Consider the following 43,497-nt stretch of genomic DNA (forward strand, 5'->3'; position numbering starts at 1 on the left):
AACTGCACCCAAAAAGTTGGACACCCAACGAAGTAAGGTGCAGTTTTTTATGAGCAAGTATTCTCTCAGCTTCAAGCTTGAGGTTGTGCAGCACTATCTTTCCGGGCTGGAAGGACAGGAGGCGACTGCAAAACGTTTTGGTATCGATCACAGTGCCGTTCGTAAATGGTCTGCCGCCTGGAAGCTCCATGGCGAAGCCGGGCTTACAACCCGGCATTTCACCTATTCTCCTGCTTTTAAAGAGTCCGTTATCCTGCATATGCGTGAACACCAGCTGTCTGTTCGCGAAGTCTGTGCAAAATTCACTATCCCTGCCTTTTCCACTGTTAGTCAGTGGGAACGACTGTATGATGAAGGGGGATTAGAAGCCCTTACAGACAGTCGACGCAGGAAAAAAACGATGCCAGAACGCCCTGAGAATCACCCCGTCCCTCCTTTGCAGACCCCCCTTGCTCCGGATGAACGTGAGGAACTTGAACAACTGCGTGCTGAAGTGGCATATCTAAAAAAGCTGCAGGCCTTACTCAGGGAAAGAAGCACGTCAGGACGCGGGATAAAGCGCAGGTCGTGAATGAGTTAAGGCTGAAGTTCCCTCTTGCACGCTTGTTAAAAGCTGCAGGACTGGCAAGAAGCACGTTCTACTGGCAACTGGCCAACGGTAAAAAACCAGACAAATATGCCGATGATAAGCAGCATATTTTAACGCTGTTCCATAAACATAAAGGACGGTATGGATACAGGCGAATCACGCTGGCTGGCCGCCGGGAAGGAAGCTTACTGAACCATAAAACGGTTCAGAGGTTAATGAAGGTGTTAGATTTAACCTGTTGTATCAGAAGGAAGAAATATAACTCTTACAAAGGCCGGCATGGGAAAGTTGCGGGTAATGTACTGAACCGGCAGTTCAGTGTGGATAAACCCAACCAGAAGTGGGTAACAGATGTCACGGAATTTAAAATAAGCGGAGAAAAGCTGTATCTGTCCCCGGTTCTGGATCTGTATAACGGAGAAATAGTAGCGTATCAGATGGAGTCCCGTCCTCTTCTGTCGATGGTGGATAACATGCTGTCGAAGGCTATATCTGTACTGGGCAAAAACGAATACCCGCTGCTCCACTCAGATCAGGGCTGGCAATATCAGATGGCGCATTATCAGAACCGGCTAAAGGAGGCGGGTCTAAAACAGAGCATGTCAAGAAAGGGAAACTGTCATGACAATGCAGTGATGGAGAGCTTCTTCGGCACACTGAAATCTGAGTGTTTTTACCTCACGGAACACAAGAATATCAGCGAGTTGCGCATGGCTATCGATGACTACATCCACTATTACAACCATGAAAGAATAAAACAGAAACTGAAAGGCCTGAGTCCGGTAGAGTACCGAACCCAGGCCCAGATAACCGCTTAAAATAAACTGTCCAACATTATGGGGTCAGTTCATGTTGGCTCCGGTTTTTATTAGGCGATATCGTAGAGAGTTAGTACGTAATGCCTGATGGCGCTACGCTTATCAGGCCTACAAATACACGCAGGCCTTTCTTCGCGTTACTTAACGAACTCTTCGCCCAGAGTAATATCTTTTTTCAGCGTATCCAACATGCCTTCCAGCGAGCTTTGTTCAAACGCGCTCAGCTTGCCGATAGACTGACGCTCTTCTACGCCGTTTTTACCCAGCAGCAGCGGCTGAGAGAAGAAACGAGCATACTGGCCGTCGCCTTCAACGTAAGCACATTCAACCACACCTTTTTCGCCGCTCAATGCGCGAACCAGGGACAGGCCGAAACGTGCAGCAGCCTGACCCATAGACAGGGTTGCAGAACCGCCACCAGCTTTGGCTTCCACAACTTCAGTACCCGCATTCTGGATACGTTTAGTCAGGTCAGCGGCTTCTTGTTCGGTGAAGCTTACGCCAGGAATTTGTGACAGCAGTGGCAGGATGGTTACGCCAGAGTGGCCGCCAATAACCGGAACTTCAACGTCGCCAGGTTGTTTGCCTTTCAGTTCCGCAACAAAGGTGTTGGAGCGGATGATGTCCAGCGTGGTCACGCCAAACAGTTTGTTCTTATCGTATACGCCTGCTTTTTTCAGCACTTCTGCAGCGATAGCAACGGTAGTATTCACCGGGTTGGTGATGATACCGATACACGCTTTCGGGCAGGTTTTAGCAACTTGCTGGACCAGGTTCTTCACGATACCGGCGTTGACGTTGAACAGGTCGGAACGATCCATACCCGGTTTACGTGCGACGCCCGCAGAGATCAGTACCACATCAGCACCTTCCAGTGCAGGGGTAGCGTCTTCGCCGCTGAAGCCTTTGATTTTCACAGCAGTAGGGATATGGCTCAAATCAACGGCCACACCAGGTGTTACTGGAGCGATGTCGTACAGGGAGAGTTCTGAACCTGAAGGCAGTTGGGTTTTTAACAGTAATGCTAGCGCCTGACCGATACCACCAGCAGCGCCGAGGACTGCAACTTTCATCCTAAACTCCTTATTATATTGATAAGCAAAATGTCTATTGCTCCGCGGCGGCGACCTTAATTCACAAATCCAATGAATACAACAACCACGCGTCAAGAATGCGTAGTCACGCAAATTTGGCTTTTATGCATTTAACTTACGTAAAATAAAACCTAAGTTACGTAATTCAAAACCACCCACACAGTAGAGCAACTTTCCAACAGGTGCTGACAATATACCCTACCCACCTCTCAAAACAACATCAATTTGATAACATTTAATTTACTTTTAACCTTATTTGCGAGCCGTGACACAGGCATGTTTCTTGATAACGAAATTTGATAAAATTCCGCTCTTTCATAACATTATTTCAGCCTTGAACAAGGCAGACTGTTTGCATAAAAATTCATCTGTATGCACAATAATGTTGTTTCTACCGCCATATTACGGGTGACTTATGCGAAGCTCGGCAAAACAAGAAGAATTAGTAAAGGCGTTTAAAGCGCTGCTTAAAGAAGAAAAGTTCAGCTCTCAAGGCGAAATCGTCCTCGCGTTGCAGGATCAGGGCTTTGATAATATCAATCAGTCCAAGGTTTCACGCATGCTGACCAAATTTGGCGCCGTGCGTACCCGCAATGCGAAAATGGAAATGGTGTACTGCCTTCCGGCTGAGCTGGGCGTACCCACGACCTCCAGTCCGCTGAAAAATCTGGTGCTGGATATCGACTATAACGATGCGGTTGTGGTTATTCATACCAGCCCCGGCGCTGCTCAGTTGATTGCACGTCTGCTGGACTCATTGGGGAAAGCGGAAGGTATCCTGGGTACGATTGCCGGTGACGATACCATCTTCACCACCCCAGCTAAGGGTTTTACGGTAAAAGATCTGTACGAAGCCATTCTGGAACTGTTCGAACAAGAACTGTAATACCGCCTCCCCGCCGCCTCGCGGCGGGGGAAAACACTCTCTTTTCATCCCCCTCCTTCTCTTTTCCACTGCTATTGATTTAACAAATGGTGCGTTTAACCATCAAAATACATTCACATGGTGAATATGCAGCCTTAAAAACGCACATTTTGCAAAATCAAGTATCTGCATGATTTAATTAAATTTAATTTGTACAAGCTGTTTAAAATGCTCTTTTTAATTCCATTGGGTTATAAGAAATAATTTTCTTAATACTCAAAACCCAATGAAACAATTAGCGTGGTATTAATTTATCGAGTGATTAGTGTATACTTGATTTTGTGATGAGGGTCACGAAACATAGACCCCAATAAAAGAATTCGACGAGGTAAATATCATGAAAATCAAAACTACTATTGCAACCTTAAGCCTTCTTTCTGTTCTCTCCTTCGGTGCAAGCGCCGCGGTTACTCAGGTGAACTCACAAGAAGCACAGAATCTGCAATCCATCGGTAGCGTCTCCGTCTCTCAGATCGGTAGTTCACCAATGGACATGCGCCAGGCCATCGCCGCTAAAGCTGAAAAAGCAGGCGCCAGCAGCTATCGCGTCACCGAACTCCGTGAAGGTGCTCACTGGCACGCTACTGCAGAACTCTACAAATAAACCCTCGTCGTCTAAGTCCGACGACTTGCCCCCGCCTGCCGGGGGCTTTTTTATGTCTTACATTGAGTGACGAACGTTAAAACGCAACTGCCCTTCCAGCTCTTCTTCCGCTTCATCGAACAGTAAAATCAATGCGCCGTATCGCCTGCGTAGTTTGTCAGGCAAATGGACAAATTCAATTTCCAGCGGCAGCGGCAAGACTTCCCCGATCACCACCTCCCACAGAGAATCCAAATCAACCACCTTTTCCCGCGCCAGACCGAACGTGCGCGTGAACTCGCGATAGAAATCGCCCTGATCTTCTATCTCGTCAAAATCAAATGTATAGATGTTCATCTATAACCACCATCCCGACGCCAGCTACTCTACAGACCGCCAATATTCAGGGGTCTCTCGCATTTTCAGGTAAGTATAGCCATAAAAAAACCGACGCTTTTAGCGTCGGTTTTCAACTCTTAATTACTGACCAGCGCATGCTGGTATTTGTGCAGCATCCCGCTGAGTCGTTTTACTGGCTCGGTAACCTGCGGTGGTGCTTGCCAGATAATTAATTTTTCCTGGTAGATATCAAGCTCCTCCAGTAACTGGCTAAAGTAGCGTCGGCGCTTGTCGTCATTTCCTGCTGAAATTACGTGATCGGCAGTTCGACGAAGCTGGCGATGGAATGCGGATAGATCCTCGTTTACCGGTACCGGCGCATCACGCAGGCGCTGGTGCGCGATGATCATCGTCAGCGCCAGGCGAAACTTAGCCAGATCGCCGGGAAACTTGTTCATCAGCAAAAAAAGCTGCTGATAAAGTGCCGGAAGATGATTTTCTTTACGACGGACTACGTTGGTGGTCATCGCTGAAACCGCCGCCGAGACAAACTGGTTGAGCAACACGCGGCCCGTTCTGTCACGAGAGTTATCACGCACCAGCAGAATGACGATAAACGCCAACACGCAGCCAACAATTTGCCCCAACGCACTGTCAAGGAACTGGCTAAAGTGAAAGGTCATCGGGTTATCCAGCACAATGATATTAATAGTGCTGGCCAGCGCCCCCATCGATCCCAGCCGTCGTTTCTGTACCTCAATCCCCAGAAAGAATCCCAGCACCGCCAGGCTCAGGCACAGTAGGAACATACTTTGTTGCGTATTGGGGATAATCACCAGGAAATAGAGCGCTCCGAGCGGTAACGCTGCCAACGTCCCATAGATAAAATCTATCGCCACCATGCGAGGATTTGGCAAACGCATTGCCAGCGAGGTGACGACCGCAATCATCACCATTGCGCCGCTGCCGGAGGTCCATCCGGTCCACAACCAGAATAAGGTTCCCAGCACACAAGAAAGCGTGGTACGCCAGAAGTTAACCATCGCATGATGACGCTCGGCAGACTCCACTTTCACCACCGGCTCACCTTGCAGGATCTCTTCTTCCGTAGCGCTAATCTTGGTATTACTCACCACACCACGTTTGAGCAGCAGGTAGCGCGTCGCAGCCCCCGCCCAGCTGTATATGGTGACCGGCGTTTCGCGCTCGCCAGTCCAGGCAATCACCCGACGCATCCGCTTCAGCTGTTTATGGACATCCTGCGCCGTTTCAACCGACGTATCGAACAACTCGCGGAAAGTATCAGTAATCAGTTCCGGTCGGGTGTTCTGAATAAGATAGGTTTCACAGGACTGCGTGATGAGCGTGAGCGACAGCGTGTTCAATGCTTTAAGCCTGCGGTTAGCACGCCCCCAGCGTGAAGACTCCATATTCAGGTTACTGCGCATACCTTCCAGCGCTGCCGTACGACGGACTAAATCGCCCCAGGCTTTATCCACAACCTCGCTGTCGCCGTGCTTAATGCACAACTGCATCAGTTGATATTGCGCCACCAGCAGGCTGTCCAGCTCAACATCAATCTCTTGTTTTATCGAACGGGGAGAGAAAAGCAGATCGGCCACAATGGCACAGACAATCCCCATCACAATTTCACTGCAACGTTCGAGCGCAAATTGTGGCGTCAGCAGCGGTTCAGCCTGAATGGTAATGACGATGATCAGCGCTGTATAGCCCGAAAGCCCCCAGGCATAGGAGTTCTCGATCTTCACCAGTGACGAGATCCAGGTACAAAAACCGGCCCAGATACAGCACACCAGTATCATCAATAACGGAGCGCGGATCATACTGATGATAATGATCAGTCCGGCAATACAACCGATAAATGTCCCGACAATACGCAGCATGCCGCGATAGCGAATAGCCCCTGAATAGGGTTCCCCACCCGCAGCAAAGGCCGGGCCTGCCGCCACAATAGCTGCAGTCAGCACCGCCCAACGCGGAGTCTCAAGTTGGAAGTGAAAACCAACGAACAGCGCCAGTACAATCGCGCATGCCAGTTTTACCGCAAAGCGGATATGCTGGTTGGCAATGGAGAAAATACCCATCGCGATTAACCAAACTCACGCAGGCGGTGCGCCATTTTACGGAAGAAGGACTCCTGGCTTGCATCACGGTCCTGCTTACCGGTAATGACAACGGTAGCCGTCGTCCCGGCAGGCCACAGAGTTCCCTGCTGCTCATCAAGGCGGATTCGCACCGGTACACGCTGCGCCAGGCGCACCCATTCCAGATTTGAATCAATGGTCGCCATACCTTTTGCATCCTGCGTACTGCTGGCATTTGTTACCCCCGCCGCCACGCTATCAACGGTGCCTTTTAAGACATTATTACTGCCAAGCGGGGTGATCTCAGCACGATATCCAGGGCGAACGCCTTCTAGTTTGGTTTCTTCCATATAAGCCAGCACATAGAAAGAATGCTGTTTGACCAGTGCCACCGCTGTGGAACCACGCGTAATAAATTCGCCGCTATAAACGTTCAGGTTAGTGACCCAACCGTCTGCTGGTGCGCGAATGACGGTACGTTCCAGATCTAATTTTGCCAGGTCGCGGGTCGCTTGTGCTTTCGCAAGCTGGTGTAATACGGTTTGCAGGACGTTGTTTGACTGGTCAATCTCTTCACGAGACATGGCCTGCACGCCCAGGCGGTTACGACGACCAGCTTCCTGGCGTTTTTCCTGGGCCAGAACCTGATAATAAGAAACATCAGCTTCGGCCTGCTCAAGGGCTTTCTTGTAGCGTGGCTGATCGATGGTGAACAGAATCTGATCCTTTTTCACCAGTTGGTTATCATGGACGTTAACGTTGGAAATAAGACCCGCAACATCCGGCGCAATAGCGACAACTTCCGCGCTGAAACGCGCATCACGTGTCCATGGCGACTCGGTGTAATACACCCATGCGCGAAAAATAGCGATGAAGGCCAGAATGACCAGTACGAGAGTCGTGGCCGTACGGGAGAGTTTTTTTGTTAGTGTTTTCACTTCAACCTCAAACGAACAGGCGCGTTATTAAATAGAACAGGCAGCAATACAGCGCGGTGTTAAACAGAGCCGGATGCCAGACAAAATCATAGATGCCGGTTGGAACCAGCATCCGGCGCACCAGCCAGAAAATCGCCAGTGACAAAAGTAATTCGAAAAAAATCGGTGGGAAGGACAAACCAAACACCACGATAACGGGAAACAGACTCATGTTGACCTTGGTAACTTAAGAGAGTGCAGGTGATAGATTTTCTAGCGTATGTCACCGCAGAGAAGGGCAAGGATGAGCCAGGCGAGAGCGACATAGCTGTTATTTGAATAATAATATATTAACGTAACTGTTATGCTGTTATCTATATTATGTGATCTAAATCACTTTTAAGCCAGAGTGAACAATGGAACGATTAAAACGTATGTCGGTGTTCGCCAAAGTCGTCGAACTGGGTTCCTTCACCGCCGCCGCAAGACAGCTACAAATGAGCGTTTCATCGATAAGCCAGACGGTCTCCAAACTGGAAGATGAGCTACAGGTTAAGCTGCTAAACCGCAGTACACGCAGCATTGGGCTGACCGAAGCCGGTAAAATCTACTACCAGGGCTGCCGGAGAATGCTGCACGAAGCGCAGGATGTTCACGAGCAGCTTTATGCCTTTAACAACACGCCCATCGGCACGCTGCGCATTGGTTGTTCTTCAACCATGGCACAAAATGTCCTCGCCGGATTGACCGCGACAATGCTGAAGGAATACCCCGGTCTGACGGTAAATCTGGTAACAGGCATCCCGGCACCGGATTTAATCGCCGATGGTCTGGACGTGGTTATCCGCGTCGGTGCGTTGCAGGACTCCAGTCTGTTCTCGCGTCGCCTGGGCGCCATGCCGATGGTAGTCTGCGCGGCTAAAAGCTATCTCGCACAGTTTGGTGCCCCGGAGAAACCCGCCGATCTCAGCAACCACTCGTGGCTGGAATACAGCGTGCGCCCGGATAATGAATTCGAGCTTATCGCTCCGGAAGGAATTTCCACCCGTCTGATACCAGAGGGGCGTTTTGTGACTAACGATCCGATGACATTGGTGCGCTGGCTGGCTGCGGGTGCGGGCATTGCCTATGTGCCGCTGATGTGGGTGATCAATGAGATCAATCGTGGCGAAGTGGAGATCCTCCTTCCCCGCTACCAGTCGGATCCGCGTCCGGTCTATGCGCTGTATACCGAAAAAGACAAATTGCCGCTCAAGGTCCAGGTAGTGATTAACTATCTGACGGATTATTTTGTCGATGTGGCGCAGCTTTTTCAGGGGATGTACGGCCGGGGAAAAGAGAAATAAAAAGAGCATTGGCCGGATAAGGCGTTGACACCGCGTCCGGAAAGATGCCCGATAGCACTAGTGCTTATCGGGCATACATCATGATGTTATGCAGTACCACCTACCGTCAGGTTATCCACCTTCAGCGTCGGCTGGCCCACGCCCACCGGCAAACTCTGCCCTTCTTTACCGCACACACCAACCCCGTTATCCAGCTTCAGGTCGTTACCTACCATTGAAATCTGCTGCATCGCTTCGATACCAGACCCAATCAGCGTCGCGCCTTTCACCGGTTTGGTTACTTTACCGTTTTCAATCAGATACGCTTCAGACGTCGAGAACACGAATTTCCCGGAGGTGATATCCACCTGGCCGCCGCCGAAGTTAGGCGCATAAATACCGTATTCAACGGATTCGATGATTTCCTGCGGCGTGGATTTCCCAGGCAGCATGTAGGTGTTGGTCATACGTGGCATCGGCAGGTGCGCGTAAGATTCACGGCGACCGTTACCCGTTGGCGCAACGCCCATCAGGCGCGCGTTCAGTTTGTCCTGCATGTAGCCTTTCAGAATACCGTTTTCGATCAGCACGTTGTACTGACCCGGAGTGCCTTCATCATCAATAGCCACAGAGCCACGACGGTCCGCCATTGTGCCATCATCCACAACGGTACACAGTTCCGACGCCACCAGCTCACCCATGTGACCGCTGAATACCGAGGTACCACGACGGTTAAAGTCGCCTTCCAGACCATGACCTACCGCTTCATGCAACAGAACGCCAGGCCAGCCAGCGCCGAGTACTACCGGCAGCGTACCAGCAGGCGCTGCTACTGCGGACAGATTAACCAACGCCATGCGTACGGCCTCTTTCGCCCACGCGTCAGCACGGACTTCACCATCGAGGTCGCCCAGGAAATAGTCATAGCCAAAACGACCGCCACCACCGCTGGCACCGCGCTCGCGCTTACCATCTTCTTCCACCTGTACGCTTACGGACAGGCGTACCAGCGGACGAACGTCAGCGGCCAACGTACCGTCGGTCGCGGCTACCAGGATCAGTTCATAAACACCGGTCAGGCTGGCGGTTACTTCCTGGACGCGTTTGTCGGCGGCACGGGCCACGCTATCAACGCGACGCAGAATATCCAGTTTCTCTTCGCGGCTCATGCTCTGTAACGGATCAACCGAGGTGTAAAGCGCCTGATGCTCAACCGCTCCCAGCGTTTTTACTTTGCCGTCACCGCTGTCACGCACGATAGTACGGGCAGCATGAGCACTTTGCTCCAGCGCCAGCAGGCTAATCTGGTCTGCATAGGCAAACCCTGTTTTTTCGCCGCTGATGGCGCGCACGCCAACACCCTGATCGATATTGTAAGAACCGTCTTTAATGATGCGGTCTTCTAAAACCCAGGATTCGTGATAGCTCGACTGAAAATAGAGATCGCCGTAGTCAAGACGGCGTTCGGCCAGTTGGCCCAGAATGGCAAACAGATCCTGATGTTTCAGGCCATTCGCCGCTAGCAATTGTTCACTTACCAGGTTCAGACTCATCGTTTTGGTACTCATTAGTTTCTGTTGTAGGCCTGATAAGACGCGCCAGCGTCGCCATCAGGCACTTCAATGCCGGATGGCGGCGTGAACGCCTTTTCCGGCCTACGGACTGCGGTAGAAGATCACTGTACTGAGATTGGGGCAATTACTCGCCCCCGTCAAATCATTGCTGGCTTTCTTTGCGCGGCTGGCGCAGAACTTCGTTAATCTGCGGCTTATCGACCGGACCGGTGATGCGATAGCGCAGAATCGAAACTTTGCTCCACAATGGTCCCAGAACCTTACTGGCAGCAAACACCGCCGCGCCGACAATCGGATTGACAGCAAACGCAGCGGCAACCCCTACGGTGGCAGAAATTTCAGGCGCGACAATGGCTTCCATATCCAGCTCCCGACGGACCAGGTTCACTGAGCCTTTCATCGCAATGTCTGCCTCCAGACCGTCCACCAGCGTGTCGTCGGTATGCATCACGCCATCTTTGATCCACGCCGTACTGCGAATCGAGTCGAAATAGAAACCTTCACTGAAGGTATCGCTAAAATCAAAACGCAGTTTACGTAGCAACGCATCAAAGCTCAGCAGTCGCAATAGTTGCCCCGCATGTCCGGTGCTGAGTTCAGTAAGCTCACCTTTGCCCAACCGGGTACGCAAAATCCCATTCAGCGAAGCTTCATCCGGATCCCATGGCGGGTTACGCCAGTGCAGGTCATACTCCACGTTGAACGAAGAGTTACGAATCGGGGTCGATACGCCAAAGAAACTGGCAGCGGAGTCAATTTTATTACCGCTCAGTTTACCCTTCAGTGACGTTCGTTCTTTGCCCGGCGCATTCACCCACACGCCATCGGTGGTCAGTCTGGCAAATCCCGTATCCAACAGACCGTTGCTCAGCGTTAGCGTGTCGCCTTTAATTGCTACATCGGCGTCAATACGCCCATATTTCTGTCCCCACATCCAGCACTCGGCACAGCGTAACTGAAGGTCCGGCCAGCCGCGGAAGCTGAAGTTGTCCACGGCGGAAAACGGCGAGGCTGGTGTGTTGCCCGGTGACGCTTTCGCCGCGCTGGGGTTGTAATAAAGATACTTAATATTGGCCAACCATGGCGCATTATTGCGCATCGCCAGCGTGGCGTTAATTTCACGACCCTGCGCCTGTACGATAGAGCCATTGCTCGCAGGCTCAGACACAATACTCAAATTATTCCACTGCTGACCGCCCAGGGATAACGATGGCGTACGCACGGTGATGCGTTGTGGGAAGTTGGCATTAGTGCCAACGTTATCCGCTGCGCCTTTTTGGAACAATGCCAGCCATTGCGCGCCATCCATAGGGGGAAGATTAAGCTCAATGCCTTGCTGATCGGGTAACGCGGGCACAGTGCGGCTTTCCGACGTCCAGATAGCGCGGTCAAGCGTCAGTTTCTGATTCAGCAACCAGCGGCTGTTAAAGTGGTTCTTACTGCCAGCATTACCGGTCAGTTCAAAGCTGCGCAGATTGCCGTTAGCCTTAACGTTTACCGGCAACGCCTCACCGGCCGCTTTATTCAGCGGAGCAGGTAAGTGACTACTTACATTCTTCAGGTCACCCTTTAGCTCAATGTCGTAGGTCGGCCCGGCATGATACGGAAGATCGATACCCACCTTGCCATTCCACGCCATGCTGCCACGTAACGCATCGTTGACCTGCGCCGGTAAAATCCCCATGCGGGTTGGTTGCCAGTCGCCTTGCAGGTTCACGGCTACCTGATAGGCTTTCGCCCCTTCGGTGGTGGAGAAGTCGACGTTCAGCGGCTGATTAAACCAGTTCGCCGTCATCGGCTCGCTCTTCAGATCGCCGTTGATAAAGCTGAATTTACCATTCAAATTCTTCATCGTGCTGTCGAGCGGTTTAATAAACAGACTGTTATTACGCAGGTTGACGTCGCCTTTGGCAGTAACCAGCGAGCCGTCTAGCGGAATATCAAGATGTAAGCTAGCATTCACATCACCGTCAATTTGCAACTGTTCCAGCGTGGCGCCGAGAGAATCCTTCAATGGTGTCTCATCAAAATAAGGTCCAACCGCCTTGCCTGGCCCGTTGATATCGGCATCAATCAGCAGCTTTTCTTTTGCATAGTCGGGAATATTAGCCGTCAGGTTACTGGCCTTCACGCCGCCCAGATTGACGCTATCCGTCTTCATCCACAGGCCATCGTTAATGAAGTTTAGTTCGATATTAAGATCGGTTAGCGCAGGCCAGTCGGGCTGGAAAGCAAATTTCGCATTGCGTAGCGGCACCAGGACCTGAAACTGCCCTTCGTTGTGCAGATACGGGAACAGATTCGGGTTACCGCCATACACCAGCGTGGCGTTATCCGCCTCGCCGCCCTGAATAGCGCCGCTGAGGTAGTCAACCAGCTCTTTGCCCATCAGGTTTTCCGGGAAGTAGCGCCAGGCCTGAGAGCCATCGTCGGTGCTGATGCCTGCCAGAATGCCCAACCATGGATCATCATCAGCCGGTTGCAGATAGCGAAAACCACCGCGCGCATGTACCGCTTTCGCTTTAACATCAATGTTGCGCCCGTCTAACTGGAAGCCTTTATCATTCTTCAGCCAGCTTAGCGTCGCCACGCCGTTCTCTATTTCCAGCGGCGCGCGGAAGACGGTTTCATACGGCATTTTTGCTTGTTTCATGGAGGCGGTGAGCGCCCCATTTTCAACGCTTCCCGCAAGCGTACCGGAGAAATGTTCTGCCCCCGGCAGCAGCTTCCACTGTTTCCAGGCCAAATCGGTCCACGAGGACAGGAAGCGGGTTTTTTCTGTCGCCTGTAACGGGATATCCAGCGCAAGCACATCTATTTTGCCGCTGGGTTGCGTGGCCCGCCAGATATCACCCAGCGCAGGCGATAACCTGGACGCCATCGGACGCAGTCCTTCTAACCCGGCCAGTTCCAGATTACTGGCGCGAATGCGTAGCTCATCACTGCGTTTGTTATTCTCGCCACCGACTTCCTGCTCAGGGATCCAGGCCAGCGTTAATGCCCCGCTCGGCCAGGGTTTATCATCCATGGTGATACGGGTATCGGGAATAGAGAATTGCCAGCCCGCTTCTTCACGGCTGATGTGCGCCGTCAGATTATCGACGGAGAGCGTGTGCGTACGATTTTCACCCAGCCAACTTGCCCCGCCTTTTTTTAGCCAGACATCGCCACCAGAAACGACGCCTTTGCTGATCGTCATCCATGCTTCCAGGCTAAAACGCGCGGTTTGTAGCGCGACATTATCCTGCATCCATTTGCCCAGCCATGGTTTGACGTCGATGTCGTCTGCCTGCAGCCAAACTCGACCGTTATTCAACAGCCCTTCGTCATCACGCAGATCCATACGCACCTGCATAATGCCGTGCTGTCCGGTCAGGCTGGAGAGGCTGACCTGACCCTCGGCGCGATGCCGATTTTTACCATTCAACCAGGTAAGCTGGGGGATCGCCAGTTCAGCACGTTGACCTGAGAGGGTTATAAAGCTGATATGGCTGTCGCGTAGATCGAAATGATCAAACTGACGCAGGAAGAGATCGCTGAGATGGCCGGTTTCAATCCCATCTCCGCCTTCGCTGCGCTGGATAGGCGTATTGGTGCGCAACTGCAGTTGCCAGAAGGTGAGATCGCGAAACTGCCAGCGCATGTGCAGCAAACTTTGCCAGACATCCAGCGCCAGCGTGACGCGCTTTACCGAAAATTCTCCCCCATCTTTCAGCTGCGCATGGATATTGCGCGCTTCAAGCGTAGGACCGAAATTTTGCCAGCTGGCAGAAAGCTGACTAGCGGAAACAGGTAGACCTGTGGCGGATTCAATCTTGCCAAGAATGGCCGGACGCCAGCTATCAAGATGAGGTAACGCAAGGCGCAGTCCACTGACCAGCAGCGCTGCGATGACAACGAATGCGGCTCCAGTGAGCAGTAAAATCCCCGGCAATCGCCTCACGCGCCTCTCCTTGTCTACCAAAAAATATGACTCACACCCCTTGAGTGAATATTGCCGGATAACGGCGCTTGCGCCTTATCCGGCCTACATGCGCGGGTGCCACTACACGATTTACATCATGACGACGTCGAACTGCTCCTGGTTATACAGCGGTTCGATTTGTACTTTGACCTGTTTGCCGACAAAGATCTCAACTTCCGCCAGCGCATGTGACTCTTCACCTTTCAGGGTTTCAGCCACTGCCGGAGAGGCATAAACCAGGAAACGATCGGAGTCATATGCATGGTGTACGCGCACGATTTCGCGCATGATTTCATAGCATACGGTTTCCACCGTTTTCACCGTACCACGCCCATGGCAGGTCGGACACTCGTTGCACAGTACATGTTCCACGCTTTCACGTGTGCGTTTGCGCGTCATCTCCACCAGGCCCAGCTGTGAAAAACCGTTAATGCTGGTTTTTACGCGATCCTTGCTCAGAGCCTGCTCCAGGGAGTGCAGCACCCGGCGACGGTGATCTTCATTATTCATGTCGATAAAATCGATAATGATAATACCGCCGAGGTTACGCAGACGCAGCTGACGAGCAATGGCCTGCGTTGCTTCAATATTAGTATTAAAGATAGTGTCGTCGAGATTACGATGCCCAACAAACGCGCCGGTGTTGATATCGACGGTGGTCATCGCTTCGGTTTGATCGATAATCAGATAGCCGCCGGACTTCAGCTCAACTTTGCGTTCCAGCGCGCGCTGGATTTCATTCTCAACGTCAAAGAGATCAAAAATAGGCTGGCGCCCGCTGTAATGTTCCAGCTTGCTGGTCATCTCGGGGATATATTCCGCCGTAAATTCCAGTAACGCCTCATAGGTCAGACGGGAGTCGACGCGGATGCGGTCAAGCTGCGCATCGGCAAAGTCACGCAACACGCGCTGTGCCAGGGCCAATTCACCGTACATCTGGTAGCGCGTTTGCGGGCGCTTTTTACGCTCCATGACTTTCGTCCAGACGCGCTTCAGGTAGGCAGCATCCGAGGCCAGATCCTCTTCACATACGCCTTCCGCCGCCGTGCGAATGATGAAGCCACCCTGCTCATCGCAGTAATCCGCCACCACTTTTTTCAGGCGTTCGCGTTCGGTTTCGCTTTCGATACGTTGGGATACGCCAACGTGCGAAGCACCCGGCATAAAGACGAGATAACGGGAAGGTAGCGTGATGTCCGTCGTCAGGCGTGCGCCTTTAGTTCCCAACGGATCTTTTACCACCTGCACCATCAGATCCTGACCCTGGCGCACCAGTTCAGAAATGTCGCGTACAGTGAACTGTTTTTGTTCTTCACCCGCCACGCATTCGGTGTGCGGCATGATGTCAGAAGCGTGAAGAAATGCGGCTTTATCCAGTCCAATATCTACAAAAGCCGCCTGCATACCCGGAAGTACACGACTTACACGACCTTTGTAGATATTGCCTACGATTCCGCGTCGCGCCTCACGTTCAATATGAATTTCCTGCAGAATACCGCCATCAATGTAAGCCACCCGAGTTTCCGATGGCGTTACGTTTACCAATAATTCAGCCGTCATGTTTATCCCTTTTCTCACGCAGTGCGTTAAAATTGGTCAGCAACTCATACGTTTCTACCAGCGGTAAGCCGACTACGGCGTGATAGCTGCCATTTATCTTCCTGACAAAACAGCCACCCAACCCTTGAATACCGTATGCACCTGCTTTATCCATTGGTTCACCGCTGGCAACATAGCCCGCGATGTCCTCATCGGTTAGTGCTCTGAATGTCACTTCCGTCACTACCAGGCAGTCCAGACTGTGCTGGCGATCGGCCAGTGCCACGGCCGTCATAACTTGATGCGTTTTGCCCGACAGTTTGCGCAGCATTACTGCGGCATGGTCGGCGTCGTGCGGTTTTTCCAACACTTCGCCATTAAGGATAACGATGGTATCCGCACCCAATACCGGCAAATCGCGCTGGGCCAGCGCTACGCCAGCCTGCGCTTTTTCGCGCGCCAGACGGGAAACGTACTGCTGCGCGCTTTCCTGCGGGTGCCGCTGTTCTTCAATCCCTGGGACCAGTCGTTCAAACGTAACACCAAGCTGAGCGAGCAACTCCTGACGACGTGGAGAACCTGAAGCAAGATACAGAGTATTCATATCAACCTTATTGCACCGCAAACTGCTGACGGACTTTACGCATCAGTAAGAATAGCCATGGCCAAAGCACACCATTCACTACACTACTCCAGAACACTTCAGGTCTGAAAGAGACGTTGATCACTAAAAACTCGGCCCAGAAAACAATAATATCCACGACCAGTGATAACAACATGACCACCAGCGCCTGTTGCCAGAGCGCGAGGTTTCGGAATAGCTGGAATTTCAGCGCGACCAGATAAGCAATGATACTCATCGACAATGCGCGCACGCCAAGCGTGGAGCCGCTGATGAGATCCAGTATGGCACCCACCACAAATCCCGTGCCCACATTTACGCGATGCGGCAGCGCCAGGATCCAATACAACAAGATGAGCAGCACCCAGTTTGGCCGGAAAACCAGAATGTCATCCGGCCAGGGCATGACTTGCAGCAACAGTGCAATAAGGAACGAGAGCCAAATCACCCAACGTCCCTGGCTACGATAGCTTGCCACTTACTGTCCTCCCGGCTTACGCGGAGCAGGTTGTGGTGGCGTGGTATCTGCGGGCGCTGGAGCCACGCCTGTTGCAGGTGCTGGCATCGGCGCAGGCGGTCCCATGGTATCTGGTGCAGGCAGAACTTGCGGCATCATTTGCATCAGACGTTCATTAGCAACGCGGTGTACTTCTTCCGGCGTCATCGGGTTTGCGCCATTACGATCGGCACCCCACAACAGCAGCAGATAGCGCAGACGCTGCAGACCCGCAGTCGGGCGAGCCTGAATCACAGTATAAGCGCGCTGAGTGTCCAGCTTAACGGAAGAAACAACAGCAACCGGATAACCTTCAGGGAAACGTCCACCCAGACCCGAGGTGACCAGCACATCGCCAACGCGAATGTCGGTGTTGGCCGGCAGGTGTTCGAGCTGAAGATCGTCGGTGCAACCGTTACCCGCAGCGATTACGCGGATATCATTACGCAGTACCTGAATAGGCAGCGCATGCGTCGCATCGCAAATCAGCAACACGCGGCTGGTCAGTTTAGCCACCGCCACGACCTGGCCTACTACGCCTTTGTCGCTAATAACCGGCTGACCTTCGTAGACGCCGTTAACACTCCCTTTGTCGATCACGACCTGATCGCTGTAAGGGTCATTAACCGTTGAGATGACCTGCGTCACCATCTTTTGTTCGTCCTGACGCAATGGCGATCCCAGCAGCTCACGCAAACGCGCGTTCTCCTGTTTGTATTGCCCCAACATCAGTAGTTCGCTGTTTTTCAGCAGCAGTTCCTGACGCAACGCACGGTTTTCAAGTTCGAGTTGGTCACGCGAAGCCAGCGTTTGCGACACGCCGTCGAGTAATTCACGAGGACCATTTGAGATAAAGTAGAAAGGACTGACGGCGGTATCCATGTACGTTCGGATTTGACTAAACGTACCCAGGCGGCTGTCGGCAATAATAACGCCGAGCGCCACCAGCACCGCCAGAATAAGGCGAATCTGTAGCGACGGGCCACGGCTAAAAATTGGCTTCATAGTCTATGCGTATTCTCGTATCAGAGCGGAAGGGCAACCCGCGGGGGCTACCCAACCTGCATCCGATTACTCTTCGCTGAACAGGTCGCCGCCGTGCATGTCGATCATTTCCAGCGCCTTGCCGCCGCCGCGCGCCACGCAGGTCAGCGGATCTTCAGCAACAACAACTGGAATACCGGTTTCTTCCATTAACAGACGGTCAAGGTTACGCAGCAGCGCACCACCACCGGTCAGCACCATACCGCGTTCGGAGATGTCAGACGCCAGTTCCGGCGGGCACTGTTCCAGTGCAACCATTACTGCGCTCACGATACCGGTCAGCGGTTCCTGCAGGGCTTCCAGAATCTCGTTGGAGTTCAGGGTAAAGCCGCGCGGAACGCCTTCAGCCAGGTTACGACCGCGAACTTCGATTTCGCGCACTTCGTCACCCGGATAAGCGGAACCGATCTCGTGTTTAATACGTTCTGCGGTCGCTTCACCGATCAGGGAACCGTAGTTACGACGAACATAATTAATGATGGCTTCATCGAAGCGGTCGCCGCCAATACGGACAGAAGAGGAGTAAACCACGCCATTCAGGGAGATAACGGCAACTTCAGTGGTACCGCCACCGATATCCACAACCATTGAACCGGTTGCTTCAGAAACTGGCAGACCCGCACCGATCGCGGCCGCCATCGGCTCTTCGATCAGGAAGACTTCACGAGCACCTGCGCCCTGAGCTGATTCACGGATCGCACGGCGTTCAACCTGAGTTGCTCCAACCGGTACACACACCAGTACGCGCGGGCTTGGGCGCATGAAGCTATTGCTGTGCACTTGCTTGATAAAGTGCTGGAGCATTTTTTCAGTCACGAAGAAGTCAGCGATAACGCCGTCTTTCATTGGGCGAATTGCAGCGATATTGCCCGGCGTACGACCCAGCATCTGCTTCGCATCATGACCTACTGCAGCCACGCTTTTCGGCGAACCGGCACGATCCTGACGAATGGCCACAACAGAAGGCTCATTCAATACGATGCCTTGTCCTTTTACATAAATAAGGGTATTCGCGGTACCCAGGTCAATGGACAGGTCATTGGAAAACATGCCACGAAATTTTTTCAACATACTAAGGGATAATCCTGAAAGCTGGGGCGGAAAACAAAATCCGCTTACTTTACCAACCACACGCAGCAGCGACAAGGCGCAAAAATCATCTGCTACGGTGAAAATTAGTGCAGTTCGTTTCCTTTGTTACAAAACCGGCCTGAGTCCATCAGGGCTGAATAAATCAGCAGCACTCCTCGCTTTTGTTTGCAACCTGTCAAAGGTCATTCACCTGCATGTTTGCTGTTACAACCTGGCGAGCAGGCAAGCACACCCCCAGAAGGCACAGCGCGCGTTATTCTACGTGAAAACAAATTAAACGGCAGGTTAAACCGAGTATCTTTGCGAATATTTTTTCACGTTAGTGTCAAGTGGTTGTGATGCGGCAAAAAAATCCCCTTGCCCACCTGCAACTCCGCGTTCTGTCAGCGTATGCCACTCACTACGCGAACGTACGCCCGTGGCGTAAACCTGCGTGGGTGTTCCCGAACAGGCCTCCACCAGGCTTTGAACCAGAAGCTGATTTTCCGTTCGCTTATCAATGTTCCTCACCAGACTTGGATGCAGCTTCAATAACTCAACGTTAAGCTCTTTGATCCAACTGGTGCTCACCAGCGTTAACCCCGCCTGCGTAACGGCAATACGCACGCCCAGCGCATTCATCAATCTGATGACGGGCTGTAACCGGCTGATATGTTGACAGACATCTGCCTCAGCAAGTTCAATAATTATGCGTTTGCGTAATGATTTTTCGCACTGCATCAGCGTATCACGCAGCCAGCGCTGAAAACGTGGACGAATAAGCGATTCAACCGTTGTCTGCATCGCCAGATTTTCCTGCGGCCAGTAGCCCAAAAGCAGGATCAGACGGCTTATCTGCAAACGGTCATATTCTTCTGCCAGACCAAATTGCAGGACCATCGGCATATATTCCGCCGAAATGACCTCTTCGTTGCCATCAAAAATACGGCACATCAACTCCCGATGGTGCACCCGGCCTTCACGCGTTACGGCAGGCTTTTGATAAATTCTCGGCCCGCCCCGGCTAAGCATCTGTTCGATAAGCGTTCGCCAGCGTACGTTGCCCCGACCTTTTTCCGGCAGCGAGTCATCATAGACCGACCAGCTATTTCCGCCCTGCAATACCGAATTCCGGGTGGCGGCTTCAGCATGATCCATCACTTGCTCCGGCGACTGACCGCTGCGGCAAACGCAAATGCCAATATGAACCATATCGGCACGATCGATCATTTTATTAGCCGGAAGTGCATCTACCGCTTTTAATAATTGCCCGGCAATGCTTTCCGCCTCTTTCAACGTGCGGTGTGGCAGCAGGATAGCAAAATCGCTACGGTGGTAGCGCGCCAGCAACGCGCCCGGATATCGCGTCATAAAAGTCGACAACAAATTGATCAGCGTCGAGATTTGTTCTTCTGCGAGGGTGATTCCCCAGCTATCGCGCAGCAGCGTAAAATCCGGCAGGCGCACCATCATCACGACGCCATGCGAGCCTACTTTTTCCTGATCTTCCAGCAGCGTGGCCAGTTGGTTATCAAAGAACAAGCGGTTGCTTAGCCCGGTTTTTGTATCCTGCGCGACATAGGAACGAATCAGCGTATCCAGGCGGCTGCGTTGCTCGCGGGCATTTTGAATTTCAGTCAGCAGCATATCGAGCGCACTGCTGGTACGCGCAGGCCATTCATAGACCGTTCCCCGCACGTTCGGTCCACGCTCGCCGTTCAGAATACGCGTGGAACGAATCTCCAGCAGTTCCTGACCTGAAAGCTGGCGCTGAAGCCAGCGCACAGACAAAAAGAGCATCAGAATAATGAAAGCAATGGCTATCGTGAGCGGTGCGGTGGTCAGTAGCGAATGGAAATAGTTACCCATTGGATCCTGATAAACCAGACGCAATGACATACCCGGATGCTTGACCAACGGTACGGTAATCTCGCGGTAGAGATTGTTCGTCCCTGCCGGTCGGTAGCTGCTGGTGCGTGAGTGGTCATACACCACATTTCCGCCCTGCAACAGTTCGATGCGCACGATATCAACAGAAACCATCAGCTCATCGATTTGCGGGGTTAACGCAACGACATCTCTGGAGACCAGATGCGTATCAATCGCCGTCGCGACCGCATGAACGCGCGTGGTGAACTTATATTGAATAGCGTTGTAGAAACTCAGCGAACAGCCGATCAGAGTCACGAAGATCGTTAACCCAGTAAGCAGCGTGACAAAAGCTGAAAATTTCGTCGTTAATCGCATCCTTGTGTTAACTCCGACAGTTATGAAACAGGCCTGAAAGTAATAAATCGACTCTAAAATGCAAAACTGAAGGCAAAATCCGTCAATTTATACAAACTGTGAGGGCATACTACCAAATCAGGTATATCTGGCAATTTATTGCGCAGAATCGGCATCATGTTTTGATTAGCGAGTATAGTCTTCATTATTAATTTTCCAATCCACTATACGAATTGAGGACAGGTTATGCAGGCTTTGATCTTAGAACAGCAGGACGGAAAAACCCTCGCATCCGTTCAACCCCTCGACGAAAATCAGCTACCGGAAGGCGATGTGACGGTGGATGTCCACTGGTCAAGCCTGAACTATAAAGACGCCCTGGCTATCACCGGCAAGGGAAAAATCATTCGTAATTTTCCGATGATTCCTGGTATCGATTTCGCCGGTACCGTGCGCGCAAGCGAAGATCCCCGTTTTCATGCGGGTCAGGAGGTTTTACTGACCGGTTGGGGCGTGGGTGAAAATCATTGGGGTGGACTGGCAGAACGCGCACGCGTGAAAGGCGACTGGCTGGTTGCGCTGCCAAAAGGGCTGGATGGACGTAAAGCCATGGTCATCGGTACCGCTGGCTTTACCGCCATGCTTTGCGTCATGGCGCTTGAAGATGCAGGAATTCGTCCGCAAGACGGTGAGATTGTCGTCACAGGCGCCAGCGGAGGCGTGGGCAGCACGGCCGTTGCGTTACTGCATAAGCTGGGTTATCAGGTTGCGGCGGTTTCGGGCCGTGAAAGCACCCACGACTACCTGAAAAGCCTGGGCGCAAACCGTATTCTTGGTCGCGATGAGTTTGCCGAGTCTCGTCCGCTGGAAAAACAGCTGTGGGCTGGCGCGGTGGATACCGTTGGCGACAAAGTTCTGGCGAAAGTCCTCGCGCAGATGAACTACGGCGGCTGTGTTGCTGCCTGCGGTCTGGCGGGCGGTTTCGCTCTGCCAACCACGGTGATGCCATTCATTCTGCGTAACGTTCGTTTGCAAGGAGTGGACTCGGTGATGACCCCGCCGGCACGCCGTGCAGAAGCCTGGGCGCGTCTGGTTAAGGATCTGCCGGAATCTTTCTATGCTCAGGCGGCAACGGAAATTACGCTGGCGGATGCGCCGAAGTTCGCCGATGCCATCATCAATAACCAGGTGCAAGGCCGTACGCTGGTGAAGGTGAAGTAACAGACCCTGGCGCAGAAATTTACACTTAATTAACGAAATTTCGCGGCACATCTACAGACTCCCTGCCATATTAACTACGCGTCCCCTGTCAGTTATGACGCGTAAGCCGGGAGTCTGTTATGAAGAAATTACGTCCATTTACAGAAGCCGACGTCACTGACGAGTCGGCTTTTTTTATGCAGCGTCGCCAGGTGCTGAAAGCATTAGGGATCAGCGCAGCCGCGTTGTCTTTACCCCACTCTGCGCAGGCTGACCTTCTGAGTTGGTTTAAGGGTAATGACCGCCCGCCCGCGCCCGCAGGAAAGCCGCTTAATTTCAGCAAGCCCGCCGCCTGGCAAAATTCGCTTCCTTTAACCCCAGCGGATAAAGTTTCTGGCTACAACAACTTCTATGAATTCGGTCTCGACAAAGCGGATCCAGCAGCCAACGCGGGTAGCCTGAAAACCGATCCATGGACATTAAAAATCAGTGGTGAGGTCGCCAAACCACTCACTCTCGATCACGACACCTTGACCACCCGTTTCCCGCTGGAGCAACGGATTTACCGGATGCGCTGTGTGGAAGCCTGGTCAATGGTCGTGCCATGGATTGGCTTTCCGTTACATAAACTGTTGGCGCAGGTGGAACCCACCAGCAATGCGAAGTATGTCGCGTTCGAAACGCTGTACGCACCAGAGGAAATGCCGGGACAAAAAGATCGCTTTATTGGCGGCGGGTTGAAGTATCCCTATGTTGAAGGACTGCGTCTGGATGAAGCGATGCACCCACTCACGTTGCTTACAGTGGGGGTTTATGGAAAAGCCCTTCCGCCACAAAATGGCGCGCCCATTCGCTTAATTGTGCCGTGGAAATATGGATTTAAAGGCATTAAGTCGATCGTGAGTATCAAACTCACGCGCGAACGCCCTCCGACAACCTGGAATCTGGCCGCGCCCAATGAATACGGGTTTTATGCCAACGTGAATCCGCATGTCGATCATCCCCGCTGGTCCCAGGCCACCGAGCGTTTTATTGGCGCTGGCGGTATTCTGGACGTACAGCGTCAGCCCACGCTGATGTTTAACGGCTATGCCGAAGAGGTTGCGTCACTGTATCGCGGACTCAATTTGCAGGAGAATTTTTAAGTGCGTCTGACTGCAAAGCACATTACCGGGCTGAAAGTTTGCCTGCATCTTGCCGGTTTTTTGCCGTTTATCTGGCTATTTTGGGCGGTAAATCACGGCGGCCTGAGCGCCGATCCGGTCAAAGATATCCAGCACTTTACCGGTAGGACAGCTCTGAAATTCTTGCTGGCGACCTTGCTGGTCTCTCCACTCGCGCGCTACGCTAAACAGCCATTATTGATACGCACACGTCGCCTGTTAGGGCTATGGTGTTTTGCCTGGGCAACGCTGCATTTAACCAGCTACGCATTACTGGAACTGGGCATTAATAATCTGGCGTTGTTAGGGCGGGAATTAATTACGCGGCCTTATTTAACCTTGGGCATTGCCAGTTGGGTCATATTATTCGCCCTCACCTTAACGTCCACGCAGGCTGCGCAGCGAAAGCTGGGTAAAAAATGGCAGTATTTGCATAACTTCGTCTATCTTGTGGCGATCCTGACACCCATACATTATCTGTGGTCGGTTAAAATTATCTCCCCTCAACCGATTATTTATGCAGCGATCGCTGCGGTGCTGTTAGCGTGCCGTTACAAGAAGTTTCGCCAGTGGTGGCGGTAGTTTCACGATATGTGCAGTGCGTTGCAAAACACTGACGATCCGATTTTCTTTACATGTTAACGGTTGATTATCTTCCCTGATAAGACCAGTATTTAGCTGCCAATTGCTACGAAATAGTTATAATGTGCGACTTTGCTATCCCCGGTAGCGTTTTTAAGGCGCTGAAAGGGTGACAATCGCATATTGAAGGTATATTTTGTCTTTTACCCGAAAATGGCAGAAGATAGCCGCACAATGACTAACAAGTCTGGCAATCTCACTTAATGGCAGCAGCGCCCAGTGCAGCGCCTGAGATGCGTGGCATCTTGTCACTCACTGTTATAAAAATGCTATACAGACGGCGGTAAAACGCCTGTCACAATCTCACTAAACAAAGAGTACGGAACCCACTCATGGATATTCGTAAGATTAAAAAACTGATCGAGCTGGTTGAAGAATCAGGCATCTCCGAACTGGAAATTTCTGAAGGCGAAGAATCTGTACGCATCAGCCGTGCAGCGCCAGCTGCAAGTTTTCCGATGATGCAACAGGCTTATGCTGCACCAGTGATGCAGCAACCAGCTCTGTCTAACGCTGTCGCACAAACTGCCTCTCCAAGTATGGAAGCTCCGGCAGCAGCGGAAATCAGTGGTCACATCGTACGCTCCCCAATGGTTGGTACGTTCTACCGCACCCCGAGCCCGGATGCTAAAGCGTTCATCGAAATCGGACAGAAAGTGAATGCGGGCGATACCCTGTGCATCGTTGAAGCCATGAAAATGATGAACCAGATCGAAGCCGACAAATCCGGCGTAGTTAAAGCGATTCTGGTAGAAAGTGGTCAACCGGTAGAATTTGACGAGCCGCTGGTCGTCATCGAATAACGAGGCGAACATGTTGGATAAAATTGTTATCGCCAACCGCGGCGAGATTGCCCTGCGTATTCTTCGTGCCTGTAAAGAACTGGGCATCAAGACTGTCGCTGTGCATTCAAGTGCGGATCGCGATTTAAAACACGTATTGCTGGCGGATGAGACGGTCTGTATCGGCCCGGCTCCGTCCGTAAAAAGCTATCTGAACATCCCGGCTATCATCAGCGCCGCTGAAATCACCGGCGCGGTGGCAATTCACCCGGGCTATGGCTTCCTCTCTGAGAACGCCAACTTTGCTGAGCAGGTAGAGCGTTCTGGCTTTATCTTCATCGGCCCGAAAGCCGACACCATCCGCCTGATGGGCGACAAAGTGTCTGCAATCACCGCGATGAAGAAAGCGGGCGTACCGACAGTCCCAGGCTCTGACGGCCCGCTGGGCGATGACATGGACGCTAACCGCGCTCATGCTAAACGCATCGGCTACCCGGTTATCATCAAAGCCTCCGGCGGCGGCGGCGGTCGCGGTATGCGCGTCGTGCGCAGCGATGCCGAACTGGCACAATCCATCTCCATGACCAAAGCGGAAGCGAAAGCCGCTTTCAATAACGATATGGTCTACATGGAGAAATACCTGGAAAACCCACGCCACATTGAAATTCAGGTGCTGGCTGACGGTCAGGGTAACGCGATTTATCTGGCAGAACGTGACTGCTCCATGCAGCGTCGTCACCAGAAAGTTGTCGAAGAAGCACCAGCGCCGGGCATTACCCCGGAACTGCGTCGCTACATCGGCGAGCGTTGCGCCAAAGCCTGTGTTGATATCGGCTATCGCGGGGCGGGTACTTTCGAATTCCTGTTCGAAAACGGCGAGTTCTACTTCATTGAGATGAACACCCGTATTCAGGTTGAACACCCGGTAACCGAAATGATCACCGGCGTTGACCTGATCAAAGAGCAGCTGCGCATCGCAGCGGGCCAACCGCTGTCCATCAAGCAGGACGAAGTTGTGGTTAAAGGCCATGCGGTTGAATGCCGTATCAACGCCGAAGACCCGAACACCTTCCTGCCAAGCCCGGGTAAAATCACGCGTTTCCACGCGCCGGGTGGCTTTGGTGTGCGTTGGGAGTCTCATATTTACGCAGGCTACACCGTACCTCCGTACTATGACTCAATGATCGGTAAGCTGATCTGCTATGGCGAAAACCGCGACGTCGCTATCGCCCGTATGAAAAACGCATTGCAGGAACTGATCATCGACGGTATCAAAACCAACGTTGACCTGCAGATCCGTATCATGAATGACGAGCACTTCCAGCACGGTGGAACCAATATCCACTACCTGGAGAAAAAACTCGGACTTCAGGAAAAGTAAGCGTGCGTTAACCGAAAAGGCCGGAAATTCCGGCCTTTTGTTTTTCTCCCCTCCCGCACGTGCCATAAGGTACAATCCCCGCTTTCTTTATCCACAAGGGACAAAAAATGGACGCTCGTTTTGTTCAGGCCCATAAAGAGGCGCGCTGGGCGCTGTGGCTAACCCTTCTATATCTGGTCACATGGTTAGTGGCCGCTTACTTACCTGATTCAACGCTGGGTTTTACCGGCTTACCGCACTGGTTCGAAATGGCCTGCCTGTTAACGCCGCTGGTTTTTATCGTGCTGTGCTGGGCGATGGTAAAGTTTATCTATCGCGACATTCCGTTGGAGGATGACGATGCAGCTTGAAGTTATTTTACCGCTGGTCGCCTATCTTCTGGTGGTATTCGGTCTCTCAGTTTATGCCATGCGTAAGAGAGTTACCGGTACCTTCCTGAATGAATATTTCCTTGGCAGCCGCTCCATGGGCGGGGTCGTGTTAGCGATGACGCTAACGGCAACCTACATTAGCGCCAGCTCGTTTATTGGCGGTCCTGGTGCCGCTTACAAATACGGACTGGGATGGGTGCTGCTGGCGATGATCCAGTTGCCTGCCGTCTGGCTGTCGCTGGGTATTCTCGGCAAGAAGTTCGCGATTCTGGCACGCCGTTATAATGCTGTTACCCTCAACGATATGCTATTTGCGCGCTACCAGAGCCGCCTGCTGGTATGGCTGGCAAGCCTCAGCCTGTTGGTCGCGTTTGTCGGGGCAATGACCGTACAGTTTATTGGCGGCGCACGTTTGCTGGAAACCGCAGCGGGTATCCCCTACGAAACCGGTCTGCTGATTTTTGGCGTCAGCATCGCGTTATATACGGCGTTCGGCGGCTTTCGCGCCAGTGTACTGAACGACACCATGCAGGGCATGGTGATGCTGATTGGTACTATCGTTTTGCTGGTCGGCGTCGTTCATGCTGCCGGTGGCCTTAGCAATGCGGTGGTAACCCTGCAGACTATCGACCCTAAACTGGTCTCGCCGCAGGGCGCTGATGACATTTTGTCACCCACGTTTATGACCTCATTCTGGGTGTTAGTATGCTTTGGCGTGATTGGCCTACCGCATACCGCGGTGCGCTGCATCTCTTATAAAGACAGTAAAGCGGTACACCGCGGCATTATCATCGGCACCATCGTAGTGGCGATCCTGATGTTTGGTATGCATCTGGCAGGTGCCCTGGGACGGGCGGTCATCCCTGACCTGACGGTACCGGATCTGGTTATCCCTACGCTGATGGTCAAAGTCCTGCCGCCAGTCGCTGCCGGGATTTTCCTCGCCGCACCTATGGCTGCGATTATGTCGACGATCAATGCCCAATTGCTGCAAAGTTCCGCTACGATCATTAAGGATCTGTACCTGAACCTTCGCCCGGAACAGCTGGAAAACGAAACCCGGCTGAAACGCATGTCGGCAGTGATTACCCTGCTGTTGGGCGCGTTACTGTTGCTGGCCGCCTGGAAACCGCCAGAGATGATTATCTGGCTGAATCTGCTGGCGTTTGGCGGGCTGGAAGCCGTCTTCCTGTGGCCTCTGGTGCTGGGCCTCTATTGGGAGCGGGCAAACGCGTCAGGCGCATTGAGCGCGATGATTGTCGGCGGCGTGCTTTATGCTCTACTCGCCACCTTTAACGTTCAGTTCCTGGGCTTCCACCCAATCGTGCCCTCGTTACTGATAAGCTTGCTAGCTTTCCTGATAGGCAACCGTTTCGGTTCCGCCGTCCCGCAAGCCGCCATATTGACTACTGATAAATAAAGAGTTTTGCCATGCCATGGATCCAACTGAAACTGAACACGACCGGTGCCAACGCTGAAGAGTTGAGCGATGCGCTGATGGAAGCGGGCTCCGTTTCCATTACTTTCCAGGATACGCATGATACGCCGGTGTTTGAACCTCTGCCGGGCGAGACTCGCCTGTGGGGTGATACCGACGTTATCGGCTTGTTCGATGCAGAAACCGACATGAAAGAAGTGGTTGCCATCCTGGAACAGCATCCGCTGCTGGGTGAAGGCTTCGCGCATAAAATCGAACAGCTCGAAGACAAAGACTGGGAACGCGAATGGATGGATAACTTCCACCCGATGCGCTTTGGTGAACGTCTGTGGATTTGCCCAAGCTGGCGCGATGTCCCGGATGAGAATGCTGTCAACGTGATGCTGGACCCGGGTCTGGCATTTGGCACAGGCACGCACCCCACTACCTCTCTGTGCCTGCAATGGCTGGACGGTCTTGATCTTAACGGTAAAACGGTTATCGACTTTGGCTGCGGCTCCGGCATTCTTGCCATTGCGGCACTGAAGCTGGGTGCGGCGAAAGCCATTGGCGTGGATATCGACCCGCAGGCGATTCAGGCCAGCCGTGATAACGCCCAGCGTAATGGTGTTTCTGAGCGTCTGGAGCTTTATCTGCCGAAAGACCAGCCAGAGGCGATGAAAGCCGACGTGGTGGTCGCCAACATCCTTGCTGGCCCATTACGTGAACTGGCTCCGTTAATCAGCGTACTGCCCGTTGAGGGCGGTTTGCTTGGGCTTTCTGGTATTCTTGCCAGCCAGGCGGAAAGCGTCTGTGAAGCCTATGCCGATCTCTTTACGCTCGATCCGGTTATCGAGAAAGAAGAGTGGTGTCGTATTACCGGCCAGAAAAAATAATCCCTTCCGGCGTGGTGATCTGACCACGCCATTTTCAGACAATTGACCAGCATACCGACACTTTCCTCAGCGATATAATAATCAATTGATTTTGTTATTTTTTATATTGAGTTTCGTTGAGTAAACGTATGCGTTTCAACTGTTTTACAACAACTTTGCTGGCAGCATGCATGATGCCACTGACCACGCTGGCCGTACCATGGGGATATACCGAAGAAAACGGCCCCGCACGATGGGGAGAAATCAGCAAAGCGTATGCAACGTGCCAGACAGGCATAAACCAATCCCCCATAGACATCCAGACCACCACAACCAGTAAACTCGGTCTCCCCGCGCTAAACATGCAGTACGTCGATGGCCCAACTAGATTTCGGAGCATTAACCATACGTTGCAAGCAACGATGAGTAGTTACGCATCTAATTCTATTGAAATTGATGAAACGCTTTATTATTTAAAACAATTTGATTTTCACGCCCCGAGTGAACATACCCTCAACGGTAAAACCTATCCGCTGGAGATGCAGTTGCTCCACAAAAATCAATCCGGAGACATTGCTATTGTGGCGGTTATGTTTGACGTGGGTGAACAGAACCAGGCGATTCAAAATTTGTGGGAGTCCTTTCCAACCATGGAGGACAGCAGCATGGACATCTTCTCGCCGGTCGATATCCACCAGCTTTTACCCGACAATAAAACCTACTGGCGCTACCGTGGTTCGTTAACAACACCTCCCTGCACCGAAGGCGTCACCTGGTCTGTCCTGAAAACGCCTGTTGCTCTTTCTGCCGAACAGTTGGATAAATTTCACTACATTGTTGGGCCAGCAAACAATCGCCCGCTGCAGCCGTTGAATGAACGCAAGATTACGGACAGCTATTCTGGGGATACCGAGATCCTGTACTAAAATGAGGTAGCGATCACACAATGACGAGGTAATTTGCCGATTAATTCAGCAGAATATCTTGTCAGTACCGTCTGCAGCTGAAGAAAAAATGAGAAGTTACGCAAAATTATATGTGTATATAAAATCGACACATTTTTATAATGCGATGATTTATATGATTAAATATTTTCATGCGTTCACATTTACGGCAATTCATTGATCCACCTCAGTGGATTGGTCAAAGTTTGGCCTTTCATCTCGTGCGAAAAATGCGTAATATACGCCGCCTTGCAGTCACAGTATGGTCATTTCTTAACTCATGCGCATCGGACAATACCAGCTCAGAAATCGCCTGATCGCAGCACCTATGGCTGGCATCACTGACAGACCATTCAGGACGCTGTGCTATGAGATGGGAGCAGGATTGACAGTATCCGAGATGATGTCTTCTAACCCGCAGGTTTGGGAAAGTGACAAGTCTCGTTTACGGATGGTGCACGTTGATGAGCCAGGAATTCGCACGGTGCAAATTGCCGGTAGTGACCCTGTTGAGATGGCCGATGCCGCACGTATTAACGTGGAAAGCGGCGCCCAAATTATTGATATCAATATGGGGTGTCCGGCTAAAAAAGTGAATCGCAAGCTTGCAGGTTCAGCCCTCTTGCAGCACCCGGATTTAGTGAAATCAATACTAACCGAGGTCGTCAATGCAGTGGACGTTCCTGTCACACTCAAGATTCGCACCGGCTGGGCTCCGGAACACCGTAACTGCGTAGAGATTGCCCAACTGGCTGAAGACTGTGGCATTCAGGCTCTGACCATTCATGGACGCACCCGCGCCTGTTTGTTCAATGGAGATGCTGAGTACGACAGTATTCGGGCAGTTAAGCAGAAAGTTTCCATTCCGATTATCGCGAATGGCGACATTACTGACCCGCATAAAGCCAGAGCTGTACTCGACTATACGGGGGCGGATGCCCTGATGATAGGACGTGCAGCTCAGGGAAGACCCTGGATCTTTCGGGAAATCCAGCATTATCTGGACACTGGGGAGCTGCTGCCCCCGCTGCCTATGGCAGAGGTGAAGCGCTTGCTTTGTGCGCACATTCGGGAACTGCACGACTTTTATGGTCAGGCAAAAGGGTACCGAATTGCGCGTAAACACGTATCCTGGTATCTCCAGGAACACGCTCCGGATGACCAGTTTCGGCGCACATTCAACGCCATTGAAGATTCCAGCGAACAGCTGGCGGCGTTGGAGGCATACTTCGAAAATTTTGCGTAAACAGAAATAAAGAGCTGACAGAACTATGTTCGAACAACGCGTAAATTCTGACGTACTGACCGTTTCTACCGTTAACTCTCAGGACCAGGTAACTCAAAAGCCCCTGCGTGACTCGGTTAAACAGGCACTGAAGAACTATTTTGCTCAATTGAATGGTCAGGATGTGAATGATCTCTATGAGCTGGTACTGGCTGAAGTAGAACAGCCCCTGTTGGACATGGTGATGCAATACACCCGCGGTAACCAGACCCGTGCTGCCCTGATGATGGGCATCAACCGTGGTACGCTGCGTAAAAAACTGAAAAAATACGGCATGAACTGATACTAATCAGTTAAATGTTTGTTTTAAAAGGCGCTACTCGGCATGGGGAAGCGCCTTTTTTATTGACGTCACACGGGAGGCTTTGGCGATGAACGCGAGATGTGAACCTGTCTATTTTGGCGATGAATCTAAAAAGATAATCCTGGGTGACGCGCTAACTGAACTGAAAAAACTGCCGTCTGAAAGTGTCGAACTCATTTTTGCTGACCCTCCTTATAACATCGGGAAAGACTTTGACGGGATGGTGGAATCCTGGGACGAAGAGGCCTTTCTGGCGTGGTTGTTTGAGTGCATCGACGAGTGCCATCGCATCCTCAAACCACACGGCACCATGTACATCATGAACAGTACGGAGAACATGCCGTACATCGACCTCAAATGCCGCCCGCTTTTTACCATCAAGAGTCGTATCGTGTGGTCATACGATAGCTCAGGGGTACAAGCCAAAAATTACTTTGGTTCGATGTATGAACCGATCCTGATGATGGTAAAAGATCAGAAAAACTACACATTTAATCGTGACGATATTCTGGTTGAAGCCAAAACTGGCGCTAAACGCGCGCTAATAGACTACAGAAAAAACCCGCCGCAGCCATACAATCAGAAAAAAGTGCCGGGCAATGTCTGGGAGTTCCCACGCGTACGCTATCTGATGGACGAATACGAAAACCACCCCACCCAGAAACCCAAAGCCCTCCTGGAGCGTATAATTCTGGCGTCCTCGAACCCAGATGACAAGGTACTCGATCCGTTCGCCGGCAGCTTCACCACCGGTGCTACCGCCGTGGAATTGGGTCGCAAGTTTGTCGGGATTGAGATCAATACTGAATACGTAAAAATGGGGCTCAGAAGACTGAGTATCGGTTCTCATTTTTCAGAAATTGAGCTTGCCAAGGTGAAAAAACGTAAGACAAAAAACCTGTCTAAAAAGAGTCGATTGACGGCAAAGAGTGGCGATCTTTCAACAAAGTAAAGGCATTGTAAGTCTGCTTTTCAGCTTAAAAATTTCGTGTATATTCCCTGCACGCTTGGGCATGAATACACAGGGTTTAGGAATGATTCGCAAGTATTGGTGGCTGGTTGTTTTTGCGGTCTTCGTTTTTCTTTTTGATGCGCTGCTCATCCAATGGATAGAGCTGATGACAACAGAGCACGACAAGTGCCGGAATATGAACTCAGTGAATCCCCTTAAGCTGGTCAACTGCGTCGACCTCGAATAGCACCTCAGGTAATGCTTCGACAGCCGTCAGCCTCTGGCGGTAAAAACTATCCGACCTGGTTTTCACTCTGCATTAATTGCATGACGCTACCGTCTGGGCTTAACATTTTTAGTACATTATCAACTAATACTGGAGCTTGCCCATATAGATCATAACTCACTGGATTCATTAACCAGTTTTTTATAATTCCGCTAAAACTACCGTGCAGAATAATGATGATGACATCTAAATCAAGAGTGGTGGCAATCAGATTGTCATCTACACACTTTTGCAGGGAATCACGAATGCTTTGATGACTGATACCTATTTTATCGCGAATAGCCTGCTCAGATATCATATCGTTATGAAATTCACACTTATGATATAAAATCTGCATTAATGCCTGCTGACGAGGGTTCTCTGCAATATATTGTAATCCCACCACAAACTTTTCTCGCAATCGCTGTAAAGGGTTATCCCCCCAACGACCAATTAGCTTGTCCTGAATCAGATCGCGTAAAGGTGGTTGTTGTAACCATAGCTCATTAAACAGTTGAGTTTTATTTTCGAAATGCCAATAGAGCGCGCCACGCGTCACGCTGGCGGCATCCGCAATGTCGTTTAGCGTCGTATTGCTTACGCCACGTGCGGCAAACTGTACAATCGCCGTTTCTATCAGGTGCTGCCGCGTTTTGAGGGCATCAGCTTTCGTTTTTCTGGCCATGGTTCCGACTGTCTGAGGTAGAGTAGAGAATGATTAACTTTCTTATCTAATATTTGCGACACGGAACAAATGTATCACTTAGCATTTATTTAAACGAGTTCTAAAAAATATTATTACGGACTTTGCACACGAATAAACAAAACGAATACCAATAAACAATATATTCACAAACCAAATGTTTATTTCAACTTGTGTTTATGCGAATCATAGTATTGCTATTAACACCACAATGAAACAGCTGTCGATTAATCTTTTTTTGCTTTTACGTGCCGTGTATCGTGCCTATAAATAAGTATTGCTTACATCGCAAGCTAATAATTTGTAGGATAGCCAACTATTATTTTTCTTGTGCGCGTTATCGCCCCCTGCGTTACCCGGTTAATAACGAGCGTTCGGTTTTTTAAGGAATAGAAATGACGAAAAATGCCAGGTTTTCACTCCTGCCCTCATTCATCATCGTCTCCGCAGCATTACTCGCCGGTTGTAACGATCAGGGAGAAACACAAGCTCATCCCGCAGAACCGCAGGTGACTGTCCATGTCGTCGAAAAGGCTCCTTTAGCCGTAACGACCGAATTACCCGGGCGCACAACGGCATTTCGAATTGCAGAAGTTCGTCCCCAGGTCAGCGGGATAGTGCTTAAACGGAATTTCACTGAGGGAAGCGATATTGAAGCCGGACAGTCACTTTATCAGATCGATCCCGCGACTTATCAGGCTGACTATGACAGCGCCAAAGGTGAACTGGCGAAGAGTGAAGCGGCGGCTGCAATCGCGCATTTAACGGTGAAACGCTATGTGCCGTTGGTTGGCACCAAGTACATCAGCCAGCAAGAGTACGATCAGGCAATTGCTGATGCTCGTCAGGCCGATGCCTCCGTGATCGCGGCAAAAGCGGCGGTCGAAAGCGCGCGTATCAATCTGGCCTACACCAAAGTGACATCGCCAATTAGCGGACGCATCGGTAAATCTAACGTCACCGAAGGTGCATTAGTCACGAATGGCCAGGCTACTGAGCTTGCTACCGTTCAACAGCTCGATCCCATTTACGTCGACGTGACACAGTCCAGTAACGACTTTATGCGCCTCAAACAGTCCGTTGAACAAGGGAGTCTGCATAAAGACAGCGCCAGCAGTACTGTCGAACTGGTGATGGAAAATGGTCAGTCATACCCGCTAAAAGGCTCTTTGCAGTTTTCTGATGTGACGGTTGATGAAAGCACCGGATCAATCACCCTCAGAGCCGTGTTCCCTAACCCGCAGCACACGCTGTTGCCGGGCATGTTTGTGCGCGCACGCATTGATGAAGGCGTCCAGCCGAATGCCATTCTCGTTCCGCAGCAGGGGGTAACGCGTACGCCTCGCGGCGATGCCACCGTAATGGTCGTTAACGACAAGAGTCAGGTTGAGTCTCGCGCAGTCGTTGCCGCACAAGCTATTGGTGACAAGTGGCTCATTAGCGAAGGCCTGCAACCGGGTGACAAAGTTATCGTGAGCGGCTTACAGAAAGCACGTCCAGGCGTTCAGGTTAAAGCAACCGCCGATACCGAAACCCCTGCCACGAAAGCCCAATAAGGTAACCGGACATGGCTAACTTTTTTATCAGGCGTCCTATCTTTGCCTGGGTATTGGCTATCATTCTGATGATGGCGGGTGCTCTGGCAATCATGCAACTGCCCGTGGCACAGTACCCGACCATTGCGCCTCCTGCGGTCGCTATTTCTGCCACCTACCCTGGTGCGGATGCACAGACGGTTCAGGATACAGTCACACAGGTTATCGAACAGAATATGAATGGTATCGATAACCTGATGTATATGTCCTCCACCAGCGACTCAGCCGGGAGTGTGACTATTACGCTGACTTTCCAGTCCGGTACCGATCCCGATATCGCGCAAGTGCAGGTGCAAAATAAACTGCAGCTCGCCACTCCGCTACTGCCGCAAGAAGTTCAGCAGCAAGGGATCAGCGTCGAGAAATCCAGCAGCAGCTTTTTGATGGTCGCGGGTTTTGTTTCTGACAACCCACAAACCACACAGGATGACATTTCCGATTACGTCGCCTCGAACGTTAAAGACTCAATCAGCCGTCTGAATGGCGTGGGTGACGTGCAGCTGTTTGGTGCACAGTACGCCATGCGCATCTGGCTGGATGCAAACTTATTGAATAAATATCAGCTCACGCCGGTTGATGTGATCAATCAGTTGAAGGTACAGAACGATCAGATTGCCGCAGGTCAGTTAGGGGGGACGCCTGCATTACCTAACCAGCAGCTGAACGCTTCTATCATTGCGCAAACGCGATTGAAAGACCCTGAAGAGTTCGGCAAAGTGACTTTACGCGTGAACAGCGATGGTTCGGTTGTTCACCTGAAAGACGTCGCGCGTATCGAGTTGGGCGGGGAAAACTACAACGTCGTGGCGCGTATTAACGGTAAGCCTGCATCCGGCCTTGGGATCAAGCTGGCAACCGGGGCAAACGCGCTGGATACCGCGAACGCTATTAAAGCCAAGCTGGTTGAACTGCAACCATTCTTCCCGCAGGGAATGAAGGTGGTCTACCCGTACGACACGACGCCATTTGTGACCATCTCCATTCATGAAGTGGTAAAAACGCTGTTTGAAGCGATCGTGCTGGTGTTCCTGGTCATGTATTTGTTCCTGCAAAACATCCGGGCAACGCTCATTCCGACCATCGCCGTACCTGTCGTATTGTTGGGCACATTTGCCGTGCTTGCTGCGTTTGGCTACTCAATAAACACCCTGACGATGTTCGGCATGGTGCTCGCCATCGGTCTATTGGTCGATGATGCGATAGTGGTGGTAGAAAACGTGGAACGCGTGATGATGGAGGATCATCTGCCGCCCAAAGAGGCGACGGAAAAATCCATGTCACAAATACAGGGAGCACTGGTTGGTATTGCTATGGTGCTGTCTGCGGTATTTATCCCGATGGCCTTCTTTGGCGGTTCAACCGGGGCTATCTATCGGCAGTTTTCCATCACCATCGTTTCCGCCATGGCGCTTTCAGTACTGGTCGCGCTGATCCTGACTCCCGCACTTTGTGCAACGCTGCTGAAGCCCGTATCAGCTGAACATCACGAGAAAAGAAGCGGTTTCTTTGGCTGGTTCAATGCCAAATTCGATCACAGCGTCAATCACTACACCAATAGCGTCAGCGGTATTGTGCGTAAAACTGGGCGTTACCTGGTCGTCTACCTGATAATCGTCATCGGGATGGCGGTGCTGTTTATGCGCCTGCCAACATCCTTCCTGCCAGAGGAAGATCAGGGCGTCTTCCTGACGATGATTCAACTTCCTGCAGGCGCCACGCAAGAACGCACCCAGAAGGTGCTGGATCAGGTCACCCACTACTACCTGAACAATGAAAAAGCCAACGTTGAAAGCGTCTTTACGGTTAACGGCTTTAGCTTCAGCGGCCAGGGGCAAAACTCAGGGATGGCGTTCATCAGCCTCAAGCCCTGGGAAGAACGTAGCGGTAACGAAAATAACGTTGAATCAATTATCGCCCGCGCTACCCGAGCGTTTAGTCAGATTCGTGATGGTCTGGTGTTCCCTTTCAACATGCCAGCCATCGTTGAACTGGGTACCGCAACGGGCTTCGACTTCGAGCTGATTGACCAGGGCGGGTTGGGACATGCTGCGCTAACCCAGGCACGTAACCAACTGCTGGGCATGGTTGCCAAACACCCTGACCTGTTGGTTCGTGTGCGTCCAAACGGGCTCGAGGATACCGCACAGTTCAAGCTGGATGTCGATCAGGAGAAAGCGCAAGCGCTTGGTGTCTCACTGTCTGATATCAACGAAACCATCTCAGCTGCGCTGGGCGGCTATTACGTCAATGACTTCATTGACCGTGGCCGCGTGAAAAAAGTGTACGTACAAGCCGATGCCAAGTTCCGTATGTTACCGGAGGACATCAATAATCTTTATGTTCGTAGCGCCAATGGCGAAATGGTTCCATTCTCCACGTTCAGTTCCGCACACTGGATCTACGGCTCACCGCGCCTGGAGCGCTATAACGGTATGCCTTCTATGGAACTGCTGGGAGAAGCAGCGCCTGGCAGAAGTACCGGTGAAGCAATGGCGCTAATGGAAAGCCTGGCGGAAAAACTGCCAAACGGTATTGGTCATGACTGGACGGGGATGTCCTATCAGGAACGACTGTCGGGTAACCAGGCTCCTGCGCTGTATGCCATCTCGCTAATCGTTGTTTTCCTTTGCCTTGCCGCATTGTATGAAAGCTGGTCTATTCCTTTCTCGGTGATGCTGGTTGTACCGCTCGGTGTTGTGGGAGCATTGTTAGCAGCATCACTACGTGGGATGAATAACGATGTGTATTTCCAGGTTGGCTTACTAACCACAATCGGCCTCTCGGCTAAGAACGCCATCCTGATCGTCGAGTTTGCCAAAGACCTAATGGATAAAGAAGGCAAGGGGTTGATTGAAGCGACGCTGGAGGCATCGCGCATGCGTCTTCGTCCTATCCTGATGACATCCCTGGCCTTTATTCTGGGGGTTATGCCTCTGGTTATCAGTCACGGTGCAGGTAGTGGTGCACAGAATGCGGTCGGTACAGGTGTTATGGGAGGAATGCTGACCGCAACATTGTTGGCTATCTTCTTCGTCCCCGTCTTCTTTGTTGTCGTAAGACGGCGTTTTAGTCGGCACAACGATTAATTTGTAAAATAAAGGCGTCTACGGACGCCTTTTTCACCAACGATGCTCCTCTTTATTTATTAGTAAGATAGCCATTTATTTCATTTAAACTATCCCTCTAAATTCGCCTGCAACCTTTCTTTTTATCCATTATTTTTACAATCCACATGAATTGAGATTATTCCTCATGTCAGTCCTTTTTTAAGAAGTGGTAAAATAATCACCGAGTTCGCAGATGGCTTAGCGTTTGTCTTTGCTTAATTAGCGAAACGCTTATTTTGAGGTAACACCATGAAAAGATTAATATCCGTTGCATTGCTTACCGCATTCCTGGCTGGCTGTGCACACGATTCTCCTTGCGTACCTGTATACGACGATCAGGGGCGCCTGGTTCATACCAATACCTGTATGAAAGGCACCACCCAGGATAACTGGGAAACAGCCGGAGCCATCGCCGGTGGTGCTGCAGCCGTTGCCGGACTGACGCTTGGGATTGTCGCCCTGACCAAATAAATCATCTTAAAAGCGCGGTTATTACCGCGCTTTTAGCAACAAGCATAAAATCTACATATAAGACAAAACGTTGCTTAATAGAACCTGACATGTAATAAAATTATTATAGATTTCACTCACACATCCGCGATTTGAAATTAGCATTTTTTCTGTTTTTCGTAACACCACATTTTTTTCATTATTCTCACGACATTAATATTAACGCCAGAAATCGTTATCACGCGTCCTGTCTGATTTTTAAATTTTTTGCGCCGAAATGTGGCTTACGTTTCAATTTTGCACCACTTCAGGGCGCTGCATTTATTTTTTCCTGTCTACACTCTGCATATTGCGTCGAATAATCAGGCGCAAAAAACTGGCACTACCTTTGCTTAAAAGAGTATGGCCAAAGCCACTGACAGGTAAAAGACGTTTTCAGAACGTTTCCATAACAATAATTCCTCCACACAGGATGCTCTATGAAAAAGATGATAATCGCCAGCCTGGCTGCGGCCGGTGTGCTGCTTGCTGTTGCAAATCAGGCACATGCCGGCGCAACACTTGATGCCGTAAAGAAAAAAGGGTTTGTGCAATGTGGGATCAGCGACGGCTTGCCTGGCTTTTCTTACGCCGATGCAAGCGGCAAGTTCTCGGGTATTGATGTTGATGTATGTCGTGGCGTTGCCTCCGCCGTATTTGGCGATGATAGCAAAGTAAAATATACCCCGCTCACCGCCAAGGAACGCTTTACCGCATTACAGTCTGGTGAAGTCGACTTGCTCTCTCGTAATACCACGTGGACCTCTTCTCGTGATGCCGGTATGGGCATGTCCTTCACTGGTGTAACGTATTACGACGGCATTGGTTTTCTTACCCACAATAAAGCAGGCCTGAAGAGCGCTAAAGAGCTGGATGGTGCAACGGTCTGTATTCAGGCGGGAACCGATACCGAACTAAACGTGGCCGACTACTTTAAAGCCAACAAGATGAAGTACACCCCCGTCACCTTTGACCGTTCGGATGAATCAGCCAAAGCTCTGGAATCTGGACGTTGCGATACGCTGGCTTCCGACCAGTCTCAGCTGTATGCCCTACGCATCAAGCTGAGCAATCCTGCGGAATGGATCGTCCTGCCAGAAGTTATTTCTAAAGAACCTCTGGGACCTGTCGTACGTCGTGGGGACGATGAGTGGTTCTCCATTGTTCGCTGGACGCTGTTCGCCATGCTAAATGCGGAAGAAATGGGTGTTAACTCGAAAAACGTCGATGAAAAAGCGGCTAATCCAGCAACACCGGATATGGCACACCTGTTGGGTAAAGAAGGGGATTATGGCAAGGATCTGAAGCTTGATAACAAATGGGCCTACAACATTATCAAGCAAGTTGGTAACTATTCGGAGATCTTTGAACGTAACGTTGGATCGGAAAGTCCGCTGAAGATCAAACGTGGACAGAACAACCTCTGGAATAACGGTGGCATTCAATATGCGCCACCGGTGCGCTAATGCGTAGTGATGTAACGGGCGCCGCAACTGCGGCGCTCAGCCCAGAGTCATAGTTACTGAGGTTTTCTTATGTTCCATCGCCGCTCAACCGTAAAAGGATCATTATCCTTTTCTAACCCTGCGGTCCGCGCCTGGTTATTTCAAATACTCGCCGTCATTGCGGTTATCAGCATTGCGGTCTATCTCATTCATAACACGATAAATAACCTGAACAATAGCGGTATTACCTCGGGGTTTTCTTTTCTCGATCGCAGCGCCGGATTTGGCATTGTCCAACATCTGATCGATTACGAGCAAGGCGATACGTATGGTCGTGTCTTTGTGGTCGGCCTGCTCAATACGCTGTTAGTTTCAGCACTGTGCATTGTTTTCGCATCAATTCTCGGTTTCTTTCTCGGGCTGGCACGCCTGTCAGATAACTGGTTATTGCGAAAGCTCTCGACGATCTACATCGAAACGTTCCGCAATATACCGCCGCTGCTGCAGATCTTCTTCTGGTATTTCGCCGTATTACGTAACCTGCCCGGCCCACGCCAGGCCGTTAACGCGCTGGATTTGATGTTCCTGAGTAACCGGGGGCTCTATATTCCGTCCCCGCAAATGGGAGAAGGTTTTTTTGCCTTTTGCACCGCTGTTGTTATCGCTATCGTCGTCACCATCGGATTATTTCGCTTCAACAGAATGCATCAGATCAAAACCGGTCAGCTACGTCGGACCTGGCCCACAGCTCTTGCGTTGATCGTACTTTTACCGGTGATTTCACAGTGGATGTTTGGCGCTGCGCTTCACTGGGATATTCCCGCGCTCCGTGGTTTTAACTTCAGTGGCGGTATGGTGCTTATTCCTGAACTGGCGGCACTAACTCTGGCGCTTTCGGTATATACCTCGGCATTTATTGCAGAAATTATTAGGGCAGGCATTCAGGCCGTTCCTTACGGCCAACATGAAGCCGCACGCTCGCTGGGTCTACCAAATCCGGTGACGCTACGCCAGGTAATCATCCCACAGGCGCTACGCGTCATCATTCCCCCACTGACCAGCCAGTACCTGAATATCGTCAAGAACTCTTCTCTTGCAGCCGCCATTGGCTACCCGGACATGGTTTCACTGTTTGCCGGCACGGTACTCAATCAAACAGGGCAAGCCATTGAAACGATCGCCATCACCATGTCGGTATACCTGATCATCAGTCTGAGTATTTCTTTGCTGATGAATATTTATAACCGCCGTATTGCACTGATTGAGCGCTAAGGAGCCATGATGACAAAAGCACTGCTGTCTCACCCCTCGCGCCAGCGCAGCAATCCGGCAAGCCGCAGTCTACTCTGGGTGCGTAAAAACCTGTTCTCCAGTTGGTCAAATAGCCTGCTCACCCTGCTATGCGTATGGCTGATTTGGTCATTTCTTCCACCACTGTTGAACTGGGTATTTTTTCAGGCCAACTGGGTCGGCTCTACCCGGGCAGACTGCACCAAAGCGGGAGCCTGCTGGGTGTTCATTCATGAACGCTTCGGGCAATTCATGTATGGGCTTTATCCCCACGATCAGCGTTGGCGCGTAAATCTGGCCCTGATGATTGGTCTGGTTTCTATTGTTCCGATGTTCTGGAAAACCATTCCTCACCGTGGCCGCTATATCGCCATCTGGGCAGTCATTTATCCGATTGTTGTCTGGTGGCTGATGTACGGTGGTTTTTTCGGGCTTGAACGCGTAGAAACGCGGCAATGGGGCGGATTAACACTGACGCTTATTATTGCATCCGTGGGGATTGCAGGCGCGCTTCCATGGGGCATTTTACTGGCGTTGGGACGTCGTTCCCATATGCCAGTCGTGCGGGTTTTATCCGTCATTTTCATTGAGTTCTGGCGCGGTGTACCGCTGATTACCGTTCTGTTTATGTCCTCGGTCATGCTTCCTCTGTTTATGTCCGAAGGAACCAGTATCGACAAGCTTATCCGGGCGCTGGTCGGCGTTATTCTTTTCCAGTCGGCCTATGTCGCAGAAGTGGTTCGCGGAGGGTTACAGGCCCTACCAAAAGGTCAGTATGAAGCCGCGGAATCACTGGCGCTAGGTTACTGGAGAACTCAGGGGCTGGTCATTCTTCCGCAAGCCCTCAAGCTGGTTATCCCTGGCCTGGTTAACACGATTATCGCTCTGTTCAAGGATACCAGCCTGGTCATCATCATCGGTCTGTTTGATCTCTTCAGTAGCGTACAGCAGGCAACAGTGGACCCTGCGTGGCTGGGTATGTCGACGGAAGGATATGTTTTTGCCGCACTGATCTACTGGATCTTCTGTTTCAGCATGTCGCGTTACAGCCAGCATCTGGAAAAACGTTTTAACACCGGGCGTACACCGCACTGAGGAATTTATGAGCCAATTATTAATGCCGTCTACCGACTCGATGATTACACTGGAAAACGTCAACAAATGGTACGGACAGTTTCATGTCCTGAAAAACATCAACCTAAAGGTAAAACAGGGAGAGCGCATCGTATTATGCGGGCCTTCCGGTTCGGGTAAATCGACAACTATCCGCTGTATTAACCATCTTGAAGAACATCAGCAAGGACGCATTGTGGTGGATGGGATTGAACTCAATGAAGACATCCGCAATATTGAGCGCGTCCGACAAGAAGTCGGCATGGTCTTTCAGCACTTTAATCTCTTTCCTCATTTAACTGTCTTGCAAAACTGCACACTGGCGCCTATCTGGGTGCAAAAGATGCCGAAAAAAGAGGCTGAAGTACTGGCAATGCACTACCTTGAGCGGGTCCGCATTGCCGAACATGCGCATAAATATCCCGGGCAAATCTCTGGTGGACAACAACAGCGCGTGGCCATTGCACGCTCGCTGTGTATGAAACCCAAAATCATGTTATTTGATGAACCCACATCAGCGTTGGATCCTGAAATGGTAAAAGAAGTGCTGGATACCATGATAGGTCTGGCGCAATCGGGTATGACCATGCTATGTGTAACCCATGAAATGGGCTTTGCCCGCACAGTAGCTGACCGGGTGATCTTTATGGATCTTGGCGAGATTGTGGAACAGGCACCACCGGATGAGTTTTTTGCTCACCCCAAATCGGAACGCACTCGCGCGTTTTTATCGCAGGTTATTCATTAAATATATATGCCGGATACAGTTCCGGCTGATTTTCGCGTATAAATGCAAAAAGGCCATCCGAAAGGATGGCCTTTTCACTTATTTGATGTCTGGCAGTTCCCTACTCTCGCATGGAGAGACCCCACACTACCATCGGCGCTACGGCGTTTCACTTCTGAGTTCGGCATGGGGTCAGGTGGGACCACCGCGCTACAG

38 protein-coding genes and 1 rRNA gene are annotated in these 43,497 nt (G+C 51.3%); 24 read left to right on the forward strand and 15 right to left on the reverse strand.

The window, feature by feature from the left end:
• Positions 1 to 49: 49 nt before the first annotated feature.
• Positions 50 to 1,407, forward strand: a protein-coding gene (locus OGX92_RS05515) for an IS3 family transposase (RefSeq protein ID WP_174785198.1) whose coding sequence is annotated in 2 segments (ribosomal slippage) — positions 50 to 512 and positions 512 to 1,407 — 1,359 coding nt in all. Because the reading frame shifts where the segments join, the coding sequence is not laid out codon by codon here.
• Positions 1,408 to 1,544: 137 nt separating this feature from the next.
• On the opposite strand, the gene mdh is transcribed toward OGX92_RS05515, so the two are convergent.
• The gene (gene mdh, locus OGX92_RS05520) at positions 1,545 to 2,480 is read right to left on the reverse strand and encodes a malate dehydrogenase (protein WP_008785953.1); all 936 of its coding nucleotides are present in this window, start codon (positions 2,478 to 2,480) and stop codon (positions 1,545 to 1,547) included.
• A 436-nt stretch (positions 2,481 to 2,916) separates the two neighbouring features.
• Here mdh and argR point away from each other — a divergent pair, with 436 nt between their 5' ends.
• The gene (gene argR / locus OGX92_RS05525) at positions 2,917 to 3,387 is read left to right on the forward strand and encodes a transcriptional regulator ArgR (RefSeq protein ID WP_003025162.1); all 471 of its coding nucleotides are present in this window, start codon (positions 2,917 to 2,919) and stop codon (positions 3,385 to 3,387) included.
• 376 nt (positions 3,388 to 3,763) lie between these two features.
• Positions 3,764 to 4,030 (forward strand): peroxide/acid stress response protein YhcN, encoded by a 267-nt coding sequence (gene yhcN / locus OGX92_RS05530; protein WP_003828812.1) that lies wholly within the window; start codon positions 3,764 to 3,766, stop codon positions 4,028 to 4,030.
• A gap of 57 nt (positions 4,031 to 4,087) precedes the next feature.
• Here the strand turns inward: yhcN and OGX92_RS05535 are convergent, their stop codons facing one another.
• The 4 genes from OGX92_RS05535 to aaeX all read right to left on the reverse strand — a co-directional run bounded on the left by OGX92_RS05535 (position 4,088) and on the right by aaeX (position 7,602).
• On the reverse strand, positions 4,088 to 4,366 hold the full coding sequence (locus OGX92_RS05535) for a barstar family protein (protein ID WP_003025168.1): 279 nt from the start codon (positions 4,364 to 4,366) through the stop codon (positions 4,088 to 4,090).
• Between the two features lie 119 nt (positions 4,367 to 4,485).
• Positions 4,486 to 6,453, reverse strand: coding sequence for a p-hydroxybenzoic acid efflux pump subunit AaeB (gene aaeB / locus OGX92_RS05540; RefSeq protein WP_003828813.1), 1,968 nt, complete (start codon positions 6,451 to 6,453; stop codon positions 4,486 to 4,488).
• A gap of 5 nt (positions 6,454 to 6,458) precedes the next feature.
• On the reverse strand, positions 6,459 to 7,391 hold the full coding sequence (aaeA, locus tag OGX92_RS05545; protein WP_003828814.1) for a p-hydroxybenzoic acid efflux pump subunit AaeA: 933 nt from the start codon (positions 7,389 to 7,391) through the stop codon (positions 6,459 to 6,461).
• Between the two features lie 7 nt (positions 7,392 to 7,398).
• On the reverse strand, positions 7,399 to 7,602 hold the full coding sequence (gene aaeX, locus OGX92_RS05550) for a p-hydroxybenzoic acid efflux pump operon protein AaeX (protein WP_003828816.1): 204 nt from the start codon (positions 7,600 to 7,602) through the stop codon (positions 7,399 to 7,401).
• 184 nt (positions 7,603 to 7,786) lie between these two features.
• Between aaeX and aaeR the strand changes: the two genes are divergently transcribed.
• The gene (gene aaeR, locus OGX92_RS05555) at positions 7,787 to 8,716 is read left to right on the forward strand and encodes an HTH-type transcriptional activator AaeR (RefSeq protein WP_003828817.1); all 930 of its coding nucleotides are present in this window, start codon (positions 7,787 to 7,789) and stop codon (positions 8,714 to 8,716) included.
• 86 nt (positions 8,717 to 8,802) lie between these two features.
• Here aaeR and tldD read toward each other — a convergent pair whose 3' ends face one another.
• From tldD to csrD, 8 genes are all read right to left on the reverse strand, one after another.
• Positions 8,803 to 10,248, reverse strand: a complete 1,446-nt coding sequence (gene tldD, locus OGX92_RS05560) for a metalloprotease TldD (RefSeq protein WP_003025183.1) — start codon at positions 10,246 to 10,248, stop codon at positions 8,803 to 8,805.
• A gap of 163 nt (positions 10,249 to 10,411) precedes the next feature.
• Complete coding sequence (gene yhdP / locus OGX92_RS05565) at positions 10,412 to 14,212, reverse strand: AsmA2 domain-containing protein YhdP (RefSeq protein WP_286586312.1); 3,801 nt, start codon at positions 14,210 to 14,212, stop codon at positions 10,412 to 10,414.
• A 111-nt stretch (positions 14,213 to 14,323) separates the two neighbouring features.
• A complete protein-coding gene (rng, locus tag OGX92_RS05570; protein WP_003025190.1) occupies positions 14,324 to 15,793 on the reverse strand; it encodes a ribonuclease G in 1,470 nt (489 codons plus the stop codon).
• Positions 15,783 to 16,376 carry a Maf family protein gene (locus OGX92_RS05575; protein ID WP_032945152.1) on the reverse strand — a complete coding sequence of 198 codons (594 nt, stop codon included), beginning with the start codon at positions 16,374 to 16,376 and terminating at the stop codon, positions 15,783 to 15,785. The genes rng and OGX92_RS05575 overlap by 11 nt, the downstream gene beginning before the upstream one ends.
• A gap of 7 nt (positions 16,377 to 16,383) precedes the next feature.
• A complete protein-coding gene (mreD, locus tag OGX92_RS05580) occupies positions 16,384 to 16,872 on the reverse strand; it encodes a rod shape-determining protein MreD (RefSeq protein WP_003025196.1) in 489 nt (162 codons plus the stop codon).
• A complete protein-coding gene (gene mreC, locus OGX92_RS05585; protein ID WP_003828827.1) occupies positions 16,873 to 17,895 on the reverse strand; it encodes a rod shape-determining protein MreC in 1,023 nt (340 codons plus the stop codon).
• Between the two features lie 66 nt (positions 17,896 to 17,961).
• Positions 17,962 to 19,005, reverse strand: a complete 1,044-nt coding sequence (mreB, locus tag OGX92_RS05590; RefSeq protein ID WP_000913396.1) for a rod shape-determining protein MreB — start codon at positions 19,003 to 19,005, stop codon at positions 17,962 to 17,964.
• A 306-nt stretch (positions 19,006 to 19,311) separates the two neighbouring features.
• Positions 19,312 to 21,252, reverse strand: coding sequence for an RNase E specificity factor CsrD (csrD, locus tag OGX92_RS05595; protein ID WP_048236872.1), 1,941 nt, complete (start codon positions 21,250 to 21,252; stop codon positions 19,312 to 19,314).
• Positions 21,253 to 21,477: 225 nt separating this feature from the next.
• Between csrD and acuI the strand changes: the two genes are divergently transcribed.
• From acuI to OGX92_RS05660, 13 genes are all read left to right on the forward strand, one after another.
• On the forward strand, positions 21,478 to 22,452 hold the full coding sequence (acuI, locus tag OGX92_RS05600; RefSeq protein WP_003828832.1) for an acrylyl-CoA reductase (NADPH): 975 nt from the start codon (positions 21,478 to 21,480) through the stop codon (positions 22,450 to 22,452).
• Positions 22,453 to 22,571: 119 nt separating this feature from the next.
• Positions 22,572 to 23,576 carry a protein-methionine-sulfoxide reductase catalytic subunit MsrP gene (gene msrP, locus OGX92_RS05605; RefSeq protein WP_003828834.1) on the forward strand — a complete coding sequence of 335 codons (1,005 nt, stop codon included), beginning with the start codon at positions 22,572 to 22,574 and terminating at the stop codon, positions 23,574 to 23,576.
• Complete coding sequence (msrQ, locus tag OGX92_RS05610) at positions 23,577 to 24,176, forward strand: protein-methionine-sulfoxide reductase heme-binding subunit MsrQ (protein WP_003828835.1); 600 nt, start codon at positions 23,577 to 23,579, stop codon at positions 24,174 to 24,176.
• A gap of 392 nt (positions 24,177 to 24,568) precedes the next feature.
• A complete protein-coding gene (gene accB, locus OGX92_RS05615; protein WP_003025210.1) occupies positions 24,569 to 25,039 on the forward strand; it encodes an acetyl-CoA carboxylase biotin carboxyl carrier protein in 471 nt (156 codons plus the stop codon).
• Positions 25,040 to 25,049: 10 nt separating this feature from the next.
• A complete protein-coding gene (gene accC / locus OGX92_RS05620; RefSeq protein WP_003828838.1) occupies positions 25,050 to 26,399 on the forward strand; it encodes an acetyl-CoA carboxylase biotin carboxylase subunit in 1,350 nt (449 codons plus the stop codon).
• 107 nt (positions 26,400 to 26,506) lie between these two features.
• On the forward strand, positions 26,507 to 26,749 hold the full coding sequence (locus OGX92_RS05625; RefSeq protein ID WP_003828839.1) for a YhdT family protein: 243 nt from the start codon (positions 26,507 to 26,509) through the stop codon (positions 26,747 to 26,749).
• The gene (panF, locus tag OGX92_RS05630) at positions 26,739 to 28,190 is read left to right on the forward strand and encodes a sodium/pantothenate symporter (protein ID WP_126317326.1); all 1,452 of its coding nucleotides are present in this window, start codon (positions 26,739 to 26,741) and stop codon (positions 28,188 to 28,190) included. The genes OGX92_RS05625 and panF overlap by 11 nt, the downstream gene beginning before the upstream one ends.
• 11 nt (positions 28,191 to 28,201) lie before the next feature.
• A complete protein-coding gene (prmA, locus tag OGX92_RS05635) occupies positions 28,202 to 29,083 on the forward strand; it encodes a 50S ribosomal protein L11 methyltransferase (protein WP_003025221.1) in 882 nt (293 codons plus the stop codon).
• A gap of 170 nt (positions 29,084 to 29,253) precedes the next feature.
• The gene (locus OGX92_RS05640; RefSeq protein ID WP_226804259.1) at positions 29,254 to 29,988 is read left to right on the forward strand and encodes a carbonic anhydrase; all 735 of its coding nucleotides are present in this window, start codon (positions 29,254 to 29,256) and stop codon (positions 29,986 to 29,988) included.
• 298 nt (positions 29,989 to 30,286) lie between these two features.
• Positions 30,287 to 31,252: a tRNA dihydrouridine synthase DusB gene (gene dusB / locus OGX92_RS05645; RefSeq protein WP_286586313.1), complete on the forward strand. Its 966-nt coding sequence runs from the start codon at positions 30,287 to 30,289 to the stop codon at positions 31,250 to 31,252.
• A gap of 25 nt (positions 31,253 to 31,277) precedes the next feature.
• Positions 31,278 to 31,574 (forward strand): DNA-binding transcriptional regulator Fis, encoded by a 297-nt coding sequence (gene fis, locus OGX92_RS05650; RefSeq protein ID WP_000462905.1) that lies wholly within the window; start codon positions 31,278 to 31,280, stop codon positions 31,572 to 31,574.
• Between the two features lie 88 nt (positions 31,575 to 31,662).
• The gene (yhdJ, locus tag OGX92_RS05655) at positions 31,663 to 32,547 is read left to right on the forward strand and encodes an adenine-specific DNA-methyltransferase (RefSeq protein ID WP_008785971.1); all 885 of its coding nucleotides are present in this window, start codon (positions 31,663 to 31,665) and stop codon (positions 32,545 to 32,547) included.
• Between the two features lie 82 nt (positions 32,548 to 32,629).
• Positions 32,630 to 32,794: a DUF2556 family protein gene (locus tag OGX92_RS05660; protein WP_003025279.1), complete on the forward strand. Its 165-nt coding sequence runs from the start codon at positions 32,630 to 32,632 to the stop codon at positions 32,792 to 32,794.
• A gap of 46 nt (positions 32,795 to 32,840) precedes the next feature.
• On the opposite strand, the gene envR is transcribed toward OGX92_RS05660, so the two are convergent.
• Positions 32,841 to 33,497 (reverse strand): acrEF/envCD operon transcriptional regulator, encoded by a 657-nt coding sequence (gene envR / locus OGX92_RS05665; protein WP_048225757.1) that lies wholly within the window; start codon positions 33,495 to 33,497, stop codon positions 32,841 to 32,843.
• A gap of 413 nt (positions 33,498 to 33,910) precedes the next feature.
• On the opposite strand from envR, the gene OGX92_RS05670 reads away from it, so the two are divergent.
• The 7 genes from OGX92_RS05670 to OGX92_RS05700 all read left to right on the forward strand — a co-directional run bounded on the left by OGX92_RS05670 (position 33,911) and on the right by OGX92_RS05700 (position 43,302).
• Entirely contained in the window at positions 33,911 to 35,071 is a 1,161-nt protein-coding gene (locus OGX92_RS05670; RefSeq protein WP_008785974.1) for an efflux RND transporter periplasmic adaptor subunit, read from the forward strand.
• Positions 35,072 to 35,082: 11 nt separating this feature from the next.
• On the forward strand, positions 35,083 to 38,196 hold the full coding sequence (locus tag OGX92_RS05675; protein ID WP_286586314.1) for an efflux RND transporter permease subunit: 3,114 nt from the start codon (positions 35,083 to 35,085) through the stop codon (positions 38,194 to 38,196).
• A 270-nt stretch (positions 38,197 to 38,466) separates the two neighbouring features.
• Positions 38,467 to 38,688, forward strand: a complete 222-nt coding sequence (locus OGX92_RS05680; RefSeq protein ID WP_003025292.1) for a lipoprotein — start codon at positions 38,467 to 38,469, stop codon at positions 38,686 to 38,688.
• A gap of 458 nt (positions 38,689 to 39,146) precedes the next feature.
• Entirely contained in the window at positions 39,147 to 40,172 is a 1,026-nt protein-coding gene (locus OGX92_RS05685; RefSeq protein WP_003828858.1) for an amino acid ABC transporter substrate-binding protein, read from the forward strand.
• A gap of 69 nt (positions 40,173 to 40,241) precedes the next feature.
• Positions 40,242 to 41,423, forward strand: coding sequence for an amino acid ABC transporter permease (locus OGX92_RS05690; protein ID WP_286586315.1), 1,182 nt, complete (start codon positions 40,242 to 40,244; stop codon positions 41,421 to 41,423).
• Positions 41,424 to 41,432: 9 nt separating this feature from the next.
• Positions 41,433 to 42,536: an amino acid ABC transporter permease gene (locus tag OGX92_RS05695; RefSeq protein WP_003828862.1), complete on the forward strand. Its 1,104-nt coding sequence runs from the start codon at positions 41,433 to 41,435 to the stop codon at positions 42,534 to 42,536.
• A gap of 7 nt (positions 42,537 to 42,543) precedes the next feature.
• Positions 42,544 to 43,302, forward strand: a complete 759-nt coding sequence (locus OGX92_RS05700) for an amino acid ABC transporter ATP-binding protein (protein WP_126317321.1) — start codon at positions 42,544 to 42,546, stop codon at positions 43,300 to 43,302.
• 87 nt (positions 43,303 to 43,389) lie between these two features.
• Here the strand turns inward: OGX92_RS05700 and rrf are convergent.
• Positions 43,390 to 43,497: ribosomal RNA gene (rrf, locus tag OGX92_RS05705) — 5S ribosomal RNA — on the reverse strand; the annotation flags it as partial.

This window comes from Citrobacter sp. Cpo089 (assembly GCF_030332695.1).
Lineage (GTDB): Bacteria > Pseudomonadota > Gammaproteobacteria > Enterobacterales > Enterobacteriaceae > Citrobacter > Citrobacter portucalensis.

What these genes read in the sequence shown, in the direction of transcription:
- OGX92_RS05690 (WP_286586315.1), top strand. Translation starts at nt 40,242, where the DNA reads ATGTTCCATCGCCGCTCAACCGTAAAAGGATCATTATCCTTTTCTAAC.
- msrP (WP_003828834.1), top strand. Translation starts at nt 22,572, where the DNA reads ATGAAGAAATTACGTCCATTTACAGAAGCCGACGTCACTGACGAGTCG.
- OGX92_RS05625 (WP_003828839.1), top strand. Translation starts at nt 26,507, where the DNA reads ATGGACGCTCGTTTTGTTCAGGCCCATAAAGAGGCGCGCTGGGCGCTG.
- mdh (WP_008785953.1), bottom strand. Translation starts at nt 2,480, where the DNA reads ATGAAAGTTGCAGTCCTCGGCGCTGCTGGTGGTATCGGTCAGGCGCTA.
- mreC (WP_003828827.1), bottom strand. Translation starts at nt 17,895, where the DNA reads ATGAAGCCAATTTTTAGCCGTGGCCCGTCGCTACAGATTCGCCTTATT.
- yhcN (WP_003828812.1), top strand. Translation starts at nt 3,764, where the DNA reads ATGAAAATCAAAACTACTATTGCAACCTTAAGCCTTCTTTCTGTTCTC.
- prmA (WP_003025221.1), top strand. Translation starts at nt 28,202, where the DNA reads ATGCCATGGATCCAACTGAAACTGAACACGACCGGTGCCAACGCTGAA.
- envR (WP_048225757.1), bottom strand. Translation starts at nt 33,497, where the DNA reads ATGGCCAGAAAAACGAAAGCTGATGCCCTCAAAACGCGGCAGCACCTG.
- OGX92_RS05675 (WP_286586314.1), top strand. Translation starts at nt 35,083, where the DNA reads ATGGCTAACTTTTTTATCAGGCGTCCTATCTTTGCCTGGGTATTGGCT.
- aaeB (WP_003828813.1), bottom strand. Translation starts at nt 6,453, where the DNA reads ATGGGTATTTTCTCCATTGCCAACCAGCATATCCGCTTTGCGGTAAAA.
- OGX92_RS05680 (WP_003025292.1), top strand. Translation starts at nt 38,467, where the DNA reads ATGAAAAGATTAATATCCGTTGCATTGCTTACCGCATTCCTGGCTGGC.
- OGX92_RS05660 (WP_003025279.1), top strand. Translation starts at nt 32,630, where the DNA reads ATGATTCGCAAGTATTGGTGGCTGGTTGTTTTTGCGGTCTTCGTTTTT.
- csrD (WP_048236872.1), bottom strand. Translation starts at nt 21,252, where the DNA reads ATGCGATTAACGACGAAATTTTCAGCTTTTGTCACGCTGCTTACTGGG.
- accC (WP_003828838.1), top strand. Translation starts at nt 25,050, where the DNA reads ATGTTGGATAAAATTGTTATCGCCAACCGCGGCGAGATTGCCCTGCGT.
- aaeX (WP_003828816.1), bottom strand. Translation starts at nt 7,602, where the DNA reads ATGAGTCTGTTTCCCGTTATCGTGGTGTTTGGTTTGTCCTTCCCACCG.
- tldD (WP_003025183.1), bottom strand. Translation starts at nt 10,248, where the DNA reads ATGAGTCTGAACCTGGTAAGTGAACAATTGCTAGCGGCGAATGGCCTG.
- mreB (WP_000913396.1), bottom strand. Translation starts at nt 19,005, where the DNA reads ATGTTGAAAAAATTTCGTGGCATGTTTTCCAATGACCTGTCCATTGAC.
- OGX92_RS05535 (WP_003025168.1), bottom strand. Translation starts at nt 4,366, where the DNA reads ATGAACATCTATACATTTGATTTTGACGAGATAGAAGATCAGGGCGAT.
- rng (WP_003025190.1), bottom strand. Translation starts at nt 15,793, where the DNA reads ATGACGGCTGAATTATTGGTAAACGTAACGCCATCGGAAACTCGGGTG.
- acuI (WP_003828832.1), top strand. Translation starts at nt 21,478, where the DNA reads ATGCAGGCTTTGATCTTAGAACAGCAGGACGGAAAAACCCTCGCATCC.
- OGX92_RS05670 (WP_008785974.1), top strand. Translation starts at nt 33,911, where the DNA reads ATGACGAAAAATGCCAGGTTTTCACTCCTGCCCTCATTCATCATCGTC.
- OGX92_RS05695 (WP_003828862.1), top strand. Translation starts at nt 41,433, where the DNA reads ATGACAAAAGCACTGCTGTCTCACCCCTCGCGCCAGCGCAGCAATCCG.
- panF (WP_126317326.1), top strand. Translation starts at nt 26,739, where the DNA reads ATGCAGCTTGAAGTTATTTTACCGCTGGTCGCCTATCTTCTGGTGGTA.
- accB (WP_003025210.1), top strand. Translation starts at nt 24,569, where the DNA reads ATGGATATTCGTAAGATTAAAAAACTGATCGAGCTGGTTGAAGAATCA.
- OGX92_RS05575 (WP_032945152.1), bottom strand. Translation starts at nt 16,376, where the DNA reads ATGAATACTCTGTATCTTGCTTCAGGTTCTCCACGTCGTCAGGAGTTG.
- dusB (WP_286586313.1), top strand. Translation starts at nt 30,287, where the DNA reads ATGCGCATCGGACAATACCAGCTCAGAAATCGCCTGATCGCAGCACCT.
- OGX92_RS05640 (WP_226804259.1), top strand. Translation starts at nt 29,254, where the DNA reads ATGATGCCACTGACCACGCTGGCCGTACCATGGGGATATACCGAAGAA.
- aaeR (WP_003828817.1), top strand. Translation starts at nt 7,787, where the DNA reads ATGGAACGATTAAAACGTATGTCGGTGTTCGCCAAAGTCGTCGAACTG.
- fis (WP_000462905.1), top strand. Translation starts at nt 31,278, where the DNA reads ATGTTCGAACAACGCGTAAATTCTGACGTACTGACCGTTTCTACCGTT.
- OGX92_RS05700 (WP_126317321.1), top strand. Translation starts at nt 42,544, where the DNA reads ATGAGCCAATTATTAATGCCGTCTACCGACTCGATGATTACACTGGAA.
- argR (WP_003025162.1), top strand. Translation starts at nt 2,917, where the DNA reads ATGCGAAGCTCGGCAAAACAAGAAGAATTAGTAAAGGCGTTTAAAGCG.
- yhdJ (WP_008785971.1), top strand. Translation starts at nt 31,663, where the DNA reads ATGAACGCGAGATGTGAACCTGTCTATTTTGGCGATGAATCTAAAAAG.
- OGX92_RS05685 (WP_003828858.1), top strand. Translation starts at nt 39,147, where the DNA reads ATGAAAAAGATGATAATCGCCAGCCTGGCTGCGGCCGGTGTGCTGCTT.